The 51,270-nt window shown below is 43.2% G+C and carries 44 protein-coding genes and 2 pseudogenes; 25 read left to right on the top strand and 21 right to left on the bottom strand.

Annotated features, from left to right (window positions below):
* Window positions 1–33: 33 nt before the first annotated feature.
* On the bottom strand, window positions 34–639 hold the full coding sequence (cysC, locus tag V7K30_RS13410) for an adenylyl-sulfate kinase (protein WP_334999847.1): 606 nt from the start codon (window positions 637–639) through the stop codon (window positions 34–36).
* Window positions 640–1,334: 695 nt separating this feature from the next.
* On the opposite strand from cysC, the gene V7K30_RS13405 reads away from it, so the two are divergent.
* A complete protein-coding gene (locus V7K30_RS13405; RefSeq protein WP_334999845.1) occupies window positions 1,335–2,438 on the top strand; it encodes a TIGR03032 family protein in 1,104 nt (367 codons plus the stop codon).
* A 65-nt stretch (window positions 2,439–2,503) separates the two neighbouring features.
* Entirely contained in the window at window positions 2,504–7,144 is a 4,641-nt protein-coding gene (locus V7K30_RS13400; RefSeq protein WP_334999843.1) for a beta strand repeat-containing protein, read from the top strand.
* 109 nt (window positions 7,145–7,253) lie between these two features.
* Here the strand turns inward: V7K30_RS13400 and V7K30_RS13395 are convergent, their stop codons facing one another.
* Both V7K30_RS13395 and V7K30_RS13390 read right to left on the bottom strand, forming a co-directional pair.
* A complete protein-coding gene (locus V7K30_RS13395) occupies window positions 7,254–7,688 on the bottom strand; it encodes a hypothetical protein (RefSeq protein WP_334999853.1) in 435 nt (144 codons plus the stop codon).
* 169 nt (window positions 7,689–7,857) lie between these two features.
* A complete protein-coding gene (locus tag V7K30_RS13390) occupies window positions 7,858–10,842 on the bottom strand; it encodes a valine--tRNA ligase (protein WP_334999841.1) in 2,985 nt (994 codons plus the stop codon).
* 189 nt (window positions 10,843–11,031) lie between these two features.
* On the opposite strand from V7K30_RS13390, the gene V7K30_RS13385 reads away from it, so the two are divergent.
* Genes V7K30_RS13385 through V7K30_RS13370 form a run of 4 tightly spaced genes read left to right on the top strand, consistent with a single transcriptional unit; the run spans window position 11,032 to window position 14,889 of the window.
* A complete protein-coding gene (locus V7K30_RS13385; protein WP_334999839.1) occupies window positions 11,032–11,343 on the top strand; it encodes a hypothetical protein in 312 nt (103 codons plus the stop codon).
* Window positions 11,344–11,350: 7 nt separating this feature from the next.
* Window positions 11,351–12,613 (top strand): glutathionylspermidine synthase family protein, encoded by a 1,263-nt coding sequence (locus V7K30_RS13380; RefSeq protein ID WP_334999837.1) that lies wholly within the window; start codon window positions 11,351–11,353, stop codon window positions 12,611–12,613.
* 30 nt (window positions 12,614–12,643) lie between these two features.
* Window positions 12,644–13,915 carry an MFS transporter gene (locus V7K30_RS13375; protein ID WP_334999835.1) on the top strand — a complete coding sequence of 424 codons (1,272 nt, stop codon included), beginning with the start codon at window positions 12,644–12,646 and terminating at the stop codon, window positions 13,913–13,915.
* A gap of 14 nt (window positions 13,916–13,929) precedes the next feature.
* Window positions 13,930–14,889 (top strand): N-acetylglucosamine kinase, encoded by a 960-nt coding sequence (locus V7K30_RS13370; protein ID WP_334999833.1) that lies wholly within the window; start codon window positions 13,930–13,932, stop codon window positions 14,887–14,889.
* A 7-nt stretch (window positions 14,890–14,896) separates the two neighbouring features.
* On the opposite strand, the gene V7K30_RS13365 is transcribed toward V7K30_RS13370, so the two are convergent.
* The 3 genes from V7K30_RS13365 to V7K30_RS13355 all read right to left on the bottom strand — a co-directional run bounded on the left by V7K30_RS13365 (window position 14,897) and on the right by V7K30_RS13355 (window position 16,620).
* Entirely contained in the window at window positions 14,897–15,433 is a 537-nt protein-coding gene (locus tag V7K30_RS13365; protein ID WP_334999831.1) for a hypothetical protein, read from the bottom strand.
* A 34-nt stretch (window positions 15,434–15,467) separates the two neighbouring features.
* Window positions 15,468–15,779: a hypothetical protein gene (locus V7K30_RS13360; protein WP_334999830.1), complete on the bottom strand. Its 312-nt coding sequence runs from the start codon at window positions 15,777–15,779 to the stop codon at window positions 15,468–15,470.
* Window positions 15,780–15,879: 100 nt separating this feature from the next.
* Complete coding sequence (locus tag V7K30_RS13355) at window positions 15,880–16,620, bottom strand: dienelactone hydrolase family protein (protein ID WP_334999829.1); 741 nt, start codon at window positions 16,618–16,620, stop codon at window positions 15,880–15,882.
* An 81-nt stretch (window positions 16,621–16,701) separates the two neighbouring features.
* Here V7K30_RS13355 and V7K30_RS13350 point away from each other — a divergent pair, with 81 nt between their 5' ends.
* The 4 genes from V7K30_RS13350 to V7K30_RS13335 are packed head-to-tail and all read left to right on the top strand — an operon-like array spanning window position 16,702 to window position 19,487.
* Complete coding sequence (locus tag V7K30_RS13350) at window positions 16,702–16,830, top strand: hypothetical protein (protein ID WP_334999827.1); 129 nt, start codon at window positions 16,702–16,704, stop codon at window positions 16,828–16,830.
* Window positions 16,831–16,860: 30 nt separating this feature from the next.
* Window positions 16,861–17,340, top strand: coding sequence for a hypothetical protein (locus V7K30_RS13345; protein ID WP_334999825.1), 480 nt, complete (start codon window positions 16,861–16,863; stop codon window positions 17,338–17,340).
* Complete coding sequence (locus V7K30_RS13340; protein WP_334999851.1) at window positions 17,341–18,297, top strand: McrB family protein; 957 nt, start codon at window positions 17,341–17,343, stop codon at window positions 18,295–18,297.
* A complete protein-coding gene (locus tag V7K30_RS13335) occupies window positions 18,288–19,487 on the top strand; it encodes an McrC family protein (protein WP_334999823.1) in 1,200 nt (399 codons plus the stop codon). The genes V7K30_RS13340 and V7K30_RS13335 overlap by 10 nt, the downstream gene beginning before the upstream one ends.
* Window positions 19,488–19,693: 206 nt before the next feature.
* Here the strand turns inward: V7K30_RS13335 and V7K30_RS13330 are convergent, their stop codons facing one another.
* Window positions 19,694–20,950 carry an FGGY-family carbohydrate kinase gene (locus V7K30_RS13330; RefSeq protein WP_334999821.1) on the bottom strand — a complete coding sequence of 419 codons (1,257 nt, stop codon included), beginning with the start codon at window positions 20,948–20,950 and terminating at the stop codon, window positions 19,694–19,696.
* Between the two features lie 199 nt (window positions 20,951–21,149).
* Here V7K30_RS13330 and psaM point away from each other — a divergent pair, with 199 nt between their 5' ends.
* Window positions 21,150–21,239, top strand: coding sequence for a photosystem I reaction center subunit XII (psaM, locus tag V7K30_RS13325; protein ID WP_040630342.1), 90 nt, complete (start codon window positions 21,150–21,152; stop codon window positions 21,237–21,239).
* A gap of 252 nt (window positions 21,240–21,491) precedes the next feature.
* Window positions 21,492–21,902 carry a hypothetical protein gene (locus tag V7K30_RS13320; RefSeq protein ID WP_334999819.1) on the top strand — a complete coding sequence of 137 codons (411 nt, stop codon included), beginning with the start codon at window positions 21,492–21,494 and terminating at the stop codon, window positions 21,900–21,902.
* A gap of 221 nt (window positions 21,903–22,123) precedes the next feature.
* On the opposite strand, the gene V7K30_RS13315 is transcribed toward V7K30_RS13320, so the two are convergent.
* Window positions 22,124–22,843: a tetratricopeptide repeat protein gene (locus V7K30_RS13315; RefSeq protein WP_334999817.1), complete on the bottom strand. Its 720-nt coding sequence runs from the start codon at window positions 22,841–22,843 to the stop codon at window positions 22,124–22,126.
* Window positions 22,844–23,305: 462 nt separating this feature from the next.
* On the opposite strand from V7K30_RS13315, the gene V7K30_RS13310 reads away from it, so the two are divergent.
* Both V7K30_RS13310 and V7K30_RS13305 read left to right on the top strand, forming a co-directional pair.
* Window positions 23,306–23,770 carry a hypothetical protein gene (locus V7K30_RS13310; RefSeq protein WP_334999815.1) on the top strand — a complete coding sequence of 155 codons (465 nt, stop codon included), beginning with the start codon at window positions 23,306–23,308 and terminating at the stop codon, window positions 23,768–23,770.
* Window positions 23,771–23,776: 6 nt separating this feature from the next.
* On the top strand, window positions 23,777–24,334 hold the full coding sequence (locus V7K30_RS13305; protein WP_334999813.1) for a glutathione S-transferase family protein: 558 nt from the start codon (window positions 23,777–23,779) through the stop codon (window positions 24,332–24,334).
* A gap of 215 nt (window positions 24,335–24,549) precedes the next feature.
* On the opposite strand, the gene V7K30_RS13300 is transcribed toward V7K30_RS13305, so the two are convergent.
* The 5 genes and pseudogenes from V7K30_RS13300 to V7K30_RS13280 form a co-directional block, all read right to left on the bottom strand.
* A complete protein-coding gene (locus tag V7K30_RS13300; RefSeq protein ID WP_334999811.1) occupies window positions 24,550–25,041 on the bottom strand; it encodes a YajQ family cyclic di-GMP-binding protein in 492 nt (163 codons plus the stop codon).
* A gap of 171 nt (window positions 25,042–25,212) precedes the next feature.
* Window positions 25,213–25,704 (bottom strand): annotated as a pseudogene (locus tag V7K30_RS13295) (MAPEG family protein).
* Window positions 25,705–25,725: 21 nt separating this feature from the next.
* Window positions 25,726–25,941 carry a hypothetical protein gene (locus V7K30_RS13290; RefSeq protein WP_334999809.1) on the bottom strand — a complete coding sequence of 72 codons (216 nt, stop codon included), beginning with the start codon at window positions 25,939–25,941 and terminating at the stop codon, window positions 25,726–25,728.
* 73 nt (window positions 25,942–26,014) lie between these two features.
* Window positions 26,015–26,518 carry a DNA recombination-mediator protein A gene (locus V7K30_RS13285; RefSeq protein ID WP_334999807.1) on the bottom strand — a complete coding sequence of 168 codons (504 nt, stop codon included), beginning with the start codon at window positions 26,516–26,518 and terminating at the stop codon, window positions 26,015–26,017.
* 81 nt (window positions 26,519–26,599) lie between these two features.
* Window positions 26,600–27,136 carry a PadR family transcriptional regulator gene (locus tag V7K30_RS13280; RefSeq protein ID WP_334999805.1) on the bottom strand — a complete coding sequence of 179 codons (537 nt, stop codon included), beginning with the start codon at window positions 27,134–27,136 and terminating at the stop codon, window positions 26,600–26,602.
* A gap of 99 nt (window positions 27,137–27,235) precedes the next feature.
* Between V7K30_RS13280 and V7K30_RS13275 the strand changes: the two genes are divergently transcribed.
* Complete coding sequence (locus tag V7K30_RS13275) at window positions 27,236–27,754, top strand: DUF4188 domain-containing protein (RefSeq protein WP_334999803.1); 519 nt, start codon at window positions 27,236–27,238, stop codon at window positions 27,752–27,754.
* Window positions 27,755–27,796: 42 nt separating this feature from the next.
* On the opposite strand, the gene V7K30_RS13270 is transcribed toward V7K30_RS13275, so the two are convergent.
* Window positions 27,797–28,891, bottom strand: a complete 1,095-nt coding sequence (locus V7K30_RS13270; protein ID WP_334999801.1) for a phosphotransacetylase family protein — start codon at window positions 28,889–28,891, stop codon at window positions 27,797–27,799.
* 786 nt (window positions 28,892–29,677) lie between these two features.
* Here V7K30_RS13270 and V7K30_RS13265 point away from each other — a divergent pair.
* The 3 genes from V7K30_RS13265 to V7K30_RS13255 all read left to right on the top strand — a co-directional run bounded on the left by V7K30_RS13265 (window position 29,678) and on the right by V7K30_RS13255 (window position 31,707).
* Entirely contained in the window at window positions 29,678–30,142 is a 465-nt protein-coding gene (locus V7K30_RS13265; protein WP_334999799.1) for a hypothetical protein, read from the top strand.
* Window positions 30,143–30,297: 155 nt separating this feature from the next.
* The gene (locus V7K30_RS13260) at window positions 30,298–30,516 is read left to right on the top strand and encodes a hypothetical protein (RefSeq protein WP_334999797.1); all 219 of its coding nucleotides are present in this window, start codon (window positions 30,298–30,300) and stop codon (window positions 30,514–30,516) included.
* Between the two features lie 210 nt (window positions 30,517–30,726).
* The gene (locus tag V7K30_RS13255; protein ID WP_334999795.1) at window positions 30,727–31,707 is read left to right on the top strand and encodes an aldo/keto reductase; all 981 of its coding nucleotides are present in this window, start codon (window positions 30,727–30,729) and stop codon (window positions 31,705–31,707) included.
* A 267-nt stretch (window positions 31,708–31,974) separates the two neighbouring features.
* On the opposite strand, the gene V7K30_RS13250 is transcribed toward V7K30_RS13255, so the two are convergent.
* From V7K30_RS13250 to V7K30_RS13225, 6 genes are all read right to left on the bottom strand, one after another.
* Window positions 31,975–32,364, bottom strand: coding sequence for a response regulator transcription factor (locus tag V7K30_RS13250; protein WP_334999792.1), 390 nt, complete (start codon window positions 32,362–32,364; stop codon window positions 31,975–31,977).
* A gap of 236 nt (window positions 32,365–32,600) precedes the next feature.
* The gene (locus V7K30_RS13245; RefSeq protein WP_334999790.1) at window positions 32,601–35,537 is read right to left on the bottom strand and encodes a response regulator; all 2,937 of its coding nucleotides are present in this window, start codon (window positions 35,535–35,537) and stop codon (window positions 32,601–32,603) included.
* A gap of 408 nt (window positions 35,538–35,945) precedes the next feature.
* Entirely contained in the window at window positions 35,946–39,698 is a 3,753-nt protein-coding gene (locus V7K30_RS13240) for a PAS domain S-box protein (protein ID WP_334999788.1), read from the bottom strand.
* 13 nt (window positions 39,699–39,711) lie between these two features.
* A complete protein-coding gene (locus V7K30_RS13235) occupies window positions 39,712–41,655 on the bottom strand; it encodes a GAF domain-containing sensor histidine kinase (RefSeq protein WP_334999786.1) in 1,944 nt (647 codons plus the stop codon).
* The gene (locus V7K30_RS13230; RefSeq protein ID WP_334999784.1) at window positions 41,642–42,070 is read right to left on the bottom strand and encodes a hypothetical protein; all 429 of its coding nucleotides are present in this window, start codon (window positions 42,068–42,070) and stop codon (window positions 41,642–41,644) included. Before V7K30_RS13230 ends, V7K30_RS13235 begins: the two co-directional genes overlap by 14 nt.
* Before the next feature lie 403 nt (window positions 42,071–42,473).
* Window positions 42,474–42,974: a fatty acid hydroxylase gene (locus V7K30_RS13225; protein ID WP_334999782.1), complete on the bottom strand. Its 501-nt coding sequence runs from the start codon at window positions 42,972–42,974 to the stop codon at window positions 42,474–42,476.
* 746 nt (window positions 42,975–43,720) lie between these two features.
* Here V7K30_RS13225 and V7K30_RS13220 point away from each other — a divergent pair.
* From V7K30_RS13220 to V7K30_RS13190, 7 genes and pseudogenes are all read left to right on the top strand, one after another.
* Entirely contained in the window at window positions 43,721–43,948 is a 228-nt protein-coding gene (locus tag V7K30_RS13220) for a hypothetical protein (protein ID WP_334999780.1), read from the top strand.
* 191 nt (window positions 43,949–44,139) lie between these two features.
* Window positions 44,140–45,396, top strand: coding sequence for an FAD-dependent oxidoreductase (locus V7K30_RS13215; protein ID WP_334999778.1), 1,257 nt, complete (start codon window positions 44,140–44,142; stop codon window positions 45,394–45,396).
* Window positions 45,397–45,667: 271 nt separating this feature from the next.
* A complete protein-coding gene (locus tag V7K30_RS13210) occupies window positions 45,668–46,243 on the top strand; it encodes a single-stranded DNA-binding protein (RefSeq protein WP_334999776.1) in 576 nt (191 codons plus the stop codon).
* Between the two features lie 923 nt (window positions 46,244–47,166).
* On the top strand, window positions 47,167–47,655 hold the full coding sequence (locus tag V7K30_RS13205; protein WP_334999774.1) for a hypothetical protein: 489 nt from the start codon (window positions 47,167–47,169) through the stop codon (window positions 47,653–47,655).
* Window positions 47,652–47,945 (top strand): DUF4351 domain-containing protein, encoded by a 294-nt coding sequence (locus V7K30_RS13200; RefSeq protein ID WP_334999849.1) that lies wholly within the window; start codon window positions 47,652–47,654, stop codon window positions 47,943–47,945. Before V7K30_RS13205 ends, V7K30_RS13200 begins: the two co-directional genes overlap by 4 nt.
* Before the next feature lie 124 nt (window positions 47,946–48,069).
* Window positions 48,070–48,162, top strand: a pseudogene (locus V7K30_RS13195) (DUF4351 domain-containing protein); the annotation flags it as partial.
* 263 nt (window positions 48,163–48,425) lie between these two features.
* Entirely contained in the window at window positions 48,426–50,312 is a 1,887-nt protein-coding gene (locus V7K30_RS13190) for an ABC transporter ATP-binding protein (protein ID WP_334999772.1), read from the top strand.
* A gap of 151 nt (window positions 50,313–50,463) precedes the next feature.
* Here V7K30_RS13190 and ureG read toward each other — a convergent pair whose 3' ends face one another.
* Entirely contained in the window at window positions 50,464–51,060 is a 597-nt protein-coding gene (ureG, locus tag V7K30_RS13185; protein ID WP_334999770.1) for an urease accessory protein UreG, read from the bottom strand.
* Window positions 51,061–51,270: the final 210 nt, after the last annotated feature.

Below are 51,270 nucleotides of genomic sequence, written 5' to 3'. Positions count from 1 at the left end.
CGAATCATTGAGGAGCCGTGTGAAGCGAAAGTTTCATGCACGGTTTTGAAGACCAACGGGGTTGGTGACAACCTCGTTGAGTTTACTAGTGTCAATCACTCTAGCAACTATATAACCCAACTCTTCCAGCTTTTCTAAGACCTTAGTCGCACTTTGGGCAACGCTTTCTTGGTTAGTTTTGCATTCGACTTCAGGACAGAGTGGTATTTCATAAGGATCATCAATACCAGTGAAGTGCTTAATCTCCCCGGATCTGGCTTTTTTATATAACCCTTTTACGTCTCGCTGTTCACAAACTTCTAATGATGCATTGACGTAAACTTCAATGAAAGATGGAATACTTTGGCGCACTTCTTCCCGAATTTCACGGTACGGTGAAATGGCTGAAACCAATACAATTACATTATTTCTGGCAAGAAGATGAGCCACAAAGCCAATGCGCCGAATATTCTCTTCTCGATCCTCTTTACTGAAACCCAACCCTTTGCATAGATTTTGACGTACCGCATCGCCATCCAGAACTTCAACTCTGTATCCCTGTATCCGCAGTTCCTTCTCCACGAATTGACAGATAGTAGTTTTACCTGCACCACTCAGACCAGTGAACCATACTGTCACACCATACTCTTGTTGTCTCATCCTACCTCCGCCGTACACTTCAAATGACACACCAAAAAAAAGCTTTTTTGGGTAATTTCGGGTCAAATAGCAATTTTATTTTTATAATCCTTTTTTAGCAGGAATTTCACGCCTTGCTTGGCGGCTCGTGTCAGCCTTGCTACTTTTACCTCTACTCATTTCGAGCGTAAGAATCGCATTTATACGTATTTTGGCTCAAGATTTAATACAGAGGCTGGCGATGTCTACGACAGGCTACACCTACGCACTTTCTCAAGCCTAACGATGAGCTTCGCGACTATACGAACTAAGTCTGCTGATCCAGGTTGCAAATTATTGAAGTTTTGACCAAGTTTTATATTCAGTATATGTACAGTTTTTATTTAAGAAAATAGTCATTATTATAACAGTAAGATCCCACAATAAAACTTAGCACTAAGACATTATAAAAAAAACTAAGTTCAAAATGTCTATAAAGTTAGGGACGATCTAGCCTTATGGGGGCGCGACCTATTATCTGGGGGCGATTCCTTTGGGTGCTGTTCCTGATACACGTTTGTTTATTGACAATGAACGCTTAGTGGTCTGTCTCATTAATTCTGAGAGGTTCGTAGTGAGCGATTTATCGCTTAATTTTAAGGGCTAGAGCCACTGACTATTTTAGTACTCAACTAAGTCCAAGTTTCCCCAACAAAATTTGATAATTCAACTTATTTATGTTAGCCACCTCTACCACTACTGCCTCAGAAGAGAATAACTTAATTCAGTGTGATGCCGATCAGGGATTTATCTCCTGGCTAAGTCAAGCCGGAGGCTCAATTGCCATCACCACCTACCAAGCAGGGAAACTGGCAGTTGTGGGCTGGAATGGGCAACAAATTACTATGCTGTTACGCCAATTTTCCAAACCAATGGGGTTGGCAGTTCATGGTTCACGTCTAGCACTGGCTACCCATCACGAAGTCTGTTTATTAGCCAATGCCCCCGCATTAGCCTATGAGTTTTTAGAAGACCAGCCCGGACGCTACGATGCACTCTACCTGCCACGGATGGCATACTTCACAGGCGACCTCAACATTCACGACCTGGAATTTGGCAGGGAAGGGCTGTGGATTGTCAACACCCGCTTTTCCTGCCTTTCTGCCTTGAGTCCAGACTTTAGCTTTGTACCGCGCTGGCATCCCAAATTTATTTCCGAAGTAGTGCCAGAAGACCGCTGCCACCTCAATGGGTTGGCGATGGTGGATGGCAACCCCAAGTATGTGACTGCCCTCGGTGCGACAGATACCGTCGGCGGGTGGCGACCAGGTAAAGCCAACGGTGGGGTCGTTGTGGAAGTAGAGAGCAATGAAATTATTGTAGATGGATTATCAATGCCCCATTCCCCAATCTGGCATGACGGGTTTTTGTGGCTACTCAACTCTGGTGCTGGGGAAATATGGCGCATTCATCCAGAATCAGGGGACAAACAGGTAGTCTGTGTACTCCCTGGATTTCTGCGGGGGTTGTGCTGCGTGGGGTATTACGCCCTAGTCGGACTTTGCCAGATTCGGGAACGGCATATTTTTGGGGGGTTGCCCATTGCCCAACGGTTTGAGCGGTTGCTCTGTGGTGTGGCAGTCGTGGATTTACGAAATGGACAGCAAGTAGGGATGCTGAAGTTCACGACAGGCTGTCAAGAACTTTATGATGTGCAGTTTCTCCCTGATGTACAGCGTCCGATGGTTTTAAATCAAGAACGTAAAGAAATCCGCCAAGCATTTACTGCACCAGAGTTGAATTACTGGCTGCGACCGAGTGCAGTGATTCCTAATGACTAAAGAGTCTGCCTAATCAAAGCGTAATTGTTGAAATCAAATTTTTACTTTTTTTCAGAGGTTTTTTCATGACTGAATTCCAAGTCAATACCACCACCGACGGCAATCAATCTAACTCCACAGTAGCGATAGATGCAGCTGGGGACTTTGTTATTTCCTGGACTAGCAATGGTCAGGACGGTTCTAACAATGGGATATATGCCCAACGCTACAACAGTGCCGGGGTAGCTCAAGGGAACGAATCTCAAATCAATACTTACACCAGTGGTAATCAATCTAACTCCACAGTCGCGATAGATGCAGATGGGGACTTTGTCATTTCCTGGATTAGCTCTGGTCAAGACGGGTCTAGCGATGGGATATATGCCCAACGCTACAACAGTACCGGGGTGGCTCAAGGGGACGAATTTAAGGTAAATACCTATACCAACAGCACTCAAAATAACCCCAGAGTAGCGATGGATGCAGCAGGGGACTTTGTCATTTCCTGGCAAAGCAATGGTCAGGATGGGGATGGCTATGGGATATATGCTCAACGCTACAACAGTGCTGGGGTGGCTCAAGGGGGCGAATTTCAGGTTAATACCCATACCAGCGGCTATCAATCTAACTCCACAGTAGCGATGGATGCAGCAGGGGACTTTGTTATTTCCTGGCAAAGCTATTATCAGGATGGGGATGGCTATGGGATATATGCCCAACGTTACAACAGTGCCGGGGTGGCTCAAGGGAACGAATTTAAGGTCAATACCTACACCAGCAGCTTTCAATATAACCCCACAGTAGCGATAGATGGAACGGGGGACTTTGTCATTTCCTGGCAAAGCGATGGTCAGGACGGGTCTGGCTATGGGATATATGCTCAACGCTACAACAGTACCGGGCTAGCTCAAGGAAACGAATTTAAGGTCAATACCTACACCACTGGCAATCAATCTAACCCCACAGTAGCGATAGATGCAGATGGGAACTTTGTCATTTCCTGGACTAGCAATGGTCAGGACGGGTCTAGTAATGGGATATATGCCCAACGCTACAACAGTGCTGGGGTGCCTCAAGGGGGCGAATATAAGGTCAATACCTACATCACCAACAGTCAATCTAACCCTACAGTAGCGATGGATGCAGGGGGGGACTTTGTAATTTCCTGGACTAGCGATGGTCAAGACGGGTCTGGCAATGGGGTATATGCCCAATTAAACACCAACATTGGGGTTCCCCCGACAATCACCTCTGCTTCTGCCTCTGCCCTGGCATACACCGAAAACACCACTACAGCCATCGACTCAGCCATCACCGTCAGTGATGTAGACTCCCCCAACCTGGCTAGTGCCACCGTCACCATTACCAGTGGTTTCGCCTCTACTCAAGATACCCTCGCCTTCATCAACCAAAATGGGATTACGGGCAGCTACGACAGCAGCACAGGTGTCTTAACCTTAACTGGCAGTTCCACCGTTGCTAATTATCAAACCGCACTGCGTTCCGTTACTTATACCAACAGCAGCGACAACCCCACTCTCACACCTCGTACCGTCAGCTTTATAGTTAATGATGGGGCTGCTAATAGTACCTCCCTTACCCGCAATATTAATATTACGGCAGTGAATGATGCGCCCGTTGCTACTGCCACCAACTCTGCTCTGGCATACACCGAGAACGCCACTACAGCTATTGACTCAGGCATCACCGTCAGCGATGTAGACTCCGCTAACCTAATTAGTGCCGCCGTCAGCATTAACAGTGGTTTCATTTCTACTCAAGATACCCTCGCCTTCACCAATCAAAACGGGATTACGGGCAGCTACAACAGCAACACAGGTGTCTTAGCCTTAACTGGCAGTTCCAGCGTTGCTAATTATCAAACCGCACTGCGTTCTATTACTTATACCAACAGCAGTAATAACCCTAGTAGCACACCTCGTACCGTCAGCTTTGTCGTCAATGATGGGACTGCTAATAGTACCGCCGTTACCCGCAATATTAATATTACGGCGGTGAATGATGCCCCAGTCGTTACCAACCCCATTGCTGACCAAATAGCGACAGAAGACACCACCTTTAACTTCAGCCTACCAGCAAACACCTTTGCTGATGCTGATGCAGGAGATAACCTCACCTACAGCGCCACCCTGGAAAATGGTAATCCAATTCCCAGTTGGTTGACCTTCAACGGCACCATATTCAGTGGTACTCCCACAAATGACAACGTTGGTAGCCTCAACATCAAAGTTATCGCCAGTGATGGAACAGCAACTGTCAGCGATGTTTTTGTACTGACAGTGGCTAATACCAATGATGCTCCCCTCGCTGCTAACGACAGCATCACCACAAACAAAAACACACCCATTATCATTAGCGCTACTACTCTGTTGAGCAATGATACAGATGTGGATGTCAATGATGTATTAAGCATTACTGGGTTTACTCAACCTAGCCAAGGAAGCTTAGTTAACAACGGCAACAGTACTTACACTTATACCCCTGCCCAAAACTATTATGGCTCTGACGGCTTCACTTACACCATAAGTGATGGGCACGGAGGCAGTAGTACTGCCTCCGTCAACTTGACTATTAGTCAAGTTGACATTAATGTAATTAATGGCACATCAGGTATAAATAACCTGACTGGTACGGAAAGCAGGGATATTATCTCTGGATTGCAGGGTAATGACACGCTCCAAGGACTAGGTGATAACGACACCCTTGATGGCGGCGATGGAAATGATTTATTGGATGGTGGTGCAGGAAGTGACTCTCTCATTGGTGGTAAAGGCAATGACACTTATATTGTGGACAGCATCGGCGACACTATTACTGAAGGCTTAAATGCAGGCACAGATTTAGTCAAGTCTTCGGTGAGTTGGGTGTTGGGAAATAACCTGGAGAATTTGACCTTAAGTGGAACCGACACAATTAATGGTACTGGTAACAGCCTTAATAATATCTTGACTGGAAATACTGGTGCTAACATCTTGAGCGGAGGAGATGGTAACGATAATCTCATTGGTGGTGCAGGGAATGACACCTTGTTGGGCGGTGCAGGTAATGACACCTTGGATGGAGGTTTAGGAGCAGATAGTCTTAATGGTGGAATCGGCAATGATATTTACATCGTAGATAACCCCAGCGATACAATTACTGAAGGCTTAAATGCAGGCACAGATTTAGTTAAGTCTTCGGTGAGTTTTGTGTTGGCAGATAACGTGGAGAACTTGACCCTGACCGGAACCGACGCAATCAATGGTACTGGTAATAGCCTTAAGAACATACTGATTGGAAATACTGGTGCTAACATCTTGAGCGGAGGAGATGGTAACGATAGCCTCTTTGGTAGCTCAGGTAATGACACCTTGTTGGGCGGTGCAGGCGATGATACCTTGGATGGAGGTGCAGGGATTGATAGTCTCAATGGTGGAGCAGGCAATGATGTTTACACCGTAGACAACCTGAACGATACTATTACTGAAGGCTTGAATGCAGGCACAGATTTAGTTAAGTCTTCGGTGAGTTTTGTGTTGGCAGATAACGTGGAGAACTTGACCCTGACTGGAAGCGGGGTAATTAATGGTACTGGTAACAACCTTGATAACGTACTGATTGGAAATACTGGTGCTAACATCTTGAGCGGAGGAGATGGTAACGATAGCCTCTTTGGTGGTACAGGGAATGACACCTTATTGGGCGGTGCAGGAGATGACACCTTGGATGGAGGTACAGGGATTGATAATCTCAATGGTGGAGCCGGCAATGACATTTACACCGTAGACAACCTCAGCGATACTATTACTGAAGGCTTAAATGCAGGCACAGATTTAGTTAAATCTTCGGTAAGTTGGACATTGGGAGATAACCTGGAGAACTTAACCCTGACTGGAAGTGCGACAATTGGTACTGGAAACAGCCTTGATAACATCCTGATTGGAAATGCTGCTGCGAATATCTTGACCGGAGGAGATGGTAACGATAGCCTCTTTGGTAGCTCAGGCAATGACACCTTGTTAGGCGGTATAGGCGATGACACCTTGGATGGAGGTACAGGCATTGATAGTCTCAATGGTGGAGATGGTAATGACATTTACACCGTAGACAACCTCAGCGATATTATTACTGAAGGCTTAAATGCAGGCACAGATTTAGTCAACTCTTCAGTTACTTGGCAGTTGGGAGATAACCTGGAGAACTTGACCCTGACTGGAACCGGAGCAATCGCTGGTACTGGTAACAGCCTTAATAACATCCTGACGGGAAATACTGGTGCTAACACCTTGAGCGGAGGAGATGGTAACGATCGCCTCTTTGGTAATTCCGGTAATGACAGCTTAGTAGGCGGTATAGGTGATGATAGCCTCTATGGTGGAGTTGGTAAAGATACGCTGACTGGTGGAACTGGTCGAGATAGCTTATATCTGACTGATACCCGCACTGGAGGCTATGATACAATAACTGATTTTACTGTTGGAGATGATACTATCTTCATTTCTAAGGCGGAATTTGGACTGAGCCAAGCTCAGGATACGACACTCGATCCGGGATTGTTCCGACTTGGTACGATCGCTACAGCAGCAAGCGATCGCTTCATCTACAATCAAAGTACGGGTAACTTATTCTTTGATAAAGATGGATTGGGTGGTACAGCACAAGTTCAAATAGCCCAGTTATCGAATAACGCATTGCTTACTAATGCAAATATTACTGTGATTGCCTAACTTTGCTAAGACAATTAACCTAGCATCAACCTACGTAGGGACGCGAAATTTCGCGTCCCTACCTGCCTTTGGGGTGATGTGGCTTTATGGGCAATATAATTGCAAACTTTTAACTTTCCTCTTGCGGATAACCGTTTTTCTCGCGTTTGAGGCTTTCTTCTAAGGCTTGAATTTGTTCACGACGAGCTTCCAATTCCAAGGAACGTCGTGCTAAGTCTTGGTTTTGCAACGTCAGGGATTGTCGCCAATGTTCTGCTCGCTCGGCTTCGTGCTGCAAAAATTCTGGGGTAATGCCGATGGTGAGATAGTTTTGTACCAGATGGAGTACCCAGTTGGTGGCTTCTTCTAATTTTTCAATGTCGCCTGTAGGGGAAAGTTCTACTAAAACAAGCAAGTTTTCACTCATGATCTTTCCCTTCCCTAGCAGAATAAAAGCTTCTTCTGGAATTATCGCCCACAAGTTATCAGCTTCTTGACGCGCCAACAAGCGTAACTGGTGCTGCTCTAAAAAATCGTTTTTACGCACCTGGGCTAGATATAGCATGAGAGTCGCTTCGCTCCAATTCAAAATTAAAAATTAAAAATTAAAAAAATTTAATAAAAAAATAAGTGCCAGAATTCATATTTGGATCTTCTTAATTGCTAATGGGTAATTGGGAATTATTGACACTCCTATTACCCATTACAGTTATCCGAAGCCACGCAGGCGATGCCTACGGCAACGCCTGAAGGCGATCGCGCAAAATTTCTGCTTGCTTCTGTGCTTCTGCTAAAGCATCCCGCGCTCCCTGTACCACGTCAGCTCTAGCTCTATCCACAAAACTAGGATTGTTTAATCTGGTACTCAGGGATTGAACTTCCGCTTCCGCTTTGCTCAGGCTTTTCTCTAGTTTCGCACGCACAGCTTCAATATCCACTACGCCGTCCAGAGGAATTAGCACTTGTATTGTACCAATCACACCAGCGATCGCATTTTCTGGTTCTTGTGATTGTTCTAATTCTCTCTGCGGGAAAAACTGTCTCCATAACCTAAGTCTCGCTTCAGCCGTTAGTAAATTTTGACTAACAAACCAAGCTGTGTAACCAAAACCAACTAGTTCAAAAAAAGTACCGACGATGGGAGTGTCATCAATCGCATATCCCACAGCTAAACCCAATCTACCAAAGACAATGGCCACAATAATTAAGCCAATTGTCTTCAAACCCCTTTGAGGTTTTTTAGCAGCAACAGTTTGGTTTTCTTGCTTGTCAGTAATGGTTAAAGTCTCAACCTTAGCCAAATCTTTAATATAAGACTGTCCAGCAGTGAGAATTTCCCGCTCTTTATCACTTTCAGTTTGCAAATTCGCTGTTACTTTTACCCCTGGTTTAATATCCGCCTCAGCCCGCAAATTCCGAATTGTGCGGATAGTGCCAATCAGCAATTCAAACTGTTCTTCTAATGCTGAATCAATCAAGTTTGCATCCACCTGGGGATAGATTTGTAATGGTAAAGTTTGCGGTAAATCTGCTGGTTGTTGGGTGAGAGTCTGCCAAATTTCCTCGGTAATATGAGGCATAAAGGGATGAAGTAGTTTCATAATCCCTTCCAGCACGTAGCCGAGGGTTTGCTGTGCTACCCGCCGCGACGCGGGGTCAGCATCTGCTTGCAATCTGGATTTTACCAGTTCAATATACTGATCGCAGAAATCACCCCAAATAAACTCGTACAGTCCCTTAGCTGCTTCCCCTAAACCGTAATTATCGATGTAATTGGTGGTTTCTTTGACAACTTGATGATACCGCGAGAGAATCCAGCGATCGCTCAATTCTGTGGCTACTGGGTTCCCCAATTGTTGCGGTGTCTGTCCATCCAAATTCATCATTACAAACCGGGCAGCATTCCACAACTTATTAGTAAAGTTGCGAGACGCCTCCACCGATGCTGATTCATCCTTTTTGCGATCGTATTCTAGGCGGATATTTTGTCCAGCACCAGCAACTTCCCTAATTAAGGCATACCGCAGTGCATCAGTACCATATTTGTCAATTAATAACAACGGGTCAATGCCATTACCTTTGCTCTTTCCCATCTTCTGACCTTTCTCATCCAGCACTAAACCGTGGATGTAAACTGTTTGGAAAGGCATTTGCCCGGTAAAATGACTAGCCATCATTGTCATTCTGGCTACCCAGAAAAAGATGATGTCAAAGCCTGTCACCAAAGTTGTAGTCGGGTAGTAAGTTGCTAAATCCTGAGTTTGTTCTGGCCAGCCCAAGGTCGAAAACGGCCAGAGTCCAGAAGAAAACCAAGTATCTAGTACATCAGGGTCTTGTTCTAAGTTGACATTTTCACCAAATTGTGCTTTAGCTTTCTCCCAAGCTTCAGTTTCCGATTTCGCCACGACAAACGGCGTGTTATCGGTAATTTGCCCACCCGTTTCACTGACAGCGTACCAAGCAGGAATTCGGTGTCCCCACCATAATTGACGAGATATACACCAATCAGTGAGTTTTACTAGCCAATCACGATAGACCTTTGTCCAGCGTTGGGGGACAAACTCTGGAGAAGTTTGCTGGTCGAGGAATTCGAGAGTTTTGTCAGCTAGGGGGCGAATTTTGACAAACCACTGAGTTGAAAGGAGAGGTTCAATAGGTACTTTACCGCGATCGCTGTAGGGAACGGTATGCTTATAATCTTCTATCTTCACCAAAAAGCCATCTGCTTCGAGGCGAGAAACCACATTCTTTCTAGCAACAAAGCGGTCTTGTCCTTGAAACTCTCCAGCATTGGCGTTGAGAGTGCCGTCTTTATTCATAATGTTGATCAACGGCAGATTGTGACGCTTACCCATGTCAAAATCGTTCGGGTCATGGGCGGGAGTTATTTTCACGCAACCTGTGCCGAAAGTAGGGTCAACAAATTCATCGCCAATAATGGGAATTTCTCGTTGTAGAATGGGCAGAGTTAAAGTTTTGCCGATGAGATGTTTGTAGCGATCGTCATTGGGATTAACTGCTACAGCCGTATCGCCCAGCATCGTTTCTGGTCGAGTTGTCGCCACCTCTACAAAACCGGAACCATCGGTGAGGGGATAGCGGAAATACCAGAGATTCCCATTAACTTCTTGATTTTCAACTTCCACGTCAGACACAGCCGACTGAGAAGCGGGACACCAGTTAACTAAATATTCACCACGATAAATTAAGCCTTCCTCGTAGAGGCGAGTAAATGCCTCGACAACAGCTTTGGATAAACCTTCATCCAGAGTAAACCTTTCCCGTGACCAGTCCACCGAGACACCCAAGCGTCGTAGCTGATTTAGAATCGTTCCCTCAGACTCCGCCTTCCATTGCCAAGCGCGTTCTAAGAACTTCTCGCGCCCCAACTCGTAGCGAGTTTTACCCTCTGTCTTGAGTTGCTTTTCCAGCATACTATGCACAGCAATGCTAGCGTGGTCAGTTCCGGGTAGCCACAGGGTATTGCGTCCCTGCATCCGGTGGTAGCGGACGAGGGTATCAATCAACGCACTTTCAAAAGCGTGACCCATGTGTAAGCTGCCGGTGACATTCGGCGGTGGAATGACGATGCAATAAGGTTCGCCGCCTTTGTTGGGGTCAGCTTTGTAAACTTGGTTGTCTTCCCAGAATTTTTGCCACTTGGCTTCAGTGGAAAAAGGGTCATAAAGACTAGGGAGATTGGGAATAGTTGCGGTCATGCGGGAAAACTAACTATGGAAGGACTCTAATAAATTTTGCCACAGGGTTGGAGAGGGTTTGTTTTGCAATTCTCGAAATCGTGGATGTACCCCTTAAAAAATCTGGAAATGCGAAATCTATTCTTAACCCTTGTAGTTATCTTGGATAAATTCCGTAACTGACATCTGTATATTCATCCAGAAAAACTCATGAAATTGAAACCAGGTTTATTTCAACTCATCGTGCTCGTTATGACTGTATCGCTACTTGCTTCTTGTGCGACAAGCCCAGAAGCAAGACAGTCAGATTGCATCTCCACAACGTCGCCGAAGCCTAAACAAAAACCCGATAACTGTCCACCCTCATCTAATAGTAGCGGCAGATCAAGTGGTTACTCTGGTGGTAGTAGCATTAGAAGATCCGGTTCTGGTAATTTATCGGAGGTCGGTACTTCCAGCGGTTCTTTCAAGGGCCGTAGTGGTTTTGGTAGTTTCGGTCGCGGTGGTCATGCGGGTGGATAAGAGAGTTATGAATATTTTCAACAGTCCTCAACGAAAGCGTCTATTTCAGTCGATGAAAATGGGTTGGTACAACTTTGTTCCTATTGAAGAAGGAACAGGTATACCTCTAACTGACCAAGAAACACCTTACGCTCTTTATTATTGCCATCAAGTTTTACCGCAGACGATACAAGAAATTCAGCAAGCATCGGAATTAGTCGGTAGTGTTTTAACCCAAGTGTGGGAAATTATCCACACTCTTGATGAGGATACACTACTTTACTATGGATTTCCTGAAGCTACCATCAAGTTAGTTAAATATGACTTCCTTGCACCATTTTGTATGCGTCTTGACTGGTGCTGGAATCAAGAAATGGGGATAAAAAAGGTAGTAGAAACTAATCCCCAAACTCCTAGTTTTTGGTTTGAATGTACGGACGGCAATAACAAAGTCGCCAGACATTTTGGATTGCAAAAACCAGATTTAGATTCTCAAAAAATCTTAAAAATAACACTCAATCAGCATGTAAATAGAGCCGCCTTAAATTTACGTAAACCAATTACAGACTGTCGCGTGGCATTTACAGCTTTGAATAATGCGGAAGATTTAGGTACTATGCGATGGTTGAGCAATTACTTGGAGTCTAAAAGTACCATTTTACCCTTAGAATATCTTGGCATCAAAGATGGTGAATATCTATTTGACCAGAGAACACAAAAACCAATAGATATACTCTTTATGTGGTATCCAGTGGAATGGCTAATCCATGATACTGATGAAAAAGGTGAAAGATTATGGCCGGCTCTAGAACAATTAATTTTTGAGAATAAAATTGTGATTGTGAACTTTGGTTCTGCTTTTGCACTGCAACCAAAGAGTGTATTTGCCCTAATTACAGATTTGGGATATGACTTTTTTTCTGACAAAGATGCTGGGGCAGTCTGGGAATATTTTCCTAAAACATCACTGAATGCAACAGCAATAGGTAATTCATACTTTGCCAAACCTATTTTAGGAAGAGAAGGTGAAGGAGGATTTGCAGTTAATTCAGGAAATATCTCTGTGCGTAGTAGTAATAATGACCCTTGGTATACACAACAAACTTATGTGTATCAAGAGTTATTAGAGTTTCCTAAACTAGAAATTGATGGCAAGTCAATGACTCAGGTTTGGGGAGCATGGCTATATAACAATGGTAATGACAAGTTTATATCTGGAGGTGTAGGAATGCGCCTTTCTGAAGGGGAAATTACAGATAACTTATCCTATTGGTGTCCTATTGGATGCTAATTTTAACAGCATCGATAATTAGAGGCAAACATGAATCCTCAAACCACCAACTGTTCACCCTGGACATACATACCCACCCTATATTTCACCTCCGGTATACCTTACGTCATCATCAACACAGTTTCCGTAATCTTTTACAAAAAACTCGGAATAGATAATACTCAAATTGCCTTGTGGACAAGTTTTCTCTATCTCCCTTGGGTCATCAAAATGTTTTGGGGCCCAATTGTCGATACTTATTCTACCAAACGCAAATGGATACTTTATACCCAATTTGCCATGTTCTGCTGCTTATGTTTAATAGCCTTCTCCTTACAACTGTCAAATTTCTTTTTCATCTCCCTCGCAACATTAACAATAGGAGCATTTATTTCTGCAACTTATGACATTGCTACAGATGGCTTTTATCTGCTGGCTTTATCTCCTGAACAACAAGCCTTCTTTGTCGGCATTCGCTCACTGTTTTATAGAATGGCTGTCATTTTTGGCTCTGGAATATTAGTAGTCTTAGCAGGTCAGCTTGAAGTATCTCTCAATAATATTCCTTTAAGCTGGACTATAGCTATTGGCTTCTCAGCTTTAATTTTAGCAATCCTGTTTATTTCCCACCGCCTAATTTTACCCTTACCTGAATCAGATAACCAACAGCAAATACAAGCTAGGGAAAATATACCCTTTTGGTCAATTATTAGCTCATATTTTGCTCAGGATAAAATTATAAATATTTTAGCATTTATCTTACTCTACAGACTTGGTGAAGCAATGCTTGTGAAGATAGCCTCTTTATTTTTATTGGATAAACCAGAAGTAGGGGGCTTAGGGCTATCAACATCAGATGTCGGATTAGTTTACGGGACATTTGGAGTAATTTCCCTGATTTGTGGAGGAATTTTAGGAGGCTTGCTAATTTCTAAATATGGATTAAAAAAGTGTCTGTTTCCTATGGCTTTGGCGTTAAACTTGCCTGATATATTTTATGTGTATATGGCTTACACCAAACCTTCGCTAACATTAGTATATCCCTTAGTTTCTTTAGAACAATTTGGGTATAGGTTTGGATTTACAGCTTTTAGTGTTTATTTAATGTATATTTGCCAAGGCGAATATAAAACTTCTCATTTTGCTATCTCTACTGGCATTATGGCTTTAGGAATGATGTTACCCGGTTTAATTAGCGGTTATCTGCAAAAAACTTTTGGCTATCCATTATTTTTTGCCTTGGTTTGTTTGTTAACTATTCCTGGGATGATTGCTCTGTTTTTTATACCTTTAAAAGAAGAACCGAAACGCCAAAATAATTAACATTATTACAGTTCATGAATTATGTTTTGGGAATAGATGGCGGCGGTAGCAAGACTGTTTGTGTCTTAATGGATGATTTGCGTCAAGTGCTAGGTCGTGGTGAAGCGGGCCCATCTAATTATCAGAGTATAGGTATTGAAGCAACTTTACAATCTATTCAATTAGCAGTTCACAATGCGGTTGAGGCAACAATAATTACAAATACTGTGAATATTGATGCGATATGTCTGGGTTTAGCAGGTGTAGGTCGTGCAGCAGATATCGAAGTCGTCAAAGGTTTAGTACAAGAGTTGCAGAAGAACAAATTTTTGTCTATTACTTGGGCATTACAGCCAGCGAATATTATAATTGTTAACGATGCTTTAATTGCTTTAGTTGGCGGAATTGGTCAGCCTGTAGGAATTGTGGTTGCAGCAGGTACTGGTTCGATAGTTTTCGGGCGAAATCATCAGGGACATACCAAGCGAGTCGGCGGCTGGGGTTATATTTTAGGAGATGAAGGTAGCGCCTATAAAATTGCGATCGCAGGGATGAATGCAGCATTAAAATCTTATGATAGACGGGAGATGTCAACAAGTTTGGTAGAGGGTTTCAAACAGCATCTTGACTTGGAAAATATAGAAGATTTAATAGAAGTAGTATATCGGCGAGGATGGGGAGTTAAACAGATAGCTGCTTTAGCACCAATTGTAGATTTGGCAGCAGCGTCGGGTGATATAGTAGCGAATATGATAATTGATAATGCTGTCAAAGAATTAGCAAAAGCTACATCTACAGTAATTGATGCAATTTTTAGTTCTGACTCAGTTTTAGAAGTAGTCACAACAGGAAGTGTGTGGCGCGGTAGATGCAAGATGCATGAAAGATTTACAGCATCAATTGTTAAGAAGTTTCCTGAAGTAAAGGTGATTTTTCCGAGGTATGAACCTGCTTACGGTGCTGGTTTGTTGGCGTTGCAGACAACTCAAAATTAAGGGGCTACTAACTGTCAAGCGAAGGCGGAAATTTTTGTAAGTCACTTATGGGAAAAGCTGCGAATCTTCCCTTACCTATTTGAGCGGACTGTTCAGGGAAAAATAACTCAGAACGATTTTCCCAATACCAAGACTCAGCCTCTCTGATGATTTGATCCAATTTTGGCCATCCTTCATATCCTACCCAAATAACATTACCTAACTGGTCAGCAACTCGCCAATTAAACAAATGCTTATGATGCTCATCAGCATGTCCAAGATTAAACATGAAAATATCATCTTGGTTGTCGTAGCGAAAAATATTGCCATGCCCCTGAATTGATGCGTTATAAGCATAAGAAAAGGTCTGAACAACAGCATTATCTCCAGACCCTTCTAAAATATTTAAGTACTTGTCTACAGTTATTAAAATTCTGCCTAAACAACCTATTTCTCCATTTAGGCGAATTTGAGGGATTTCATTAAATTCATCATCGAAACCTTGCCAGCGACTAAATACAAGAGCATCTTCCACGACAAAGCCAGTATCAAGAAATTGATTCATAACAGTTCTATGAATTTCTTGATACGAAAAAAATCTATTTGGATCGTGAATACCCGTATTTCTTTTCAATCTGACCTCTAGTCTTCAGAAGCATTAACCAACTACAGATTTCGGAGAATTTTAATGCTTCACCAGTCTTTAAAGCCTGAAGCATATCTTCTGAAGACATTTTATACCGAAATTCATATTCTTGAATCTCATCATTAACTTGCTTTATCCAAGCTTGCTTTTGCTCAGGAGTCGGAATGATTGCAGCTTGAAACAAAGCATTTACACGCTCTTTGCTTTCATCCTTAGACATGAAAGAAAACTCAGATAGCTTAATTGAAGTGTCGATTGCTACCATAAAAACCCATCCTTAGCCCGTCATAAGCACTTTGTTGGCTTGTAATCACCTATTATCTAAAGATACCCTAATCAAGCGAAGAAAGCAATAATAGGAGTTTTCAGTCTGCAAATATGCGCTCTAAGAAAGTTACTATTTCAGACCAAGCAGCGGTGGTAGCATTAGAATCATAACGATAACCGTCGTCGCGCATGAATGTATGTTCTGCTTCATACAAGAAGACTTGGTGAGGTATGTTAGCATTCTCAATTGATTTTATTATGGTTTGGCGATCGCTCTCTGGGATATGAGGATCAAGAGTACCAAATACCATTAGCATCTCGCCTTTGATTTCACTTACCCGCTCAATTGTATCGGCTACCTCTTTACCCAGTTTACCACTGGGAATGCCAGTCGGGTAACAGCAGACACAAGCCCGAATTTCGCTTTTAAATGCCGCGCGGAAAGCTAAATGTCCACCAATACAAAAGCCGAGAGTGCCTATTTGATTTGGAGAAACCGCACTCTCTCCTTTCAGAAATTCAATCACAGCAAGGCAATCGGCATCATAATCAGCTACGGAGGTTCGACGAGCATCGTCATTACCCCGCATCCGTCCCAGATCGTCTGGTTCAATCACTAAACCAACTGGCTCAATTCGGTGAAAAATTTCTGGGGCTGCTACTACATAGCCGTATCCTGCTAAGTAGTTAGCTAGACGAATCATTGCATCGCCTAACTGATAAATATCACTGTAGAACACAATACCAGGGTATTTTCCTGCTGCTTTGGGAGCCGCTACATAAACACGCATCAAACTACCATCTACTCTTAACTCAACGTTGCGCTTAGTTATTTGCACTTTTTTGTCTCCGTGTTCCGCTTGCTGTCATTAGCTTCTACACTGTAGCGCCGCAGCATCCGGTTATTTTCAACCCACAATTTGGTGTTCTTTTACCATCAATGCGATCGCCTCAATACACCCATTACCTTAGCGATGTTAGGCTATATAGCTGTTTTAGTACCACTTGTAAATTTGGCAGCAGCATCAGGTGATATAGTAGCGGATTAAGAGAAAACATTATCTTTTAAATGAAAAATAATGGATAGTAGCCAAAACTCAAATAAATTTTCTGATTTCAATTCTTTTGAACTGATGAAAAACTACCAAGAAAAATATTTTAATAGCTGTAATAATATTTACAACTCTCAAGAACACAAAGATTTTAGGGAAAAAGTAGAACAACCATTTAATGATTTTTGTAATTTAATACATCAGCAAATACCAAACAAAATTGCTTTTAATAAGTCTCATGGAGTAATAAAAGTAAAAAAAGAACCGTTCAGTTATTATAATACACCTCGCTTATATAGGCATTTAGATATATTTTCAACTTTATATATAGAGATGACAGCGCTAGGTATAAGAATAGAATTTGTATATGAAACAGGTGAAATTTTAGCCCAAGCTATTGGAGCTATTAACCCTCTAATAATGTCCAAAATAGTTGCGAAAAATATACGTATATTTCATGATTTGTGCTTTGTAGATGATAATAGCTTGTCTTGGAAAAAAGATTAAATATTAAACGCTTCTTGGAAAGATTTAATTGATGATTTTAATCAATGGTTTCAAGATTATCTCCCTTTTTTATGGCTAGCAGTATCTAATGAACTAATACCATCTATTAGTAAATATATAAATCCCAATAATCCTAATTATAGCTTAAATAACTTTGCTCAAGATATTGGCTATATACAAGCAGACTTAGAACCTTGGATATGCACAATTAATCGTAAATGTCAAGCAATTTTATATGGTTCACCTGGAACAGGAAAAACTTATATTGCGGAAAAACTTGCTCAATACTTAATCGGTTGTGGTGACGGTTTCTCAGAACTGGTGCAATTTCATCCAGCATATTCTTATGAAGATTTCATTCAAGGCATTCGTCCTCAAAGTCAAAATGGAATATTAGTATATCCACTGGTTCCAGGAAGATTTTTAGAATTTTGTAAAAAAGCTGAGTCTCGTGAAGATACTTGTGTTCTAATTATTGATGAAATAAACCGTGCTAATCTTGCACAGGTTTTTGGTGAATTAATGTACTTACTTGAGTACAGAGATAGAGAAATTCCACTAGCTGGCGGTAATATGTTTCGCATCCCGAAAAATGTCCGCATTATTGGCACAATGAATACAGCAGATAGGTCTATTGCCAATATAGACCATGCGCTACGCCGCCGCTTTGCGTTTATTGAACTTCGTCCAAACTATGATGTGCTGCGACGGTATCACCTGAAAGCAGGTTTTAGAGTAGAGGGATTAATTAAGATTTTACAGCAATTAAATCAAGCGATCGCAGATAAAAACTACGAAATTGGTATTTCATTCTTTTTAACAGACAATTTACGTGAAGACATAGAAGATATATGGCGCATGGAAATTGAGCCATATTTAGAAGAGTACTTTTTTAACCAGCTAAAAAAAGTAGATGAGTTTCGCTGGGATGAAATCAAGAATAAACTATGGATATAAACCCAGCACAACCAAGAATTATTGAACTTACGGAATACGAAAATAAATTATTTCAGCGTGATGAAATACCCCATTCAGCCGGGGTCGAGTTATATGATAAATATAAAACACAAGTAGATATAGAATTTCCTACTTATAAAACTAGAGAAGATTGGAAACTTCAAGCTAAAGGATGGGTAGGTTACATTCCTGTAACTCCTGAATTGCATCTAAAAATAAATCCGAAAGTGCCTATCCAAAACCTCTTCGGAATGCTGGAATATGCCTACAATTTAAAAGGTTTTCGCTTTCTCGAAGGGCTGATGGATTGTGAATCTCTAGAAGACTTTTATAATAATCTGGCTCAAATATTAGCCCATAAAGTTTTAGAGCGGTGTCGCAAAGGATTATATCGTACTTACTTGCCTAAAACACAGCAGCTTTCTTATGTGCGGGGAAGGCTAGATGTGCAACAGGTAATTCAAAAGCCGTGGAATGTTAAACTTAAATGCGATTACGAAGAACATACGGCTGATGTTAAAGAAAATCAGATACTGGCATGGACACTTTATATCATTGGTCGTAGCAGTTTATGCTCAGAAAGAGTATCACCAATAATACGAAAAGCTTATCACGCTCTACAAGGATTAATAACGCTGCAACCTTGTAGTGCAGAAGACTGTATTGGAAGACAGTACAATCGCCTCAATCAAGACTATCAACTATTACATAATTTATGCCGATTCTTTTTAGAAAATATTAGTCCCAGTCATGAGAGGGGAAATTATAAAACCCTACCCTTTCTCGTCGATATGGCACATTTATATGAACTTTTTGTGGCTGAATGGCTTCAGAAAAACACGCCAGAAGGTTATTTTTTCAAACAGCAACATCCAATAGAAATTAGTCAGAATCGACACTTCCGTATAGATATATTACTGGGTGATGCTGCTACTGGCAAAACAATAGCAGTTTTAGATACAAAGTATAAAGCCCCTGAACAGGCAGGATATACAGATATTCATCAAATGATCAGCTACGCCAACACAACAAAATGTAAGCAAGCCTTTTTGATATATCCCAAAAACTTGACACAGCCATTAGATATTAAAAGTGATCAAATCCAAGTCCGTAGCCTCACCTTTTCCCTGGATGATAATCTCGATCGCACAGGTCAAATTTTTTTAAAAAACCTTTTTCTTTTCTACTAATCACCTTAGAATTCACACCGACAATTAATAAAGGGGATAGATGACATTCGCTTGTGGCGAAGCACCCATCCCCGAATAGCTGCCCAGATAATGAACCTGGAATCTATAGTCCGGTATCTAATCATCCCAGTATGGGCCGAGATATGGCGATTGTCACTGGGATAGATACTGATTTAAAAGATATCTACGAAAAGATAGTTACAAAATTACTCTTGTTCACCCATCGCTAACAGCGCCGTCCCGTAAGCAGCTTCTGTGTATACTGACGCTACTAGAGGAATCTGCAAATGACGCGCCCTAATTGTAGTCCAAGTATCATTCGCCGCGCCACCGCCAGCAGTATAAACCCGGCTCAACTTGTCTGCGGCCATTTGCTGTAATAATTCATACCCTCGCGCTTCTATGCGGGCAATACTTTCTAACAACCCATGCAAAAATTCCACTGGATGATCTGGGCGTGGTTCCAAACGTGGGGCTAAATTAGGATCATTAATGGGAAAGCGATCGCCTACCTTCAACAACGGATAATAATCTAACTCGCTGGCTTTTGATCCATCAATCTCACGGCTAAGGCTTTCTAACTCACCGTTTGTGAAAAATTGCTTAAGTACTGCACCTCCAGTATTAGAAGCACCCCCAGTCAGCCACAAATCACCCAGGCGATGGCTGTAAATCCCATATCTGGCATCTTCTACACGGGTACGACTTAATAACTTTAGTACCAATGTTGAACCAAGGGAAGTCACGGCTTCACCAGGTAATTTTGCCCCACTGGCAAGAAAAGCGGCAATACTATCAGTGGTGCCAGCACACACCAGACAATCACGGCGGAAACCGAACTTATCCGCAATTTCAGGGCGCAATTCGGCAATGGGAGTCCCAGGAGTTAAAACTTTGGGTAGCTGAATCGGTATTTGCAGCTTTTCTAGCCATTCTGGGTATTTCAACTCTTCCACGTCATAACCCAGCTTTAAAGCATTATGGTAATCGCTAATCCCCAACTGTCCATGTAGGAGAAACCCCAGCCAATCTGCTTGATGCAGGAAATATCTAGCTTCACTAAACGAGGGTAATTGCCTCATCCACATCAGTTTGGCTAGGCTGGAGGTGGCACTCAACACAGTATGATTGGGGGGTGCGATACTCCTCAAATGCTCTAGCACCAATGATCCCCGCGCATCGTTATACAGCAATGGTGCATCTGTTGGATTGCCAGCAGCATCTACCAGCAAGACGGTGGAAGAAGTCCCATTAATTGCGATCGCTTTAATTTCTCGCCGCAATTGGTCAGGTATTTGTTCCACCAGCACAAACAAAGCCTCTTGCCAAATTTTTGGCGTAACGGCGACTGGTGAATCCTGGAAGGGATATCGCACCTCAGCCTGAATAGAAGAGGCTTCCTCGTCAATCACCACACCGCGGGCGCCAGATGTGCCGAAGTCGATACCCAAATACAAATTCATATTTTTATAAATTTTTTTAATGGAGAATAACTAAGAACTACTGACTAATAACTGCTTTTGTTGCATCTTGTAACAAGATATTCCACAATTCTGGCAAAACAAGGAAAAGTAGTAAACGAACTGTTCAAAATCTATTCAGGTTAGGAGGTTTTCAGCCATGCCTATCTTAGATACTCTGTACATCGCTCAGATATCTTCCATCTCGGATACTCAAGTCTACATCGCTCTAGTTGTGGCGCTGATTCCAGGAGTTCTAGCTTGGCGATTAGCCACAGAACTTTACAAATAACGCTCCGATGTGACACAGTTAAAAAGCTAATAATCCTGGCATAACGGGGTGCAATTTCTAGACGCTTGTGGCTTTATGCCATAAGTAGCTAGAAACCTTGCACTTACGTAAGCCAGGTTATTTTTTAACTGGTGCAACACTTGTAGCTATTTCAAAAAAATGAAGTAATATGACAGCTAAATCAAGCAGTAATTAGTGCCAGAGCGCTTTTACAGTGCTTCCCTTCACTCAGCGAGGTTATTTTTTAGCATCATGAACGCGATTCAACCCTCCAGACCACCGTTACAACCTATACAAAAACGCCGGGTCACTCCTCGACCAAAGCGGCATCTTCGTCAACGTTCTTACCAGGTGATGGCACTGGAAAGCACAGCCAAAATAGCAGTTAATCTTGCCATTACAGCCGTTGCAGCATCTGCTTTAGCACAACTTTTGCCTTATCATTGGTTACAGCAAGAAAAGTTGCGAGAAATTAGTACTGAAGTCAAGCTGATGGAAGGACATGTGAATGCTTTGCAGACGGAATTTAGCCGTAACTTCGATCCGCAACAAGCTAAAAGTATTAGACAAGAACAAGGATATCGATTTGATCCCAGCCAGCGTCGGATCGTGTTGATGAATCAGGATCGCCGAGAAGATGAACAAACTGAGTCATCACCCTAAGACAAATAGCGAATTTGGGATTATTCAGGTTTCTTGTGATTCAGGCTACGGATAAACCGGGTGTTAATTTATATTATTGCTAATAAATAATGGTTAATAGCTAATTTTTGAATAGCTATGTAGTTATCATCTATTAGTCATTAGCGATACAGCGTCACTAAACTCCAATTCAAAATTTAATATTTTGAATTTTGAATCCTCCAGAAGGACTAATCTACCAATTAGGACGCTGATTCAGATAGCAACTCATTTAGCCAATTTTCGAGTTGTAAACGCAAGCGATAACCAGCAAGATCCTTAGTATTGTCGATAGAGGGCAGTTGAGTGAGGGCGCGACGATAATCAGCGATCGCCCAATTCCAGTCGCCCCAAAGATGGTAAGTCCTGCCGCGTTCACCCCAGATATGACCTTCTAGTTGACCGAAAAGCAGTGCTACCTCAAAATTCTCAATTGCCTCCTCATATTGCCCCAAGTCACGCCAGGTAATGCCTCGGTTAATCCACGCCCGGACATGGCGAGGATTCAAATCAATCGCTTGATCGTAGTCGGCAAGTGCTACTGCTAATTCTCCACAAGCAGCGTAGTAATTTGCTCGGTTATTATAAGCACTAGCCAAATAGGGATTAAGTTTGAGGGCGGTGTTATAGTCGTAAAGCGCTTTTTGCCTTTCGCCACTTTGAAAATAAATTAGCCCCCGGTTGTTGTAATCAACGGCATTGTGCGGATGGCGGGAAATTAGTTGGGTTAAAAGTGCGATCGCCTCAGTATAATCTCCTTGTTGAGCCGACTTCAAAGCAAAAGAGCGTAAGTAGCTTTCCCCTAAAGCAGATTCGCCACTGTCATTTTTCCGATGTTTTTGGGCTTTATGTGTAATATTTGCAACAAATTTATATTTGTTACTTTGCTGGTCGCCGTCAGCTAAAAATGAGTGAATATTCATCTTTACCTACATTAAATCCGTGCTTTTTGGAATCAAGTTCTAGTTTTTGCCTATTAGTGGTTTTACCACTATGTATATTTTTAAAGTATTTAGGGTTACATGAAAGCCATCTCAAGAGAGAACTTAAACCTAGTCGCACAAGAGAAATCTACGCCCTAAATAAACAATTGCTCCTCAAACCTAATCATGAATACTTCACCCCCAAGGTGAATTCCAGAAATAGTAGATGTCAATCTTAAAGACTAATCAAGTAGTAAGAGCGACAAATTGGTAGAATGCCAACAAGCCGTTCATTAGAAAAGAGGACACGGGGACTGGGGACTGGGGACTGGGGACTGGGGACTGGGTACTAGGAAAGAATAATTTTAATCCCAATCCCTAATCCCCAATCCCTAATCCCTAATCCCCAATCCGCAATCCCCAGTTTCTAGATTTAATTTTTAAGTTTTGAGAAATTTTCCGATGACAACCGCAATTTCCTATCCCAATGCCCCTGATTTAGCAACCGATGATTACATTGTTATCGGCTTGGCAACCTGCTTCGTCAAAGAAGATGGAGAAGTTTATCAAATCGAAGTTATAGAACCGATTCCCTCTGCGGCTTTGGAAGCCCTTTTAAAGGGCATCCCTACCTCCTATAAGCTGGCTCATGCAACAACTTTGGGAACTGTGCTGGATGGCGATTCACAACTGATGCCAGATGGCTTCCCAGAGTCGGCTCAGTTTGGAGAAGAATTTGTGCCACGGGCATTTGCAGCAGCTCGTACCTACAAGCGTCGTGAATCTGCAAAATCCCTGATTCCCTTAGGTACAAATTACACTGAATTTAAGTATTCCATTGAGCGCAAGCGGGTGTTAAATGCCGCTAGAGTTGTCACTAAAGAAGACAATGTTAAACAGCATTCTCACACTCACAAAGTTCTTTAAGAAATTATGCTAAAACTTTACGGCAGCGCTCGTAGTCGAGCCTCAATTGTCCACTGGTATTTAGAGGAAATAAAAGTTCCTTACGAATTCGTCAAGCTCGATATGCAGGCGGGTGAACATCTCCAGCCTGAATATTTGGCAATTAACCCAATTGGTAAAGTTCCAGGAATTGTTGATGGTAATTTTCAACTTTGGGAATCTGGGGCAATTTTGCTGTATCTTGCCGATAAGTATGGTAAAACTGCACTTTCACTAGAGGAACGTGCTGTATTTTCCCAATGGGTGTTGTTTGCCAATGCTACCCTCGCTCCAGGGATTTTTGGGGAAGAAAATCGGGAACGAGAAATGCCCCGCTTGTTGACTCCGTTAAATGAAATTTTCAGTAGGCAACCTTTTTTACTCGGCAATGAGTTCACTGTTGCTGATGTGGCAGTAGGGTCTGTTCTGAATTATATTCCCATGATACTGAAGCTAGACCTCAGCCCCTACCCAGCGGTGTTGAACTATATGAAGCAGTTATCTGAGCGTCCGGCATTTGAAAAAAGTATTGGCGGACGGGCTTGACTATAGCTGTTTTCAATGCAGTGAAATACAAATTGTTCGTAGGAATGCACAGATGTGCATTGGTGTCAAATTAAGCCAAAACCCATTTAAAACCTCGTTTCTAGCCTCCGGCTGGAAATGCTCTTTCATTGCGGTTCTGCCGCGAGTAAGGGAGGCGGAGCCTCAAAATAGGCATTCCCAGTCTGAGACTGGGAACGAGGTAAACGAGGTAATTTTTAACGATAATTTGTAAATTGCAAAGCCACCGGGTAGTCTTCTTGTTTGAGTCGCTGCATGACAACTTGTAAGTCATCTTTAGATTTGGCAGAAACCCGCACAGCATCCCCTTGGATTGAAGCTTGTACCTTTTTGAATTCGTCGCGAATCAATTTGGAAATTTGTTTGGCGATTTCCTGACTGATGCCTTTTTTGAGTTTGATTTCTTGACGCACGCGATTACCACTGGCTGATTCAACTTTGCCAAAATCAAAGATTTTTTGGGAGAGGTTACGCTTGGCGGCCTTTTCCCGCAGAATGTCGTGTAGAGAATCTAAGGTAAACTCGCTGTCAGTACTAACGTTAATGCTTTCTTCGACTAACTCGACAGTAGTTTGAGTGTCTTTGAGGTCGTAACGACCTTTGATGTCTCGGATAACTTGATCGACAGCGTTAACTAACTCTTGTCGGTCAAAGTCGCTCACAATGTCAAAGGAAAAAGTAGAAGCCATAAAACATTTTAGATTTTAGATTTTGGATTTTAGATTGGGTATTGGGAAAACTTTTTCCCAGTTCCCACTCCTCACTCCCCACTTAATTAGTAGCTTGAACCTATCCCACTAATAATATTTGTGCTACAAAGCTTAAGCTTATTGAGAACCGAAAACGAAAAATCAAGGTTTTCAAGCACATTTTACGAAAAGAAGTAGGGGTTTTTTGAATAGTGGGATAGGTTCTTGGATGATGCTCAAGAAGATGAGAGTGGCAGAGCCAAGGGAGCCAATGCCAAACATCAGCGAGCCTCTATCAGAGGAGCTACGCTAACACAAAAGGGGTATATTCAAAATATAGAAAATTGAGTATAGCAAACGGGCCACCACAAAGGCGATGTCTGACGACAAGCCGCTTTGCGTCTACACAGCCACTTGTGCTGTAGAAGAATTTACACCACTTACGTATGCCATTAATGCGGCTACGGCAAATACCATAAATGCTTCAAAGGTGTTCTGATGTGCCCAAGTAGCTGGTTGGGCGGATGGTGGCAATTTATTAAACATAGCACGAGGAGTAGAAAACATTTCATACCCAATACGCACACGGGCATAAGCTACCACCAAAAATGGCAAGTAAATCAGAACGCCAGCAGCAGCGATCGAGTACAAAAAAATTATCATTACTTATTAGTCATCAGTGAGCTAGCACTGTCTTCTCCCAAGGGCGATAGCGCAGCGTAAACCCTTCTCTTCTCCTTTAGAGACGCTAACACGAACCAGAGGCTTGTCTGCGACACGCTGCGCGGGCATAGCAACTCTTAGAGACGCTACGTGAATTCGCTCTAAGCGATCGCACCAGAGCGTCTGGGGGTTTCCCCCATGAGTGACTGGCGTTAGCGAGTCATCGAACGTCGGCACGAGCGTCACCCGTAAGGGTCATCAGTCATTAGTCATTATCAAATATAAAAGACAAAGGACAAATGACAAATGACTAATCAAAGTAGAAAAGCGTTACCACTTTTCTTTGTTCTTCTGCATCTTGACAAGTTTGCAACAGGGTGCGACTGTCGTGAAACGCAAAGCAGATCAGTTGCTGGCAACGAGAGACAATTTCCTTGTTGCACAAGTAACTAGCCTCAGCCAGGGACAGATTATCATTACTGGGATTTTCGACTAGATGCATTACCTGTTCTAGTTGCTGGCGCGATTCCAAAGGCTGGCGTTCCAGGCTTTGGGGTAGAATCACCGTCAACAAATTTGCATCAGCCCGCGTTGCTCCCTTGATGGCCGCTGAATTTGTCCCTGTAGCACCAGAAGTGATGATTCGATTACCCGATAAAACTAGGGCATATGTCATCATTTCAATAAGATTCTGATGCGTAATCGGGACATGACGAGAACCCAGCAATGCGATTCTTTTAGAACCCGTTTGCTGTATTGTCGCCAGTTCTTGCGCTAATGTATCGAGGTTAATAAGGTCTGTTGATTGGGTCAAAGATGGACATAATCCGATTAAACGACCCAGATATTTTACCAAACAGCGTGTAGGTACGAGGCGAACCTGAGTTAGACATTGCTACAATTTTTCGATTGTTTGGATAACTTGGTCACACCAAGCCAGCCAATGTGTTTCATAAGTAATGCCATTCAGGAGAGTCAAATACTGAAATTTTGCTGATTCTGGGAGTTCTTGCGGATTCTGAAAGCATTCTTGTTCTAAATCCTTGTATGTAGATAATTTTTTTAGGTGGGCTTTTTGGTGACGCTCTAGCTCTGCCAAGATCATCTGGTTAGAAGCAATATGGCCAGCAAAAATTTTAACAAGCAAATCATCTTTAATCGGTGTGGGTTCACAAGGTTGAGCAATCCACTCTTTGAGCTGCTGTTCTCCCAAGTCTGTAACTCTGTAGAGCTTTTTATCTGGGCGTCCTGCTTGGACAATCGACTCAGAACTGATCCATGCTTGATCTTCTAGCTTTGACAACTCTCGATAAATCTGCTGGTGACTTGCTGACCAGAAAAAGCCTACAGAGCCATCGAATCGTTTTGCTAAATCATACCCACTACAAGGGGCGTCAACGAGAGCAGCTAATATTGCGTGCGCTAATGCCATAATTTTTAATTCACTACTTGACATATGCAACTAATTGCATAATAATATTTATATGCAATTAGTTGCATAATAAACTGAAACAACATTGAGTAGTAATAGATGCCTCAAGTAATACCAGGAAGATTTACAGCCGAGATTAATGAACCCTTTGTTGTGTTTTTGATTGGGATGCGAATTAATAAATTATTCGCTTTCTCCAAATGGATTCCGACTGCAACGGCGATGTCGCCCATGCTACGAAGCCTTTACCAGAATCCCGAAAAAGGGTTTTTAGGGGGAGAAACTTTTGTTTACTGGCGAGGAGTGGGACTGATTCAGTATTGGCGATCGTTTGAAGATTTGGAGCGTTTTGCCAGAAATCCGGCTGATGCACATCTAAAAGCTTGGCAAAGGTTTAATCAAGCCATTGGTACTGATGGCAGTGTTGGCATTTGGCACGAAACTTATTTAATTGAACCGGGAAAGTATGAGGCGGTTTACGGGAATATGCCTGTATTTGGATTAGCTGCTGCAACTAAGCACGTCCCAGCTATGGGGCGGAAAGAAACAGCACGCCGTCGCCTGGGAGGTGACAGCGAGCCAGCTGTGCCTTCGCCAATAGCACAGCCCTCTAACTGATGACTGAGCATTGATGCTCTTCAATTGTTTGAGTTGATGAGCCTAAGACAATGCTGTTGCGGGAGTTAAACCCAGTTTAGATAACAAGCGGTCAATGTCAAAATGCTCAGACATTAACTGGCGAATGCACTCAACTTTAATCGGCTCGTGCAGGCGGACTTGCCCGAAAGTGCGGTCAACAATTTCTACAGTGGTGAGGGTGTCTAAGTCAACAGATAAAATGGGGATTTCTAGTTCTTCAGCGCGACTGAGAATGAATGGCGGCGGTGGTAGTTGCCCGGTGAGAATTAAACATTGGGTAGAAGTTTCCAAAGCGGCTTGCTGAATTTCCACGCGATCGCCTCCTGTTACCACTGCCATATTCCGGCGTTTGCGGAAATACTTGACAGCGGAGTTGACATTCATCGCTCCAATAGCCAGACTTTCCACCAACAAATCTAGGCGATCGTTGCGACAGAGAACATCAGCCTTTAACTGCTTGACTAGTTCGCCAACACTCACACTGCGGAGCAAATCGCTGTTCGGCAGCATTGCTAGCACCGGAATACCCTGGTATTCCAAAAATGGGCGCAAAAGGGTGTCAACCGCTTCTAGTTGGGTGAGTGGGATATCATTGATCACAACTCCAATCAAGCGATCGCCCACACGCCCTTTAGCAGCCAATAGCGCCTCAACCGAAAGTAACGATTTATAGCGGGTTACTAACAGCACAGCAGCATCCAATACTTCAGCCATTTGCAGCAAAGACAAGTTAAACAAATTGCCTTCGGAGAAATCACCAGGCCCCTCCAATAACACCAAATCTCCTTGCGACATTTGCAAATATTGCTGTATCAGGGACTGCTGATAATCGGTTTTGTCTTCCCCTCGTAAGCGCTTTTGCACATTTAGTTCATCCAAAGCCAGCATTGTAGGTGCAACACGGTTTTCCGGCAAATTGAGGCTAAGAGCGATGAATTGGACATCTTCCTCAATTACGGTTCCACTAGACGAATTCAAACACGTACCGAGCGGTTTACCGTAGGTAATATCCAGTCCTTTTTGCTGTAGCTGATGAGACAAACCCAGAACAGTTGCAGATTTACCGCTGTAAGTCTCGGTTGATCCAATCAGCAAAAATTTAGGGGATTTTGGCACACATGCACTCCTAATTTCAAAAGTCAGAAGAACCCAGCGAGGTGTTTCCTAATTCTAGTTCCTTCTGGCAAAAGCCTCTTGCTCTCACATATTAAGGTTTCCCAGAATTACCTTCTGATTGAACAAGCAGGGGGCAGGCGCTGAAGAGACTCTAAGGGTGGGAGAAAGGGTGCAGTGGAGAGGAATTTTCGCCCTGTTGCCCCTGTTCTCTGCCCAATTATTCATAGAAGATCGGGGCTGAGACTGAAGGAAGACATCTGTGTTATAGCGGTTATCACTTGAGTGAGGTACAAGAACCCCACCCCCAACCCCCTCCCCGCTCTTCGATAGGGGGCTATGATGTACTTCATGTCATTAGGAAACGCTATATCCGTATTTTGAGCACAAAATTGCTTTGACAAATATAAATTATAGATGAATATAAACTTGTCAATAGTAATATTCAGTATTTTTTTAATTTATTACTAATTCTTCTTGACTTATATCAAATTTTTATGGCAGTATAAATACACAGGCTTTTGGCACATAGCTTCATAAATTCTACAGGTTATAAAGGAAATTTAGTCAGCTTTGAGGATTGCATTATCCGCAAAGAAAAAACCTGTTGAGAATAATTAATTAGTAGTAAGTACCTGAATGGAGGTTTATTAAAAACCCTATATTTTCGTTTGACTAAGCGCTCTCAGTTTTTTGATTGAGATTGCAATCGTGTTTTGGCTTATTCACTCTGAATATATGGGAGTGAGTTGATTTTTGGTGAATAAATAATACTTCATAAGAGGAAAGATGGAACTATATACTGCTGAACTCAATTCTGTAGAAACTCAATTTATACTTAACCTTTTTCAAGAACTTCAAGATAGTTTGATTAAGGGCTGGCAAGACTTTAATACAAGTGAGAATCTCAAGATATTTAACGGATTTTTTGAATTCATTTTAAAGGCTGGATTCGACGAAAGCGAGTACAGGAAATCAATACCTAACCCTGCCTATGACAATGGCGCTAAATTTATTGGCAAACCTTTCTTGGAAACTGCAAGAAAATTTGAAGTTCATTTTGATGAAATTTTCCCTGGAAGCTTTTCTGAATCACAAGAAGCACAAAAGGAAGGTTTTGATGTTCGCCTATTTAAGCTAAAAGCTTTTTATCGCAATAAACCTTTGTGTCTATTCTTACTAAAGTTTCCTCATTATCATGAAAAATTTGGCTTTCCACTCTCACCAGAATTAGAAATTTTAGAGTTGTATTGATTGAAAAGAAAAACTCAGTGTAAGTCAAAAATCGTAAATTTTGGTCAAATAAATAGCGGACAAAAAGAAGCTGTGATCGCACTAGATTATTCCTCCAACCCTTCTTTTTAAATGTGGGAGGGGAGGATCTAATACTAAAGAAAGAGGTATTGGATATGAACACCAACTTAGAAGAATTTTCATATCTATGGGATGGCTTGGACTCTGATTGGGCACTCTTGAAATTCAATGCCTCACCTTCAGAAAAAGAACCAAGATATTTAATTGTAAACACGAAAACTAAACAGGGCTTGCTAGTTGATGATGATCTTCTATATCAGTATCTAAAAGAAACTATGCTTAAGAAAGGAGTTCGGATTCTCTCAAATTTATAATGTGTAGATAAAAATCAATTATCAGTGGATTAAAATAAAAATCTACGTAGATACAAATGAAACATATAAACACGATATCTCTCTCATTCATATTTTTTAACTAGTTTTCTCAGGAAATACTTCTAAGTGTAGATGACTTAGTAATAGGGAAAGGGATAATGCTGAAAGACCTAATTATTTCTGACCAATTAGTGACTAGGAGATTATTTGATGAGAACCAGAAAGCTAGGGAAATTTGGGTTAGAAGTTTCAACTATCGGACTTGGTTGCATGGGAATGTCTGAGTTCTATAGTGGTCGTGATGAAATTGAGGCGATCGCTACAATTCATCGAGCCTTAGAACTTGGAGTTAATTTTCTTGATACTGCTGATATGTATGGGCCGTTTACTAATGAGCAACTAGTAGGCAAAGCAATTAAAGATCGCCGAGATCAAGTAGTATTAGCAACCAAATTTGGCAATGTCCGCACTGAAGATGGTGGTTGGAAAGGGATTAGTGGCAAACCCGAATATGTCCATCAAGCTTGCGATGCCTCACTAAAACGTCTGGGAGTGGAAGTGATTGACCTCTATTATCAACATCGGGTAGATCCAACTGTACCCATTGAGGATACTGTAGGAGCAATGGCAGAGTTAGTTAAGCTGGGAAAAGTTCGTTATTTGGGGCTTTCAGAGGCTGCTCCCGCCACAATTCGGCGGGCTGTGGCAGTTCACCCCATTGCAGCACTGCAAACAGAATACTCTCTTTGGAGTCGAGAGCCAGAGGATGAAATTTTACCTACTGTGCGGGAATTAGGAATTGGGTTTGTTCCCTATAGCCCATTAGGAAGAGGGTTTTTATCAGGTGCAATCACCAGCCCTGATGATCTGGCACCTGATGACTATCGCCGAAATGCTCCTCGCTTTCAAGGTGAGAATTTTTATAAGAACCTACAATTAGTCGAGCAAGTCAAAGCGATCGCCACCGAAAAAGGAGTAACTTCCAGTCAACTTGCACTAGCATGGCTATTTGCTCAAGGAGAAGATATTGTCCCAATTCCTGGTACAAAACGCCGTACCTACTTAGAGGAGAATGTTGCAGCTACCGAAATTACCCTGACTCAACAAGAGTTGAATCGACTGGAAGCAGTTGCACCAAAAGGTGTAGCAGCTGGTGAGCGCTATCCTGATATGAGTACTGTGAACCGTTGATCTATCAACGAAGCGTAACCAGATTTGTGCCGATTGTTCCAAATACTGCGATCGCAGGTCAATCAATTTTGGATTTTAGATTTTAGATTTTAGATTGACTCATAGCAATCAAGTCAGGGGCAAGTCATTTAATTTACGATGTTTGGATAATAGAATAGGACTTACGTTTAAATTCGCTTTTTTAAGAGACATGCATTCAATTTACGATGTTTGAATCTTCAATTCCATTTGACAAAATTTAAACATCGTAAATTCGGTGAAAAGCATTCAGGACTTTCCTGAAAAGCCCAACACCTGCTTTGATTTTTCAAGTACTTCTTTGGGGCGAAATGGTTTAGTTAGATACAAGTCTGCACCAACCTCAATTCCTTTTTGTTTATCAAATTCCTGCCCCTTAGCTGTCAAGATCACAATGTAGACATCAGTCATTTGCAGGTCGTGTTTAACAATGTGGCAGACTTGCAGACCATTCATTTTAGGCATCATCACATCGAGAAAAACTAGATTTGGTTTTTCAGTTTTAATAGTTTCGAGAGCTTCTTCTCCATTTCTGGCAGTTAGGAGTTCAACGCCCTCATCTTCTAATGCTTCTAGGGCTTGCTCCATCAAAATCAAGATATTGGGTTCATCGTCAACAATCAGAATTTTCTGGGTCATACAATTTTGGATTTTAGATTTTAGATTTTAGATTGACTCATAGCAATCAAGTCATTAGCTCTCTGTCATTTAATTTTAGATTTTGGATTTTAGATTTATTATCGCGTTTAAATTCGGGGGAAACTCTTCTCTACGAGAGGCTGTGCGCCAAGGAGACGCTCTTGCGTTCAGACCTTTTGAAATTTGGGATTTTGAATTTCAATTCCATTATCCAAAAGTTAAAATCTAAAATTCGATTAGCGATCGCACAGGACGATGAAGAATACATTCTCCAAGTCTTTCTCAAAGCGTAGGGCTTTCACCATGTCGGCTTCTTGAGAGAAAATAGAATCGATGATGATCATGTCAGGTTTGGCTGATCGAGCTTTATTGATACCTTCTTGCGGATCGGAGGCTTGAATCACGCTGTATCCCTGAGTTTGTAGTACATCCGATAGGGTTTTTAAGGTTGAGGCATTTTTATCCACAACCAATACCTTTTTACTGGAAGTACCTTGGGAAAGCAATGAGCCAATTTCCTTGAGAAGTTTTTCTGGGTCAATGGGCTTGGTAAGATAGCGATCAATGCCAATGTGGTAGCCCCGTTCCTTGTTTTCAAGAATCGACAGAATAATGATCGGAATGTCTGCGGTCTGGGGATCATTTTTGAGGACGGCTGCCACATCAAAGCCGTTGATTTGGGGCATCATTACATCCAAGAGAATCAGGTCGGGACGGGCTATTTTGATTTGATGAATCGCATCCACGCCGTCTTTCGCTTCCCGAACATTATAGCCTTCGCTTTCCAGTTGTTGACGAAGCAATTCCCGAATGTTAGCGTCATCATCCACTACCAGAATGGTTTTGCTGTTTTGGTTCAGCACAGGGTTTGTGGTGATGACGTGTTCTTTGAGTTGTTTGACTAGCGCATCCAGATTCAGACTGCTACTGGTTTTGCGATCGCTCTCAGCAGTAGGAATGATGAATGAGAATGTGCTACCCTTACCTGGTTCACTCTCAACCCAGATTCTACCACCGTGATGATCGATGATTTGTTTACAGATGGGCAGTCCTAGCCCTGTGCCTTTGGGTTTGTCGGTGAGGGTGTCGCCAACTTGACGGAATTTCTCAAACACTTTTGGCTGATCTTCAGGTATGATGCCAACGCCTGTGTCGATGACGCTGATGCAAACACCTTCGTTCTCTTGTTTAACCCGGCAGATCACAGAACCAGATTCAGTGAATTTAACGGCATTGGAAATCAGGTTGATCAAAACTTGCAGTAGACGATTGCGATCGCCTAATATCTGAGGCAGTCCAGGTTCAATCTCGCACACCAACTGCAAGCCATTGGTTTCAAATAACCCGGCGGTAGAATTGGTTGCCCAATCGAGTAATTCGCTGGCATCAAGGGGCTGCATCTGCCATTCCACCTTACCTGCTTCCATCTTGGCGATGTCCAGGACATCGTTAATCAAAGATGTCAGCCGTTCTGCTTCCGACACAATAATGTTGAGATTGTCACCTATCCGCTTGATGGTTTTCTGAAGCTTGCGGTCTTCGGTAGAAATCATTGGGAAGACATCGGTTTCCAGCTTTTCTTGAATGATCGATGCAAAACCGAGGACAGAAGTTAGTGGCGTCCGCAGTTCGTGGGAAACTGTGGAGATGAAGTCGGTCTTCATTTGGTCAATTTCCTTTTCTGCCGTCACATCCCGAATCAGAATTACCGAACCTAGCCACATCGCCGCCTGATCTTTAGAGGCTTCTTTGAAAATGGTGGTTGCTAGAGCTTGACCAACCCGGTCTGCTGCTAAATTAATCTCAGCAGTGAATATCTCTCTGGACTGTTTGTGGGTCTGCTTTACCAAATCGGCGATTTTAGCTTGAGAAATTTCTCCGCAGTCTTTTCCTTTGATGTCAATGTCGCCAAGCTGGAACATTTTTAGCAGCGCTGGGTTAAAGCGGGTAATTTGGCCGATGGTGTTAGTTACCAATAACCCATCTGCTAGATTGTCAATAATCGCAGTCAGGTCAGCAAATGTTGCTTGCAGTTCTGTGTCTGCCTGTTGCCGTCGTAAGTGGGATAAGGCCAACAGCCAGGAACCCTCCCCAATCAACGCAGTCAAAATAATGTCGAAAAATAGGAGTCGATGAAAAGAACTTTGCGATCGCGCATTTAAGATCGCAGAGGGGACAAGAGTCACAATTTTCCAATGGTAAGATTTGGCATCCACCTTCCCTTGACTGGAATCGAAGGCACGGGTCGCCCCCGTGCTGGATTGAGCTTTTTGAACTTCCAGTAGCGGATACAGGGTTTTGAAGGTGAATAACCCATCAGCTGTTTGAAACTGTCCCGACTCTGTTGTGCCTATTTGCTGCCAGACATTAGGAAAGGCTTTTGCAAAGGTCTGGTCTTTGCGGTCTTCGTACATAAAGCCCCACTCATTCTCTGGCTTTAGTCCTTTAAGCCAGTAACCATCAGCATTGAGTAGCAGCGTTTCGCCTAAAGTTGTCGAGTTTTCTTTTTGCAGATTCTGGATAAATTTCTCACCTAAATAGTTCAGCACAACGATGCCGCGTTTTTGCCCCTGAGAATCAAATACAGGAGTGCCAAAACGGATCATTGGTTTGAGCGGTTGTTCAATCTTGCCCCGCTCAATATTTAGATCCAGGGGCGAAACAAAGACCTCGCCTGATTTCAGGGGTAAGGTGTCCTTAAACCAGTAACGCTTTGCCTGGACTTGCAGTTTTTCGTCAGGGACAATACTGGGCTGACCTTGATTCAAGTTGACTCTGACAATTTCTTTGCCAGTTGTGTCCAGAAAGCGAATCTGGTCATAAAGTTGCTTCTGCTCAGACATGGAAAAATACTCTTTAGCGATCGCCTGCCTCAACTCCAGTGTTTTAGTTGCATCCACAGGTCGGTTGAGCATGAACTGTAGCTCATTTTGGGTAGTCAGAAACATCAAGTCAGACTTAATTAAATTAAAGTCTCTAGCAGCTATTTTAGTTTGCATATCAACGTTACGGGTTTCGTTGATGGAAATTGCGCCCCGTTCAGCTTTACTCTCTGCCTGGTGAATGATCATCAGCACCCCCCCAACCAGGACAGACAGTGGTAAGAAAGCGATCAGGAATTGTTTGAGGATTCCTTGTTCAGCGATTTTCAAGAATTCAGAGTTTTTTAGCATTCTTCTTGGTAACTCTTAAATTAAGTTTGTTTACAAAAATACTTGTATTTTTTTGTTCTGGCGAATTATTATCGTAAATAAAAGGGTTTAAGACCCCAACCATAAAGGTAGCCCCAGTTTCAGTCGGGGTTTAAATCCCCCGGAGTTGCTCCTCTTCTCCCAAGGGGAGACGCTAAAAGCGATGGGGAGACCCCAAGACCGCACTCCTCTTCTCTGCGAGACGCTACGCGAACGTCTGAAAATGTCTAAAATGTTTGAATTTTGAATGCGTGAATTTTGAATTGTTAATAATGCTTTGTCTCCCCTCCCTGCTTGCGGGGAGGGGTTGGGGGTGGGGTTCTTTTATTATGGGTAATCTGGCAAATATGATATAACCTTTAACCAAAATCAAATTAAGGGTCATAGGAATTACTGTTCAGATAGCATAATAAAAAATACATTTTCCAACTCCTTCTCAAACCGTAGGGTTTTCACCAAATCGGCTTCTTGAGAGAAAATAGAATCGATGATGATCATGTCAGGTTTCGCTGACAGGGCTTTCTTGATGCATTCTTGCGGATCGGAGGCTTCAATCACGCTGTATCCTTGAGCTTGCAGTACATCCGATAAGGTTTTTAAGGCTGATGCGTTTTTATCTACAACCAATACCTTTTTACTAGAAGTGCCTTGGTAAAGCAGTGAGCCAATTTCATTGAGGAGTTTCTCTGTGTCAATGGGCTTGGTAAGATAGCGATCAATGCCAATGTGGTAGCCCCGTTCTTTATTTTCAATAATTGACAGAATAATGATCGGAATATCTGCGGTCTGAGGATCATTTTTGAGAACGGCTGCCACATCAAAGCCGTTGATTTGAGGCATCATTACGTCCAAGAGAATCAGATCGGGACGGGCTGTTTTAATTTGATGAATTGCATCCACGCCGTCCTTTGCTTCCCGAACTTTGTAGCCTTCGTTTTCCAGTTGTTGACGGAGCAGTTCCCGAATGTTAGCGTCATCATCTACAACCAAGATGGTTTTACGGCTTTGGTTGACCACAGGGTTTGTCGTGATGACGTGTTCTTTGAGTTGTTTGACTAGGGTATCCAGATTCAGATTAGCAGTACTTTTTTGATCGCTGACGTAGGTGGGAATAATGAATGAGAATATGCTGCCATTCCCTGGTTCACTCTCAACCCAAATTCTACCGCCGTGATGATCGACGATTTGTTTACAGATGGGCAGTCCTAACCCTGTGCCTTTGGGTTTGTCGGTGAGAGTGTCGCCAACTTGGCGGAATTTCTCAAACACTTTTGGCTGATCTTCAGGTGTAATACCAACGCCTGTGTCGATGACGCTGATGCAAACACCTTCGTTCTCTTGTTTAACCCGGCAGATCACAGAACCGGATTCAGTGAATTTAACGGCATTGGAAATCAGGTTGATTAAAACTTGCAGTAGACGATTGCGATCGCCTAATATCTGAGGCAGTCCAGGTTCAATCTCGCACACCAACTGCAAGCCATTGGTTTCAAATAACCCGGCGGTAGAATTGGTTGCCCAATCGAGTAATTCGCTGGCATCAAGGGGCTGCATCTGCCATTCCACCTTACCTGCTTCCATCTTGGCGATGTCCAGGACATCGTTAATCAAAGATGTCAGCCGTTCTGCTTCCGACACAATAATGTTGAGATTGTCACCTATCCGCTTGATGGTTTTCTGAAGCTTGCGGTCTTCGGTAGAAATCATTGGGAAGACATCGGTTTCCAGCTTTTCTTGAATGATCGATGCAAAACCGAGGACAGAAGTTAGTGGCGTCCGCAGTTCATGGGAAACTGTGGAGATGAAGTCGGTCTTCATTTGGTCGATTTCCTTTTCTGCCGTCACATCCCGAATCAGCAGCGCCGAACCGAAGCAGGCAGCGGGTTCTTGATCTGCCGTCTTTTTGAAAATGGCGGTCGCCACTGCCTGACCAATGCGTTCTTTCGTCAGGGCAACTTCGGCAGAAAATACTTCTTTGGGATGGGACTGAGTTTGTGCAATTAGTCCTGCTAAACCAGATATCGGCAGTTCCTGGTAGTGACCGTTGAGGGCGGTAGCTGTCAATCCATACATGGCTAAAAAGGCAGGATTGAAGTGGGTGATTTGTCCTGCGGTGTCTGCCACTAATAAACCATCTGCTAAGTTATCTAAAATGGCATTTAATCCCTGCGCTTCTGCTAGGGTATTTTGCAGGGCAGCCGTCCGCTCTACAACTCTGCCTTCCAGTTCTTGATTGAGTTGCCGCAGAGCGATTTCTGCTTGTTTGCGGGCAGTGATGTCGGTATTGATTTCCAGCACCGCGCAGGGCTGATGGTCGATGTCCCGTTGCAGCGTCCATCGGCTCTGGACGATAATCAATTTGCCATCATGGGTAAGATGTTCCACTTCTCCTTCCCAATTACCTTGCTGTAATAACTCTGCGATAATTTCTTCCTTTGGCTTGAGAAAGGTTTTTTTAATAAAAGCGTGAATGCATTGGTCTTTCACTTCCTCACGTGTCCAACCGTAGAGCGTTTCTGCACCTTGATTCCAGTACAAAATTTTGTCGCTCATGTCGCGGACAATAATCGCATCGCTGGAATGATTTAACATATCCATGAGACGCTGATTTTCGGCTTCTGCTAGTTTGCGATCGTCAATATTGGTGCAGGTACCAATCCATTCCCGGATGCTACCGTCTGCTTCCAAGACGGGGGTACCGCACACAGCAAAATGGCGGTACTTGCCGTCTTTGCCACGCATCCGGTATTCAGTTTGAAAAAGATTGTGATTTGCCACAGCAGTAGTCCAGGCCAGGGCTGTGTGGGTACGGTCATCGGGGTGAATCGGATCAAGCCAGCCCCAACCCTCGATTTCATCTGCACTCTGACCTGTGTATGCTAACCAGGTAGGCATTTCACTGCTCACCCCCAGTCCTTCAGGTGTAGCCACCCAGACAATTTGGCAGCTGGCAGTTACCAGAGAGCGAAACCGTTGCTCGTTCTGTTGCAGAGTTTGTTCTCCTAGCTTGCGATCGTGAATATCGGTGCAGGTGCCAATCCACTCGCGGATGCTGCCGTCTGCTTCTAAGACGGGGGTACCACAGACAGAGAAGTAGCGGTATGTGCCATCCTTGCCACGCAGTCGATATTCGGTTTGGTGGATACTTCGGTTCGCCACAGCAGCATTCCAAGCTTCTGTGGAGTGGGCACGGTCATCGGGGTGAATTGGATCAATCCAGCCCCAACCCTCAACTTCAGCTTTGCTCTGCCCCGTATAGGCCATCCAGGTGAGCATTTGACTGCTTATTCCTAGTCCTTCTGGGGTAGCTCCCCAGACAAGCTGTGAAGTAGCAGTTATTAACGAGCGATATCGTTCTTTAAGACGCTGATTTTCGGTTTCTGCCAGCTTGCGATCGTGAATATCAGTGCAGGTGCCAATCCACTCCCGAACGCTGCCGTCTTCTTTTAGGACGGGGGCACCCCAGACCCAAAAGTAGCGATAGTTGCCATCCTGGCCACGAATTCGGTATTCAATTTGATACATGCTCCGGTTTACCACAGCAGCACTCCATACTTCTGCGGTATAGGCGCGATCGTCAGGATGAACAGCATCAATCCAGCCCCCATTCTCAGCTTCCGCTAGACTTTGACCTGTATAGGCTATCCAGCTTGCCAGTTCAAAGCAAATTCCATCTGGTGTACATACCCAGACAATTTGTGCAGTAGCTGTCACCAGAGAGCGGTATCGGGTTTCACTCTGTTTCAAGATTTGTTCAGTATGTTGGCGTTTCTGCTGGGCATCTCGAAGGTCGCTAATGTTCTCCACACTAGACCAGATCAGTTGCTCTCCATCTTTCTCAATCATCAGTCCAGATAACCTGACTGGAACCAAGTGCCCGTCTTTGTGGATGTACTCCTTCTCATAAGGCCCATAGCGACCAGTTCGTTGCAAGTCTTCTAGGCTAGATTGCTCCGTGGCAGCATATTTTTCTGGGGTAATCTGCCAGTAGGTGAGATTCAAGGTTTCTAGAACAGTGCGCCCTAAAATAGCAGCATAAGCGGGGTTAATATCAATTAGCGTCCCATCTGTTCGGCACAGTGCCAGCCCAGTGGGGCATTGTTCAAATAGCTGACGGTTGGATTCATCAAGTTGATTAAACATGATTGAAGTTTCTTTAGTGGTCGATGTGGGTATGGTTAGGACAACTGAACCACGACAACAAAGTGGCGTAAAGCTTTAAGGAAATTGGGTTACGTTGAAACATCTGGTAAATTTGCTCTGGTGATGCAGCTCCCAGGTTTGGACTCTGCTCTGAAAGTCGCTGAATCAGTTGATTATGGCGGATTAGCAAATCCGTCGGTTTGAGCATTGGAGTTGTTGATGGAATGAAGCCGTCGGCATCGGCAGTGGGAGTTGGCGAGGCAAAGGTGCTATTCTGTTCTTCAGCAGCGTCCACCACTGCACAATTCATGGGAATCTGAATCCAGAATTCTGTCCCTTCACCTGGCGCAGAACGGCACTTGAGAAATCCCCGGTGTCTGTTCACAATAATTTGGTAACTGATTGCCATACCCAATCCGGTTCCCTTGCCAATTTCTTTGGTGGTGAAGAAGGGATCGTAAATGCGTCGAATCACATCCTCCTTCATGCCTGGGCCGTTGTCGGCAATGCGAATCACTACAAACTGGTTGTCGAGGATTTCAGTCCGAATAGTGATTTGGGCAGTAGGGGGAGATATTTTTTTATTGACCATTCCCTCCTCTAGAGCATCAATGGCATTTGCCAGGATGTTCATAAATACCTGATTCAACTGTCCGGGGTAGCATTCAATTAGGGGAAATTTGCCATAGTCTTTCATAATTTCAATTGCCGGACGACAAGCATCTGCTTTCAGGCGATGGTGAAGAATCATCAGCGTTCCGTCGATGCCATCGTGGATGTTGACGGCTTTCATTTCGGCTTCGTCATGGCGGGAGAAGTTTTTCAGAGATTGCACAATTTCCACAATGCGATCAGTGCCCACCTTCATCGAATTCAGCAGTTTGGGAAGATCCTCCATGATAAATTCCAGATCGATTTTGTCTAGCTCTGATTCCAACTCCAAAGGAGCAACAGGTAGGAATTTCTGATACTCTTGCACCAGGTGCAACAAGTCATTGGCGTATTCGGCAACATATTTTAAATTGCCGCAAATAAAGTTAACCGGGTTGTTGATTTCGTGGGCAACTCCGGCAATGAGTTGCCCTAGACTGGACATTTTTTCGCTTTGGATCAACTGAGTTTGGGCTAATTGCAATTCATTGAGAGCTTGCTGAAGCTTATGTGTCTGGGCTTTTGCCTGGATGGCTACTTGAGTGCTATGCTCGTAAATTACAGCTTTGTCAATGGCGATCGCAGTTTGAGAGGCAAAGATACTCACAAGTTTCAGGTGTTTAGCCTTGTATGAGTCAGTTTTGGAGGTTCCAATAGCGATCGCTCCCAGTACCCGCTCCTTGGCTCGTAACGGTACACAAATCAGGGCGCTAACGTTTTTTTGCCCTTCTAACCGAGGATCGCCTTGGACATCATTGACGAGTTCTGCTCGGTTGGATTGCACAATCTTGCCAATAATTCCCTTACCCGGTTCCGGCTGACTGTGGTCAAAAAACACTCCAAATTCGGCAATGATTTCAAATGTAGTTGCATCTGGACCGAGGAGCAGAATCATCCCCGCAGAGGATTCTATTAATTGACTCAATTCCTGAAGCACAAGTTGGGCAATCTGTCGCGTATCTAAACTTGTTGTGAGTTTAGTCGAGATATCCTCAAACAAATCAATTTCTTGGTATCGCTCCAGCAATTCTATAGCCAGTTCTTTCTTCTCAGCTTCCTGCTTTGCCAGAAATGAGAGCAAAGTCGCAAGTAGAGTTACCTGTTCTCCCCCAACAACCCAACCGATGATTTCTCCTGGCACCTCGATTGGATATCGGTTTTTCCCAGTTTGCTCCCCAATGCTAATTAGTTTCGTGCCGTCTAACAGTTCAACATCAATCGCCATGTTGAGCTGGTAGACTAAGTTATGAAGGAGAGAGGGCAACTCTTTTCTGTTGAGAATCTTTCTCAGGCTAACTGCGGACATGAAACACCTCATAAGCAGCAGGTTGCAAATTGACCGCATTCAAGCCAACCGGGTTATTAATTTTATCTGCCACCTCTGCGGCTAAGTCTCCCAAGACAGACATTTTCTCACTTTGTACCAGTTGCGATCGTTTTTGTTGATAAAGTCCTGCATTTTCTAGAGACGCGGCTTGAGCGCACGGCAGGTTGAGGATTTCGTCCAAATTGCGTGTAAATGCTTCCCTAGACTGTTTGATGGCAATGGGGAATTTATCAGCATAGCGAACTGAACGATAGACCAAGATGCGACCCTCAAAGTCAATCTCTTTGGTGATGAGATAGCCGAGAATCTGAATGGTTGCGTTAGCGTAGCTATCCGTACCACTTCGCATAAGCAAGCTACGCCTAGCATCTCCGAAAAATAGAGGAATTGTCATAAAAATCTAGTAATATAATAATTTACTAATTAAGACTAGTTTTCCCAAAAAGTTTGGCGATATAACAGCGAAGTTGAGCGGTAGCAAATACCTTTAAACTCCTTACCAGAGGCGTTCTTCCGTCCGTATAACTCGCTTACTTTTTGATGAGTTCTCGAAAAACTATAAGTAAAGCTTTCATAATTAGAGAAAAGCATAGATTTAAATCTATGGTCAATTCATGTCTCTTGTTGCTACTACTCGGAAATTGGGAATCAGCTTTTTTGAGTATCTAAGTGAGCGCATTTCTGAGACTGGAATAATCCCCTATCTGGCGAAATAATAGAATAGTGTACCAAAATCGGCTGCGATCGCAGCCGATTTTGGTACTTTTAAAACGTATTTAGGTAAGCAGTAGCTTCAATTAGATCCGAGAGTAGCGAAAACGAAGTCTGAGTAGCCGAAGCCAGCGTAACCACATTTGTGCAGGTTGTTCAAAGAAGCTGAAAATATCACCGAAACCTAAATTAGTTTTGTGATGATGTAACCAGTGTCTCTCAGGAGTAGTAATAAATAGAATTTGGCATAAAATTTTTACAGGCTTTGAAGTTTGCCAACCCAGTACACTTATGTGTCTCCACCATACATGAAACTGACCAAGCAGTAATCCAGAGATCACGCCGATGGGAGAGAAAGACCACAGGACTACTGCTATAAGTACATAAGGCAAAGCTCCCAAGATACCATCTAAAAGAACCTGGGGATTAAAAGTCAAAATAGCGTAGTGGCGGAAGTCCTTCTTCCAGGAGTGGTGCGTTTTTAAATGAAGGCTACCAAAAACGTGCTCGGGTACGTGGTAAAAGAATGTAGAGAGAAAATCGCCAAAAAACAGTAATAACCAAGCAACAGCGATAGCCTCAAGCATTTGTACTCCTCAAGAATAGTTAAGAAAACTCCACAGAAAATATGCAAATGTCATGCTGTCGGCGTAGACACCTGTTTTGTGCTATACAAGCAGTACTGTGCGTCTCATGGGTCTACGCTCCAGTTAATTTGGCTCAGAGTATATGTAATTGGGTCAGTTGCAGTTTCATAAATCTCCGATCCTTAAGACAGTCAACAGCAACTAGTAAGAACCTCCAATTTGACTTCTAGCTCTGGGTTAATGGCAGCAATACATCTAAAATCCGATGTAAATACCGTATTTTGCCATAGTTACTACACAATCTTCTTACTAAGGCATACAACCTAAGCAAAGGTTGAGTTAAAGTTAGTACAAATTTAGGTTAAGGCTTTCTTCAGCATTGTTAATTCTAAATTGATTGCAATTAAGCTTCAATTATGAATCTAATCAGAACGAGAGAAATAGGCATTCTGGCGACGTAGCCTGAGTTATCTAGGTGAATAAAGCAGGTATTGAATTAAATTCAGAGGCGGCAAAATTTGGAGGATATAGAATTAGCTAGATGCCATAATAGTCGGCTATCAATCAACAAATCATGAGTAGGGAGCGACGCAATCAGAGAAAGACATAGTGACGCGAAGAATGAATATTTGTCCCGTGTCCCCCTCTCAACCTATCAATTTAAACTTAGTGTTTAATACTAGTGAAGCTCCTATATCTACCTTCAAGTAGATGTGAGGTTTCTATCCCACATTCCGCACCCTAAAGTGTCACACTACGAATTTTCAGCTTTTGAGGTTTTGTCGATGCGCGACACCGATAGCGTACCCCTACGGGGAAGCAAACTACGCGAACGCTTAGAGCGAGTCTTCTCCCTACAGCCTTCTCCTAAAGGAGACGCTCTTGCGTTCGGGCATCCGACGGCAGGCGCTAGCCTCTCCCTTTGGGAGAAGGGGGCGATGGCGCAGCGTCACGAGCGTCACAGCCCGTCATAGACATCGCAATCCTGATTTGATGATTTTTGTATTAAATACAACATAAAATATAAATGAAAATACGAAAAAACCGATTGTGACAGTCAGGGGTGCGGAATGTCGGTTCTATGTAAATACGAAAAGTTAAAAAAACAGCTTGCATCATCAAAAGCAAACTATTCTGAATCTTAGGGCTGTCAGGAGGTGTTGTTATGACTACCGATGTACCTAAAAATCTTTCCCAAGACCCAAGCGTTAACCCTGTCCATGAAATTGTAGACGGACAAACCACAGATTGTTGCATTGTGGGTGGAGGCCCGGCAGGAGCAGTTTTGGCGCTGTTGTTAGCGCGTCAAGGCATTTCTGTGATGCTGCTGGAAGCACACAAAGACTTTGATCGCGATTTTCGCGGCGATACGATTCATCCGTCGGTGATGGAAATTATGGAGGAATTGGGACTTAGCGATCGCTTGCTAGAACTCCCTCATGCGAAGATGCGCCAAATTAGGTTTCAAACTCCTCAAGATACTGTCACTTTGGCAGATTTTAGTCATTTGAAAACCCGCTACCCCTACATTACGATGCTTCCCCAGGTGAAATTCCTGGAGTTCATCACCCAAGAAGCCCAAAAATATCCTAGTTTTCAGCTGGTGATGGGTGCGAATGTACAGGAATTAATTGCGGAAAATGGCGTGATTCAAGGTGTCCGCTATCGGGGAGGCGGTGGCTGGCATGAAATCCGGGCAATACTAACAGTGGGTGCAGACGGTCGCCACTCACGTTTGCGCCACCTGGGTGAGTTTGAATCAATCGAAACCTCGCCGCCAATGGATATCCTTTGGTTTCGCTTACCGCGTCAGCCAGAAGACCCAGAGGGGGGAATGGGGCGATTTGGTCAAGGTCACATCATAGCGATGCTTGACCGTGGCGATGAGTGGCAAGTTGGCTATGTTATTCCTAAAGGAGGCTATCAACAACTACGGGCTGCGGGTTTGGAGGAATTAAAAAAATCTGTAGTCGAAGTGGTGCCAGAATTCCAGCAACGCATCCAAAATTTAGATGATTGGTCACAAATAGCTTATCTCTCAGTCGAGTCCAGCCTTGTAAAACGCTGGTATCATCCGGGAATGCTACTCATCGGTGATGCAGCTCATATAATGTCTCCAGTTGGTGGAGTTGGCATTAACTACGCGATTCAAGATGCTGTAGTCGCGGCGAATGTACTCAGCAAACCGCTCAAGAAGCGACAAGTACAACTTAGCGACCTAGCAAAAGTACAGCGTCAACGGGAGTTGCCCACACGCATCATTCAGGCGTTTCAAACTTTTATCCAAAAGCGGGTATTTGCCCCGGTTCTCACCTCAAATAGCACCTTTGTACCACCTGCATTTTTGCGCTTACCCATCTTGCGCGACCTTCCAGCAAGGTTGATCGCCTTCGGTGTTTTTCCATCTCACATCAAGACTTAATTTTTGCCAATAATTTTTTCTATTTGATGAATGGGTGGTACAATCATACTACTCCATACAGAATTAAATGCTCATTTAGTCAGGCGAAGGTGGCGATCGGCATACTCAATGCTGTTCAAAGCGATCGCTTGGCTTTTATGCTAGAAAGGACTAAAAACTCAGGCATTATTAAAAAATGCAAACAATTAAACATATCTAGATATTAATTGGCACTACATAGAAAAACCCCCTCTTTTTCAATCAGCACTTTTTGCAGTCAGGAGTAATTTTAATGAACAGCTGCGTTTTGATGGCGGAAATTATTAACGAGCCGCAACTCCGCTATACAGCCGATAATCTGGGAGTTACGGAAATGCTGGTGCAGTTTCCCAATTCCCTGAAACCAGAAGATCCGCCAGCCACCCTGAAAGTTGTCGGCTGGGGGAATTTAGCGACAGAAATTCAGCAAAACTACCACCAAGGCGATCGCGTCATCTTGGTAGGACGTTTAACCATGAATACTGTTGAGCGTCAAGAAGGTTTTAAAGAAAAACGCGCTGAATTGACGGTGCAACAAATTCAATCTGTTGGAGGTAGTTTTAATACCGATCCATTACCTTCAGCAACCGTAACTCCATCATTCACTGAAACGTCTCCACCACAGGCATCTTCAGCATCTCGTCCTCCACAGAAAGACGTTCCCACTTACGAGTCAGCACGTCCAGCGCCTACCCCGGCGACAAATCCTGTTGGCGTTACTCCCCAAGCGACAAGTTACGAACCCGTACCTCAACCCACAAATTATGAGCGGGCTACTTATCCAGCAGTGAAACAGGAAGAACCAGATCCAGATGATATTCCCTTCTAAAGTTGGTAGTTGAGCGTCTATTCAGTTTGCTAACTAACATTACGATTAGACAATTTCTACAAATAGCCATCCTTGAGGATGTGCTATTTTTTTTAGTCATCCTTGCAAAAGTTTTTACCACCCCCCCCACTTCTAAAAGCAAATTCTTAGGAGTGGGGTTCTTGTTTCCGCAGACTTACTCACCAGCTTGTACAGAAACCTCGCAGCGATTCGCGTCAAATGCTGTTCCCACCGCAGTCCAATCACAGTTCATTTGTGCGATCGCCATAAAATTCCCGTCGTCGGGAAAAATTCATTCCCGGTATCTAGAAAAGCGGACTGCGAATTTTTACTGTATTTCTATATTGAGTCAGAGTAGATAGAGTAAATTTTGCAGTAGCATTAGCAGTAAAATGACCGTTATTTGTTTTACAAACCTTAAAGGTAGCGTGGGTGATCGCTCTTAGCTCAAAGTCGCGGATGCCATTAATGATACGGTATTGGGGGTTGCCTTGAAATAGCCATTATGTCATTGTTATTTGGTAGATTTCCTCTCTTCTCTACGAGAGGCTGCACCAACGAGACGCTACGAGATCGCTTGTATTTGGTAAGCGATCGCTACCGAGCAAACATATGAGCGTTCGCTTGGATGCTTTCCTCTCTATGAGACGCGGCTCGCGTTCCCTTGAATGAAGGTGAGTGACTCAATTTGGGATTTCGGATTTGAGATTGAGCATGAGTCGCACGCCATCTGCTTTTCTGGATAAAAGTTTCCCAGCATTTTAGTCAAAATTATTACATGACTCCTTCCCAATCAGGCAGAGGGCACGAGGCACAAGATTGACATATTAACTACATCACATTGACGTAAATCTAATTAAACCTTTTGTGAAACCAGGAAGTCTAAATAATGTAGACAACTTTTGAATTCACCATTCACAAATATGAGTAACCATAAAGTTCCTTCGATTACTATCTTCACAGGACTAGTAGCAGTCATTCTAGGTAACAGTCTCTTGATGACTTCGGGATCTGCGTATGCTGACTTGCCAGGGAAGCATCCTTATTACCTGCACGCACTCACTGATTTACGCACTGCACGGTGGTTGCTGGAACATCGCCCAGGCGATGCTGCCGTTAGTGGACAAGAAGATGTTGCTATTGGGCAGATAGATTACGCTATTAACGACATTAAGAAGGCATCTATTGATGATGGCAAAGACATCCACGATCATCCAAATGTCGATGTCCCCAATAATCATCCTGGACGCTTACATAAGGCAGAAGAAATATTGAAGAAAGTGCATTCCGATGTGAGGCGTGAGGAAGACGATCTAACAGCCCAGGGCTTGCAACATCGTTCGCTTTATCATATCGATGTTGCACTCAACGCGACTAAGCGTGCCCTTTACGATGCTCAACATCATAAATAGAGACTGGATGGGCGAGGCTGATCTCGCCCCTTTTAGCAAAGACGCATGGCTATTCCAAGAGCAGAGTTAAAGGAGAAACTCTCGTCCTACGGCTACTACAAAGACGGGTAGGAAAGTTACCAGAAGGGGTTCGGGGGTGCATTCAAACCCTTTCTTTAGAGCAATACCTTTGCCAAAATAAGAGCCTACAAAAATTTTGGCAAAACCGGACAAAATTACCCATACATAAGCGTTCAGCTTACAAGGTAGGTTGGACTCTCAGAACCTTTACACTGCGGACAATACGTTAAAAAAACCTTGCGGGAAACCTTAAAGGGATTTTTAGGAGTTATTGTTTTTGCCAAACCTCAGCAGATATGGCAGTTAATCGTCCAAGCATTATGAACTCACCCTCTTAAATTGGCAAAGGTATTGTTAGAGCAATTAGAATCACTTGGCGAGGCTTTGTTGGATTTTACAGCCATTGAGGATTTACTTAACTGGTTGGAAGCAAATCAAACAACGTAGAAAATCTCTCGATGGTAATGGTTTTTGTCAATGGGGTAAGCCTTCGCGCAGCGTCTCTTAGAGAAGCTATGCCGTCAGGCTTGTCGCCTTGCGCTGTCCTTCCCTACTCCAAGTTGTAGTAAATTCAATTTAGATTCAAATGTGCTTGAGGTCTAAGCAGTGAAAAACTGCCAAGGAGTGTAAAAACCAAATTTCCCGACACATACATCAAAACTATTGTTAAAATCCAAATAATTTTAAGTTAATATTCATACCCAACTCCTATGAGAGAAACTGTCCTAGAGGTTCGCAATCTCCAAGTTGAATTTTCCAGTGATGGCAATGTCGTTAGAGCTTTGGATGGTATTTCCTTTGCGCTGCATCGAGGCGAGACTCTAGGAATAGTAGGAGAGTCGGGAAGTGGTAAATCAGTGACAGCCCTAGCTGTAATGGGTTTGTTGCAAACTCCGGGTATAGTTACTGGCGGTGAAATCTGGTTTCGTCCGCAGGAGAATGCTAACGCCATCGATTTAGTAAAATTGCCTTCTGAGCAAATGCAGCTACATCGGGGTGGCGATATCGCCATGATTTTTCAAGAACCGATGAGTTCGCTCAATCCGGTTTATAACATCGGGTTTCAGCTAATAGAAGCGATTATGCGCCATCAAAATGTGTCTGCATCCCAAGCACGACAAATTGCGATCGCAGGTCTGCAAGAGGTAAAACTTCTACCGAGCGATGAGGAGATACAACAGCAGTATATCGAAACTTGGCACCAAACCAACAGCAATTCATCGAAACCAGATCCATCAAAGTTGCCACAGTTGGTTAAAGAACACAAAGAAGCCATGCTAGAACGCTACCCTCATCAACTTTCTGGGGGTCAGTTGCAACGGGTAATGATTGCAATGGCAATTTCTTGCAACCCATTAATCTTAATTGCCGATGAACCAACCACAGCCTTGGATGTGACGGTGCAAGCGACTATTTTGGAGTTAATTCGAGAATTGCAACAAAGCCGTGACATGGCAATGATTTTCATCACCCACGACTTGGGGCTAATTTCGGAAATTGCTGACGAAGTAGCGGTAATGTATAAAGGTAAAGTTGTCGAATCTGGTACTTCTGAGCAAATTTTTAGCAGTCCCCAGCATCCATATACTAAAGGTTTGATCGCTTGCCGCCCCTCACTTGACCGCCGTCCTCAAAAATTACTCACCGTTTCTGATTACATGAGTGCAGAAGAGACACCAACGGGACAAGTAGTAATTCAGGCGAAAGAACCCGCACAACCCACAGAAATCACCACCGAAGAGATTGCTGCAAGATTGGCAAACTTCAATCAGAAGGAACCCCTGCTGCAAATCCGCAATCTGAAAGTTGGTTTTCCGGTGCGCGGGGTGTTTGGTGGGACAAAACGCTACAATATGGCAGTTAATGGCGTTTCTTTTGATGTCAAACCAGGGGAAACACTAGGTTTGGTGGGAGAATCTGGTTGCGGTAAAACCACCCTTGGCAGAACCTTGCTGCGATTAATTGAACCGATGAGTGGTCAGATTATCTTTGAGAAACAAGATATTACTAGCCTCAAAGGAGAACCGTTGCAAAAACTGCGGCGGGAAATGCAAATAGTCTTCCAAAATCCTTTTAGTTCTCTTGATCCACGGATGAAGGTTGGGGACGCGGTGATGGAACCGTTGCTAATTCACTCTGTTGGTAAGAGCAAGCAACAACGACGCCAGCGAGTAGCCGAACTCCTAGAACGGGTGGGGTTGAGTGCAGATGCGATTAACCGCTATCCTCATCAGTTTTCTGGGGGTCAACGCCAACGGATTTGCATAGCCCGTTCTTTGGCATTAAATCCTAAGTTTATCATCTGCGATGAATCAGTTTCAGCGCTGGATGTTTCAGTACAAGCGCAGGTATTAAATCTTCTTAAAGAGTTACAGTCAGACTTTCAGCTTACTTATATTTTTATTTCTCACGATTTAAGTGTAGTGAAATTTATGAGCGATCGCATTTTAGTCATGAATAGCGGTCAAATTGTTGAAGAAGGGACAGCCGAAAGTATTTACCTGGAACCCAAAGAGGAATACACGCAAAAATTAATTGCGGCGATTCCTACTGGTAGTTCTGAACGGGTGCGAAGTCGTCATCTACGGGCTTTATAGTTAAAAGGGCGGTTATAAACCGCGTCTACACGAGGCAAAACCCACCTCCGTGGGTTTCAAGCCCTCAACTTTTCTTTAGTCCGCGCAGGCGGACTTAGTTTGTCTAGCCGCGAATTCCATTCGCCCTGGCAGCCTCATTCTGATTTTCTTTTTAACAGATATTTGTGCAAACAAAGTTAATTACATCTGCAAGTCCTGACTGAGTTTTTAAATTAGTAAAAATAAAGGGTTTATCGCCGCGCATTTTTTTTGCATCTCGTTCCATCACACTTAAATCTGCACCAACATAGGGTGCTAGGTCAGTTTTGTTAATCACCAACAAATCAGACTTAGTAATGCCGGGGCCACCCTTGCGGGGAATTTTATCACCAGCGGCAACATCGATGACGTAAATTGTTAAATCCACCAATTCTGGACTAAAAGTAGCAGCCAAATTATCGCCGCCACTTTCCAAAAATACCAAATCTAAATCGATAAAACGTTCCTCTAACTGTTCAATTGCCGCCAAATTCATTGAAGCATCTTCGCGGATGGCAGTGTGAGGACAACCGCCAGTCTCTACACCCAAAATGCGATCCCTTGCCAATGCCTGAGAACGCACTAAAAATTGAGCATCCTCTTGAGTATAAATATCATTTGTCACCACCGCAATCTGATACTGCTCACGCAATCCCTTGCACAAAGCATCCACCAAAGCCGTCTTCCCTGAACCCACGGGGCCAGCAACTCCCACTCTAAATGCATTCATTGTTATTTGTCGTTTATCCTTTGTCAATTGTCATATCATGTCCGCTTGATTACTTATTAAACCCGAAGAACCCCACCCCGCCAAAGCTGTGCTTTGTCTCCCCTCTCGAAGAGCGGGCTATCCATTAGTCACATCTTTCTTAACATTTCTGTAAGGCAGACTCAGAGGGAATAATAGAAGTAAGCAATGAGAGCATCATTGACTTGAGAG

This window comes from Nostoc sp., from assembly GCF_036917655.1.
Taxonomy (GTDB): Bacteria; Cyanobacteriota; Cyanobacteriia; order Cyanobacteriales; family Nostocaceae; genus Nostoc.
Note: the sequence above shows the minus strand (reverse complement) of the source record. Positions and strands in the feature narration are given on the sequence as shown.

What these genes read in the sequence shown, in the direction of transcription:
- cysC (WP_334999847.1), bottom strand. Translation starts at nt 639, where the DNA reads ATGAGACAACAAGAGTATGGTGTGACAGTATGGTTCACTGGTCTGAGT.
- V7K30_RS13405 (WP_334999845.1), top strand. Translation starts at nt 1,335, where the DNA reads ATGTTAGCCACCTCTACCACTACTGCCTCAGAAGAGAATAACTTAATT.
- V7K30_RS13400 (WP_334999843.1), top strand. Translation starts at nt 2,504, where the DNA reads ATGACTGAATTCCAAGTCAATACCACCACCGACGGCAATCAATCTAAC.
- V7K30_RS13395 (WP_334999853.1), bottom strand. Translation starts at nt 7,688, where the DNA reads ATGCTATATCTAGCCCAGGTGCGTAAAAACGATTTTTTAGAGCAGCAC.
- V7K30_RS13390 (WP_334999841.1), bottom strand. Translation starts at nt 10,842, where the DNA reads ATGACCGCAACTATTCCCAATCTCCCTAGTCTTTATGACCCTTTTTCC.
- V7K30_RS13385 (WP_334999839.1), top strand. Translation starts at nt 11,032, where the DNA reads ATGAAATTGAAACCAGGTTTATTTCAACTCATCGTGCTCGTTATGACT.
- V7K30_RS13380 (WP_334999837.1), top strand. Translation starts at nt 11,351, where the DNA reads ATGAATATTTTCAACAGTCCTCAACGAAAGCGTCTATTTCAGTCGATG.
- V7K30_RS13375 (WP_334999835.1), top strand. Translation starts at nt 12,644, where the DNA reads ATGAATCCTCAAACCACCAACTGTTCACCCTGGACATACATACCCACC.
- V7K30_RS13370 (WP_334999833.1), top strand. Translation starts at nt 13,930, where the DNA reads ATGAATTATGTTTTGGGAATAGATGGCGGCGGTAGCAAGACTGTTTGT.
- V7K30_RS13365 (WP_334999831.1), bottom strand. Translation starts at nt 15,433, where the DNA reads ATGAATCAATTTCTTGATACTGGCTTTGTCGTGGAAGATGCTCTTGTA.
- V7K30_RS13360 (WP_334999830.1), bottom strand. Translation starts at nt 15,779, where the DNA reads ATGGTAGCAATCGACACTTCAATTAAGCTATCTGAGTTTTCTTTCATG.
- V7K30_RS13345 (WP_334999825.1), top strand. Translation starts at nt 16,861, where the DNA reads ATGGATAGTAGCCAAAACTCAAATAAATTTTCTGATTTCAATTCTTTT.
- V7K30_RS13335 (WP_334999823.1), top strand. Translation starts at nt 18,288, where the DNA reads ATGGATATAAACCCAGCACAACCAAGAATTATTGAACTTACGGAATAC.
- V7K30_RS13330 (WP_334999821.1), bottom strand. Translation starts at nt 20,950, where the DNA reads ATGAATTTGTATTTGGGTATCGACTTCGGCACATCTGGCGCCCGCGGT.
- V7K30_RS13320 (WP_334999819.1), top strand. Translation starts at nt 21,492, where the DNA reads ATGAACGCGATTCAACCCTCCAGACCACCGTTACAACCTATACAAAAA.
- V7K30_RS13315 (WP_334999817.1), bottom strand. Translation starts at nt 22,843, where the DNA reads ATGAATATTCACTCATTTTTAGCTGACGGCGACCAGCAAAGTAACAAA.
- V7K30_RS13310 (WP_334999815.1), top strand. Translation starts at nt 23,306, where the DNA reads ATGACAACCGCAATTTCCTATCCCAATGCCCCTGATTTAGCAACCGAT.
- V7K30_RS13305 (WP_334999813.1), top strand. Translation starts at nt 23,777, where the DNA reads ATGCTAAAACTTTACGGCAGCGCTCGTAGTCGAGCCTCAATTGTCCAC.
- V7K30_RS13300 (WP_334999811.1), bottom strand. Translation starts at nt 25,041, where the DNA reads ATGGCTTCTACTTTTTCCTTTGACATTGTGAGCGACTTTGACCGACAA.
- V7K30_RS13280 (WP_334999805.1), bottom strand. Translation starts at nt 27,136, where the DNA reads ATGGCATTAGCGCACGCAATATTAGCTGCTCTCGTTGACGCCCCTTGT.
- V7K30_RS13275 (WP_334999803.1), top strand. Translation starts at nt 27,236, where the DNA reads ATGCCTCAAGTAATACCAGGAAGATTTACAGCCGAGATTAATGAACCC.
- V7K30_RS13265 (WP_334999799.1), top strand. Translation starts at nt 29,678, where the DNA reads ATGGAACTATATACTGCTGAACTCAATTCTGTAGAAACTCAATTTATA.
- V7K30_RS13260 (WP_334999797.1), top strand. Translation starts at nt 30,298, where the DNA reads ATGAACACCAACTTAGAAGAATTTTCATATCTATGGGATGGCTTGGAC.
- V7K30_RS13255 (WP_334999795.1), top strand. Translation starts at nt 30,727, where the DNA reads ATGAGAACCAGAAAGCTAGGGAAATTTGGGTTAGAAGTTTCAACTATC.
- V7K30_RS13250 (WP_334999792.1), bottom strand. Translation starts at nt 32,364, where the DNA reads ATGACCCAGAAAATTCTGATTGTTGACGATGAACCCAATATCTTGATT.
- V7K30_RS13245 (WP_334999790.1), bottom strand. Translation starts at nt 35,537, where the DNA reads ATGCTAAAAAACTCTGAATTCTTGAAAATCGCTGAACAAGGAATCCTC.
- V7K30_RS13240 (WP_334999788.1), bottom strand. Translation starts at nt 39,698, where the DNA reads ATGTTTAATCAACTTGATGAATCCAACCGTCAGCTATTTGAACAATGC.
- V7K30_RS13235 (WP_334999786.1), bottom strand. Translation starts at nt 41,655, where the DNA reads ATGTCCGCAGTTAGCCTGAGAAAGATTCTCAACAGAAAAGAGTTGCCC.
- V7K30_RS13230 (WP_334999784.1), bottom strand. Translation starts at nt 42,070, where the DNA reads ATGACAATTCCTCTATTTTTCGGAGATGCTAGGCGTAGCTTGCTTATG.
- V7K30_RS13225 (WP_334999782.1), bottom strand. Translation starts at nt 42,974, where the DNA reads ATGCTTGAGGCTATCGCTGTTGCTTGGTTATTACTGTTTTTTGGCGAT.
- V7K30_RS13215 (WP_334999778.1), top strand. Translation starts at nt 44,140, where the DNA reads ATGACTACCGATGTACCTAAAAATCTTTCCCAAGACCCAAGCGTTAAC.
- V7K30_RS13210 (WP_334999776.1), top strand. Translation starts at nt 45,668, where the DNA reads ATGAACAGCTGCGTTTTGATGGCGGAAATTATTAACGAGCCGCAACTC.
- V7K30_RS13205 (WP_334999774.1), top strand. Translation starts at nt 47,167, where the DNA reads ATGAGTAACCATAAAGTTCCTTCGATTACTATCTTCACAGGACTAGTA.
- V7K30_RS13190 (WP_334999772.1), top strand. Translation starts at nt 48,426, where the DNA reads ATGAGAGAAACTGTCCTAGAGGTTCGCAATCTCCAAGTTGAATTTTCC.
- ureG (WP_334999770.1), bottom strand. Translation starts at nt 51,060, where the DNA reads ATGAATGCATTTAGAGTGGGAGTTGCTGGCCCCGTGGGTTCAGGGAAG.